The 57,545-nt window shown below is 56.3% G+C and carries 48 protein-coding genes (2 of these 48 running past the window's edge); 31 read left to right on the top strand and 17 right to left on the bottom strand.

Going from position 1 to position 57,545, the window contains the following annotated elements; translation table 11 throughout:
* The 5 genes in view from HNQ64_RS01875 to HNQ64_RS01855 are tightly spaced (at most 4 nt apart) and all read left to right on the top strand, a layout consistent with a single transcriptional unit that may run on beyond the window.
* A protein-coding gene (locus tag HNQ64_RS01875) for a hypothetical protein (protein ID WP_184204651.1) crosses the window boundary here: on the top strand, positions 1-2,347 show its 3' portion. Its footprint begins 1,076 nt before the window's first position; only the last 2,347 of its 3,423 coding nucleotides appear in the window; its start codon lies beyond the left edge, outside the window; the stop codon is at positions 2,345-2,347.
* Positions 2,344-3,189: a phosphoadenosine phosphosulfate reductase family protein gene (locus HNQ64_RS01870; protein ID WP_184204649.1), complete on the top strand. Its 846-nt coding sequence runs from the start codon at positions 2,344-2,346 to the stop codon at positions 3,187-3,189. Before HNQ64_RS01875 ends, HNQ64_RS01870 begins: the two co-directional genes overlap by 4 nt.
* Positions 3,190-3,192: 3 nt before the next feature.
* Positions 3,193-4,194: a DUF262 domain-containing protein gene (locus HNQ64_RS01865; RefSeq protein ID WP_184204647.1), complete on the top strand. Its 1,002-nt coding sequence runs from the start codon at positions 3,193-3,195 to the stop codon at positions 4,192-4,194.
* Positions 4,195-4,198: 4 nt separating this feature from the next.
* Positions 4,199-5,041: an SIR2 family protein gene (locus HNQ64_RS01860; RefSeq protein WP_184204644.1), complete on the top strand. Its 843-nt coding sequence runs from the start codon at positions 4,199-4,201 to the stop codon at positions 5,039-5,041.
* On the top strand, positions 5,038-7,470 hold the full coding sequence (locus HNQ64_RS01855) for a hypothetical protein (protein ID WP_221305307.1): 2,433 nt from the start codon (positions 5,038-5,040) through the stop codon (positions 7,468-7,470). The genes HNQ64_RS01860 and HNQ64_RS01855 overlap by 4 nt, the downstream gene beginning before the upstream one ends.
* Here HNQ64_RS01855 and HNQ64_RS01850 read toward each other — a convergent pair.
* On the bottom strand, positions 7,467-8,597 hold the full coding sequence (locus tag HNQ64_RS01850) for a cysteine desulfurase family protein (RefSeq protein WP_221305306.1): 1,131 nt from the start codon (positions 8,595-8,597) through the stop codon (positions 7,467-7,469). The genes HNQ64_RS01855 and HNQ64_RS01850 overlap by 4 nt on opposite strands.
* A gap of 651 nt (positions 8,598-9,248) precedes the next feature.
* Here HNQ64_RS01850 and HNQ64_RS01845 point away from each other — a divergent pair.
* From HNQ64_RS01845 to HNQ64_RS01835, 3 genes are all read left to right on the top strand, one after another.
* Positions 9,249-10,241 carry a hypothetical protein gene (locus tag HNQ64_RS01845; RefSeq protein ID WP_184204640.1) on the top strand — a complete coding sequence of 331 codons (993 nt, stop codon included), beginning with the start codon at positions 9,249-9,251 and terminating at the stop codon, positions 10,239-10,241.
* Positions 10,238-11,977: an RNA-directed DNA polymerase gene (locus HNQ64_RS01840; protein WP_184204637.1), complete on the top strand. Its 1,740-nt coding sequence runs from the start codon at positions 10,238-10,240 to the stop codon at positions 11,975-11,977. Before HNQ64_RS01845 ends, HNQ64_RS01840 begins: the two co-directional genes overlap by 4 nt.
* Positions 11,978-12,206: 229 nt before the next feature.
* On the top strand, positions 12,207-12,773 hold the full coding sequence (locus HNQ64_RS01835) for a hypothetical protein (protein ID WP_184204635.1): 567 nt from the start codon (positions 12,207-12,209) through the stop codon (positions 12,771-12,773).
* 6 nt (positions 12,774-12,779) lie between these two features.
* On the opposite strand, the gene HNQ64_RS01830 is transcribed toward HNQ64_RS01835, so the two are convergent.
* On the bottom strand, positions 12,780-14,240 hold the full coding sequence (locus tag HNQ64_RS01830) for a shikimate kinase (RefSeq protein WP_184204633.1): 1,461 nt from the start codon (positions 14,238-14,240) through the stop codon (positions 12,780-12,782).
* Complete coding sequence (locus HNQ64_RS01825; RefSeq protein WP_184204631.1) at positions 14,237-15,562, bottom strand: N-acetylmuramoyl-L-alanine amidase; 1,326 nt, start codon at positions 15,560-15,562, stop codon at positions 14,237-14,239. The genes HNQ64_RS01830 and HNQ64_RS01825 overlap by 4 nt, the downstream gene beginning before the upstream one ends.
* A gap of 50 nt (positions 15,563-15,612) precedes the next feature.
* On the opposite strand from HNQ64_RS01825, the gene HNQ64_RS01820 reads away from it, so the two are divergent.
* Positions 15,613-16,434, top strand: coding sequence for a TIGR00282 family metallophosphoesterase (locus HNQ64_RS01820; RefSeq protein WP_184204630.1), 822 nt, complete (start codon positions 15,613-15,615; stop codon positions 16,432-16,434).
* A gap of 57 nt (positions 16,435-16,491) precedes the next feature.
* Here the strand turns inward: HNQ64_RS01820 and HNQ64_RS01815 are convergent, their stop codons facing one another.
* Positions 16,492-17,385, bottom strand: coding sequence for an MBL fold metallo-hydrolase (locus HNQ64_RS01815; protein WP_184204628.1), 894 nt, complete (start codon positions 17,383-17,385; stop codon positions 16,492-16,494).
* A 96-nt stretch (positions 17,386-17,481) separates the two neighbouring features.
* On the opposite strand from HNQ64_RS01815, the gene HNQ64_RS01810 reads away from it, so the two are divergent.
* The gene (locus HNQ64_RS01810) at positions 17,482-18,069 is read left to right on the top strand and encodes an LOG family protein (protein WP_184204626.1); all 588 of its coding nucleotides are present in this window, start codon (positions 17,482-17,484) and stop codon (positions 18,067-18,069) included.
* 94 nt (positions 18,070-18,163) lie between these two features.
* Complete coding sequence (locus HNQ64_RS01805; RefSeq protein WP_184204624.1) at positions 18,164-24,259, top strand: Calx-beta domain-containing protein; 6,096 nt, start codon at positions 18,164-18,166, stop codon at positions 24,257-24,259.
* A 188-nt stretch (positions 24,260-24,447) separates the two neighbouring features.
* On the opposite strand, the gene cutA is transcribed toward HNQ64_RS01805, so the two are convergent.
* Positions 24,448-24,768: a divalent-cation tolerance protein CutA gene (cutA, locus tag HNQ64_RS01800; protein ID WP_184204622.1), complete on the bottom strand. Its 321-nt coding sequence runs from the start codon at positions 24,766-24,768 to the stop codon at positions 24,448-24,450.
* Positions 24,769-24,780: 12 nt separating this feature from the next.
* Here cutA and HNQ64_RS01795 point away from each other — a divergent pair, with 12 nt between their 5' ends.
* Positions 24,781-25,944, top strand: a complete 1,164-nt coding sequence (locus HNQ64_RS01795; RefSeq protein ID WP_184204620.1) for a two-component system sensor histidine kinase NtrB — start codon at positions 24,781-24,783, stop codon at positions 25,942-25,944.
* Positions 25,941-27,365 (top strand): sigma-54-dependent transcriptional regulator, encoded by a 1,425-nt coding sequence (locus HNQ64_RS01790; RefSeq protein ID WP_184204618.1) that lies wholly within the window; start codon positions 25,941-25,943, stop codon positions 27,363-27,365. The genes HNQ64_RS01795 and HNQ64_RS01790 overlap by 4 nt, the downstream gene beginning before the upstream one ends.
* A gap of 26 nt (positions 27,366-27,391) precedes the next feature.
* On the opposite strand, the gene HNQ64_RS01785 is transcribed toward HNQ64_RS01790, so the two are convergent.
* Positions 27,392-29,548, bottom strand: coding sequence for an ABC transporter substrate-binding protein (locus tag HNQ64_RS01785; RefSeq protein WP_184204616.1), 2,157 nt, complete (start codon positions 29,546-29,548; stop codon positions 27,392-27,394).
* Positions 29,549-29,689: 141 nt separating this feature from the next.
* On the opposite strand from HNQ64_RS01785, the gene HNQ64_RS01780 reads away from it, so the two are divergent.
* Positions 29,690-30,739 (top strand): NAD(P)/FAD-dependent oxidoreductase, encoded by a 1,050-nt coding sequence (locus HNQ64_RS01780; protein WP_184204614.1) that lies wholly within the window; start codon positions 29,690-29,692, stop codon positions 30,737-30,739.
* Positions 30,740-30,746: 7 nt separating this feature from the next.
* Here HNQ64_RS01780 and HNQ64_RS01775 read toward each other — a convergent pair whose 3' ends face one another.
* From HNQ64_RS01775 to HNQ64_RS01760, 4 genes are all read right to left on the bottom strand, one after another.
* On the bottom strand, positions 30,747-31,625 hold the full coding sequence (locus HNQ64_RS01775; protein ID WP_184204613.1) for an HAD family hydrolase: 879 nt from the start codon (positions 31,623-31,625) through the stop codon (positions 30,747-30,749).
* 88 nt (positions 31,626-31,713) lie between these two features.
* The gene (locus tag HNQ64_RS01770; RefSeq protein WP_184204611.1) at positions 31,714-32,622 is read right to left on the bottom strand and encodes a TIGR01777 family oxidoreductase; all 909 of its coding nucleotides are present in this window, start codon (positions 32,620-32,622) and stop codon (positions 31,714-31,716) included.
* A gap of 47 nt (positions 32,623-32,669) precedes the next feature.
* Positions 32,670-32,972, bottom strand: coding sequence for a hypothetical protein (locus HNQ64_RS01765; protein ID WP_221305305.1), 303 nt, complete (start codon positions 32,970-32,972; stop codon positions 32,670-32,672).
* A gap of 117 nt (positions 32,973-33,089) precedes the next feature.
* The gene (locus HNQ64_RS01760) at positions 33,090-33,620 is read right to left on the bottom strand and encodes a GNAT family N-acetyltransferase (RefSeq protein WP_408004354.1); all 531 of its coding nucleotides are present in this window, start codon (positions 33,618-33,620) and stop codon (positions 33,090-33,092) included.
* A gap of 263 nt (positions 33,621-33,883) precedes the next feature.
* Between HNQ64_RS01760 and HNQ64_RS01755 the strand changes: the two genes are divergently transcribed.
* From HNQ64_RS01755 to HNQ64_RS01740, 4 genes are read left to right on the top strand one after another with little or no spacing between them, the layout of a single operon-like run.
* Positions 33,884-36,415, top strand: a complete 2,532-nt coding sequence (locus HNQ64_RS01755; RefSeq protein ID WP_184204605.1) for a hypothetical protein — start codon at positions 33,884-33,886, stop codon at positions 36,413-36,415.
* Between the two features lie 15 nt (positions 36,416-36,430).
* On the top strand, positions 36,431-37,051 hold the full coding sequence (locus tag HNQ64_RS01750) for a GTP-binding protein (RefSeq protein ID WP_184204603.1): 621 nt from the start codon (positions 36,431-36,433) through the stop codon (positions 37,049-37,051).
* 20 nt (positions 37,052-37,071) lie between these two features.
* Entirely contained in the window at positions 37,072-37,431 is a 360-nt protein-coding gene (locus tag HNQ64_RS01745) for a hypothetical protein (protein WP_184204601.1), read from the top strand.
* On the top strand, positions 37,428-38,543 hold the full coding sequence (locus tag HNQ64_RS01740) for a glycosyltransferase family 4 protein (RefSeq protein WP_184204599.1): 1,116 nt from the start codon (positions 37,428-37,430) through the stop codon (positions 38,541-38,543). The genes HNQ64_RS01745 and HNQ64_RS01740 overlap by 4 nt, the downstream gene beginning before the upstream one ends.
* On the opposite strand, the gene HNQ64_RS01735 is transcribed toward HNQ64_RS01740, so the two are convergent.
* Positions 38,521-39,378: an alpha/beta hydrolase gene (locus tag HNQ64_RS01735; protein ID WP_184204597.1), complete on the bottom strand. Its 858-nt coding sequence runs from the start codon at positions 39,376-39,378 to the stop codon at positions 38,521-38,523. The two genes, HNQ64_RS01740 and HNQ64_RS01735, sit on opposite strands and share 23 nt — an antisense overlap.
* A 66-nt stretch (positions 39,379-39,444) precedes the next feature.
* Between HNQ64_RS01735 and HNQ64_RS01730 the strand changes: the two genes are divergently transcribed.
* The 7 genes from HNQ64_RS01730 to HNQ64_RS01700 all read left to right on the top strand — a co-directional run bounded on the left by HNQ64_RS01730 (position 39,445) and on the right by HNQ64_RS01700 (position 44,457).
* Positions 39,445-39,882 (top strand): GNAT family N-acetyltransferase, encoded by a 438-nt coding sequence (locus HNQ64_RS01730; protein WP_184204595.1) that lies wholly within the window; start codon positions 39,445-39,447, stop codon positions 39,880-39,882.
* Between the two features lie 81 nt (positions 39,883-39,963).
* Entirely contained in the window at positions 39,964-41,211 is a 1,248-nt protein-coding gene (locus tag HNQ64_RS01725; protein ID WP_184204593.1) for a type II secretion system F family protein, read from the top strand.
* Between the two features lie 142 nt (positions 41,212-41,353).
* Entirely contained in the window at positions 41,354-41,806 is a 453-nt protein-coding gene (locus tag HNQ64_RS01720) for a type II secretion system protein GspG (protein WP_184204591.1), read from the top strand.
* Positions 41,807-41,838: 32 nt separating this feature from the next.
* The gene (locus HNQ64_RS01715) at positions 41,839-42,303 is read left to right on the top strand and encodes a pilus assembly FimT family protein (protein ID WP_184204583.1); all 465 of its coding nucleotides are present in this window, start codon (positions 41,839-41,841) and stop codon (positions 42,301-42,303) included.
* A 4-nt stretch (positions 42,304-42,307) separates the two neighbouring features.
* Positions 42,308-42,751, top strand: a complete 444-nt coding sequence (locus tag HNQ64_RS01710; protein WP_184204581.1) for a type II secretion system protein — start codon at positions 42,308-42,310, stop codon at positions 42,749-42,751.
* Between the two features lie 3 nt (positions 42,752-42,754).
* Positions 42,755-43,531, top strand: a complete 777-nt coding sequence (locus HNQ64_RS01705; protein WP_184204579.1) for a prepilin-type N-terminal cleavage/methylation domain-containing protein — start codon at positions 42,755-42,757, stop codon at positions 43,529-43,531.
* Entirely contained in the window at positions 43,531-44,457 is a 927-nt protein-coding gene (locus HNQ64_RS01700; protein ID WP_184204577.1) for a type II secretion system minor pseudopilin, read from the top strand. Before HNQ64_RS01705 ends, HNQ64_RS01700 begins: the two co-directional genes overlap by 1 nt.
* 8 nt (positions 44,458-44,465) lie before the next feature.
* Here the strand turns inward: HNQ64_RS01700 and HNQ64_RS01695 are convergent, their stop codons facing one another.
* Genes HNQ64_RS01695 through HNQ64_RS01685 form a run of 3 tightly spaced genes read right to left on the bottom strand, consistent with a single transcriptional unit; the run spans position 44,466 to position 47,706 of the window.
* Positions 44,466-45,686, bottom strand: coding sequence for a DUF1501 domain-containing protein (locus HNQ64_RS01695; RefSeq protein ID WP_184204575.1), 1,221 nt, complete (start codon positions 45,684-45,686; stop codon positions 44,466-44,468).
* Between the two features lie 5 nt (positions 45,687-45,691).
* Positions 45,692-47,191: a DUF1800 domain-containing protein gene (locus tag HNQ64_RS01690; protein WP_184204573.1), complete on the bottom strand. Its 1,500-nt coding sequence runs from the start codon at positions 47,189-47,191 to the stop codon at positions 45,692-45,694.
* Between the two features lie 8 nt (positions 47,192-47,199).
* Positions 47,200-47,706, bottom strand: a complete 507-nt coding sequence (locus HNQ64_RS01685; RefSeq protein ID WP_184204571.1) for a hypothetical protein — start codon at positions 47,704-47,706, stop codon at positions 47,200-47,202.
* Positions 47,707-47,837: 131 nt separating this feature from the next.
* Here HNQ64_RS01685 and HNQ64_RS01680 point away from each other — a divergent pair, with 131 nt between their 5' ends.
* Entirely contained in the window at positions 47,838-49,076 is a 1,239-nt protein-coding gene (locus HNQ64_RS01680) for an alpha/beta hydrolase family protein (protein WP_184204569.1), read from the top strand.
* An 11-nt stretch (positions 49,077-49,087) separates the two neighbouring features.
* Here HNQ64_RS01680 and HNQ64_RS01675 read toward each other — a convergent pair whose 3' ends face one another.
* Positions 49,088-50,242, bottom strand: a complete 1,155-nt coding sequence (locus HNQ64_RS01675) for an AraC family transcriptional regulator (protein WP_184204568.1) — start codon at positions 50,240-50,242, stop codon at positions 49,088-49,090.
* An 11-nt stretch (positions 50,243-50,253) separates the two neighbouring features.
* Entirely contained in the window at positions 50,254-51,396 is a 1,143-nt protein-coding gene (locus tag HNQ64_RS01670; protein ID WP_184204566.1) for an ROK family protein, read from the bottom strand.
* Between the two features lie 153 nt (positions 51,397-51,549).
* Here HNQ64_RS01670 and HNQ64_RS01665 point away from each other — a divergent pair, with 153 nt between their 5' ends.
* From HNQ64_RS01665 to HNQ64_RS01650, 4 genes are read left to right on the top strand one after another with little or no spacing between them, the layout of a single operon-like run.
* Positions 51,550-52,704 carry an LLM class flavin-dependent oxidoreductase gene (locus HNQ64_RS01665; RefSeq protein WP_184204564.1) on the top strand — a complete coding sequence of 385 codons (1,155 nt, stop codon included), beginning with the start codon at positions 51,550-51,552 and terminating at the stop codon, positions 52,702-52,704.
* Between the two features lie 58 nt (positions 52,705-52,762).
* Positions 52,763-53,809: a Gfo/Idh/MocA family protein gene (locus HNQ64_RS01660; protein WP_184204562.1), complete on the top strand. Its 1,047-nt coding sequence runs from the start codon at positions 52,763-52,765 to the stop codon at positions 53,807-53,809.
* A gap of 50 nt (positions 53,810-53,859) precedes the next feature.
* Entirely contained in the window at positions 53,860-54,654 is a 795-nt protein-coding gene (locus tag HNQ64_RS01655) for a GxxExxY protein (protein ID WP_184204560.1), read from the top strand.
* A 56-nt stretch (positions 54,655-54,710) separates the two neighbouring features.
* Entirely contained in the window at positions 54,711-55,982 is a 1,272-nt protein-coding gene (locus tag HNQ64_RS01650; protein ID WP_184204558.1) for an MFS transporter, read from the top strand.
* 2 nt (positions 55,983-55,984) lie between these two features.
* On the opposite strand, the gene HNQ64_RS01645 is transcribed toward HNQ64_RS01650, so the two are convergent.
* A complete protein-coding gene (locus HNQ64_RS01645; protein ID WP_184204557.1) occupies positions 55,985-56,995 on the bottom strand; it encodes a hypothetical protein in 1,011 nt (336 codons plus the stop codon).
* A 541-nt stretch (positions 56,996-57,536) separates the two neighbouring features.
* Here HNQ64_RS01645 and HNQ64_RS01640 point away from each other — a divergent pair.
* On the top strand, positions 57,537-57,545 hold the 5' end (the start) of the coding sequence (locus tag HNQ64_RS01640) for a hypothetical protein (RefSeq protein WP_184204555.1). The gene runs 195 nt beyond the window's last position; 9 of the gene's 204 nt are visible here — the first part of the coding sequence; the start codon lies at positions 57,537-57,539; the stop codon falls past the right edge of the window.

Raw genomic sequence — 57,545 nt, 5'->3', positions numbered from 1 at the left:
GGACTTCGCGCAGAACGAGGCAACGTTGAGATTCATCTACAGGTTGCCTGAATTCTACGACTTCATTGCTCAGAACTTCGGAGGTCGTCTGAGTGCCCAAAGCTTTCGGAGCCACTGGAGTCACATAGATGCAGTCATTCGGAGCTTTCCCGCAGAGCGCGAGTTGGAGCTACGCATCTTGAAGACAATTGGTGTCCTAAACACCATCGACTCCACTGCTGATCTGCTACCCAGTGATGACCTACTTGCACTCGCCTTGGGAAACTCAGAAAGTCTCAAAACAGCCGTCGCAAGGTTGAAAAAAGAGAATCTGCTTTTTTTCAGAGGGGCAAGAAGAGGTTATGCGCTGTGGTCGCACACCAGCGTCAATTTGGAGCACGAGTTCGCCAAGGCATCGGAATCCATCCAGCAAATCTCCAACATGGGCGAACTGCTTCGTGCGCGCTTGGATGCCAGACCTGTCGTCGCCCGTGCTCACTATATACGGACCGGCAATCTCAGGCATTTTACCATTCGGTTCTGTTCCACGGATGAAATCAGTGCAGACCCCGCAATATTCCAGCCGGAATACCCTGCGGATGGTATGATCGTAATCGTTCTGAGCGAAACAGAAGAGCAGAGGAAGCGGGCGCAAAAACAGATTGCCGGAATGCCGGCCAGTCCACAGGTCTTGTTTGGAGTGACGGATGCGCTAGAAGTTTTGAATGGTTTCATTCTGAGCTTGGAGCGTTGGAATCATGTTGAGCGCCATACCCCCGAGTTGAAGGATGACCGTTTTGCCGCCGAGGAAGTATCCCGCCAGATAGCTCATGCAAACCAGGCACTGGAGAATGCCCTTCATCGCTATGTGGGTTTCCGTGGACTTTCCCAGGATGAGCAATCAAGCATTCACTGGTTTTACAATTCCATGCCCGTGAAGGACCTAGATCGTGATGGTTCGCTGCAATGCTATTTGTCGGAGCTGTGTGACAGTCTGTTCCCGAAAGCTCCACACGTTCATAATGAGCTGGTAAATCGTAACACGCTTAGTTCCGCCGCTGCTGCTGCCCGTCAGCGGTTGTTTGAACTGATGCTCAATCATGGAGATGATCCCCACTTGGGGCTGCCTCATGACAAAGCGCCACCCGAGAAATCACTGTATCTGTCAGTTCTTAAAGAATCAGGCATTCATGCTGAACGGGCTCATGGTTGGAGCATTGAGTTCCCAGAAAAAGATCCACTTCGCCTCCGTCTGGCACTGGAGCATGTCATTAAGATGCTTGAGGTAAGGCCGGATGCAAGAATCCGGGTTGATCGAATCATTGAAGAACTTCGTCGCCCACCTTTTGGTGTGCGCGATGGCTTGATCCCGATCCTCCTGGTTGCCATCTATGTGCAGCACGAGGCAGAACTGGCCATTTATGAGGACGGACGCTTTGTAAGCGATGTCGAGGAATTCTTGAAAATGCGCCTCGTCAAAGCGCCGCAAACCTTCGAGTTCCAGCTATGCCGTATTCATGGCATGAGAAGGGAGTTGCTCTCACACCTGGCTGAAGTTGTGAAGCTAGAGCGTGCCGAGCGCACTGAGCTGCTTTCCATCGTCCGGCCAATCTGTCTGATGGTAGCCGAATTGCCAGACTACGCCAAAAACACAGACAATCTCAGCCCGCAGACAATCACTCTGAGGAAACATGTCCTGGCTGCCGAGGAACCGGCCGTCTTGGTGTTTAGAGCCATCCCTGAAGCACTTGGCTTCCAGGGGGATGTGAGCAAATCGGAAGCCTCTAAGTTGGCCTCCAAGTTGGCTCAAAGTCTGTCTGAGCTGCGACGTGCTTTGCCAGAATGCCGGAAGCGCATGACCGAGACCGTGCTGGAAGCCTTTGGTGAAACTGGTGCAGACTTCTCCGCCTGGCGGAGGTCGGTCGCTGAGAGGGCCGAAACCGTGATCGTGGGTGTGACCAACCCGGAGCTGCGTGCATTCACCTTGAAACTGATTGACGATGCCACGGAAGAACCGGTCTGGCTTGAGGCGCTTGGTAGTCTGGTGACCCGTGTTCCTCCATCCCGCTGGAGGGACAAAGACGAGACCGCTTTTCAAGAGGGCGTCCTTGGGCTGGTGAGGCAGTTTCAACGAGTCGAGTCGTTGCACTTTGGTGAAGGTTCCCGAGCGCCCGAGAACGCCGTGAGGATTGCCCTTACCCAAAAAACCGGAGAGGAGCGGGATCAGGTGTTTTACCTTAATTCATCGCAGGTAAAAGATGCTATTGATCTAAGAAAACGATTGCATTCTCAAATGCCGGCAGATAAAAAGCTGGCTGTTGCCGCCCTTTCCCAGCTTCTCTGGGAAATGATGGATTCCTCCTCATGAAGCCCCCTCACTCCAATATTGGTAACAATGAGCCTGTGCGCCATGTCTTGAACGTCTCGGGAGGGAAGGATAGTTCCGCGATGGCACTGCTAATGGCGGGACGCATTCGTGGCCTGGAGCATTTTCGCCAAGACGGCATGGAGTACCTGTTTTGCGACACGCAGAAGGAACTGCCAGAGACTTACGAATACCTCGCCCGGCTTGAAGCGGAACTCGGAAGCAAGATCACCTACCTTAACGCCAAGGCAGGCTTTGACCACTGGCACAAAGTATTCGGGGGCTACCTGCCCTCGCCGCAGAACCGCTGGTGTACGAAACTCCTCAAGCTTAAGCCCTTCGAGACACATGTGGGTGAAGATGCAGTGATTAGTTATGTAGGGCTCCGTGCAGATGAAGACCGCATCGGCTATATCAGCACTAAGCCAAATATCAAGACGCGGTACCCCTTGCGCGAAGCAGGTATCGACTACCAAGGAGTTATTCGCATTCTGGAAGACAGCGGGCTAGGGCTTCCGACCTTCATGAAATGGGGAAGAACGAATTCAGGATGCACCTTTTGTTTCTTCCAAACGCCCTATGAATGGGTGCGGCTTTACGAGACCTATCCAGATAAATTCGAAGAAGCCATGCGATATGAGACAGCGGATCAAAATGATCCTAACAAACAATTTACCTGGATGGAGGAAGGGCCGCTCACTCGGCTCTTAGAGCCGGAGGTAAGGAAAAGAATACTTGATACAGGTGTGCAAACGAAAAGCACAAAACGTGGTAAGGCCCTTGTAAACGTGTTTGGGAATGAAGCTGGAGAACAGCCAAAACCCTGCCTTATGTGCATGAAATAGGATATGAAATTTCGACAATTGCAATGGAGTATCAAGGATCTAATCGAGAATCGTGGTCAAATTGATCCCGCACCCCAATATCAGAGAGGGTCTGTATGGTCAGATAAGAAGAAGCAACTCCTCATCGATTCCATCCTCATGGGGTATGACATGCCCAAATTTTACCTCCGGAGATCGCAAGGATCTTATGACTACGAAGTTTTTGACGGACAGCAGCGAATGCTGGCGATTTTTGACTTTGCTGATGGAAAAATCCCCCTTGCGAAGGCATCAGATGAACTGGCCGATAACGCTGGCGCATATTTTGACGACTTACCCTCGGCACTACGGCGAAAATTTTATGTTTACAATCTTACCGTGTCCAGTTGTTCATCAGCTACAAACGATGAAATCCGAGAACTGTTTCGAAGGTTGCAAGAAGGCGTCCGACTAACGCCACCCGAAATTCGGAATAGCATGCCTTCAGCGATTGGTGATGTGATTAGATCAATGGCTCTTACGCATGCCTTTTTTAAAGCGTCCTGTTTTACACCAGAACGTTTTCAATGCGATGACCTATTGACTCATGCATTTGCTTTTGCCGATGCGGGGCCAAGTTGCGATTTGAAAGCACCCAACCTAGAAGTATTATATAAGAAACATGCAAGGCACTGCTCCTCAGCACTGATACAGTCGGTTAATCGCACTCTGTCTTTCATGGCAGATATACAGAAGCATCAAACAAAGTCAATTAATACAAAATGGGGTTTTGTTGATGTATTCGGAGTATTGAACAAGAATCCAGCACATCGGATGAAAGCCGACAAAGTAGCTATGCGATACAAAACTTTTGAGAGTAAACGAAGGACTGCCATGCGCGAAGGTATTGAACGCCTGAACGTATCGGACGATCCGATTTTCGATCCGTCGCTTTACAGATACATCGAAAGATTCCGGCTTTCAGCGGGCACGATGGCCGCAGTGCGTGAACGGCACCAAATTTTGACAAAACACCTTATCTCTTAGTAGTATGCCCGCGCCCTCAGTGCCTAGTGACCTTGCAGTCGCCATCAAAGACAAACGAGCAGCCTTATTTGTGGGTGCTGGCCTTTCAGTGGCCGCTGGATACCCTACTTGGCAAGGCCTTATTGAAGGACTTATTACTGATGCAAAGACGGCAGGGATGCTGGAGGTGGATACTGCTGACAAATTGGTATCTGCAGTAAGTGATCCTAACAAGTTCCTCCCGATTGCGCAGCAATTGTCGGATGAGCTTGGTGATGCCGATTTCCGCAAACGTGTAGCCAAAGCATTTGAGCGTGGTACTCGATCCCCCACCGACGTTCATAGGCGATTGATGAGCATACCCTTCTGTTTTCATGTTACAACCAACTATGACAAGCTGTTGGAAGATGCTTTCGCAGAAGTGAATAAAAAGACTCCTGATGTATATAATTACACAGATGTCTCCGGATTTGCAGACGCACTGTGGGACCGTAGGTTTTTTATTTTAAAGGCACACGGCGACGTTGCTCGGCCAAGTGAGATAGTACTCACTCGCAAAGATTACAGGTCATTGGTTTACTCAAATGTCGGATACCGCCATTTACTAGCGTCGATCTTCACCAATAAAACGGTCTTGTTCTTGGGGGCATCCATGAATGACCCTGAAGTTGCCCAAATGCTTGAAGCGCTACACGTCGCATTTCATGGTGGCGGAGTTCGTCACTACGCGCTGATTGAAAAGGAGTCGATACATGATTTTGAAGTCGACCGCTGGAGGAAGGACTACAATGTCCACGTGTTACCCTACATGGCGAGCACCAAATTGCATCCCGAGGTCTTGGAGTTCGTAAAAAATCTTTCCGTATGAAGACGAGCGACTTATCGTCCAAGCGCCTTTTTGAATTTTTGCTCGATTGTCAAGGCGAGGTCGAAGTAAACAAACTTCTAACATTAAGTGGCGACTATTCCTCGACCTGGTGTCCGCTCGGGGACAACGAAAATAATTATGGTGTCATTGAAAACCAGCAGGCATCTCCCATCGCTGCGCTCATCGAGAAAATAACCAATTCCATCGACGCACGGCTCATGCGGTTATGTTACGAGGCTGGCATAAATCCGCGTTCAGTTCATGCGCCTAAGACAATGAGTGCGGCCATCGAGATTTTCTTTGGGGTAGCCGCGAAGAACTGGCATTTGAGTGGCGCTAGGAAAGCAGAGGCCGAGACAATCCAAATCGTTGCAAGTGGCTCCAAGATTCATCCTTGCTTGCTGATCTATGACGACGGTGAGGGACAACATCCCGTTGACTTTGAGCAAACTTTTTTATCTATTCTCAGAGGTAATAAGAATGAGATTCCGTTCGTGCAGGGGAAGTATAATATGGGAGGAACGGGCGCTCTTGTGTTTTGCGGTAGTCTTCGGTACCAATTGATCGGCTCCAAGCGCTTTGACGGCAGCGGGGACTTTGGATTCACCCTGGTCCGAAAGCATCCACTCACTGATCAAGAGTCGAAAACGAAGAAGAACACCTGGTATGAGTATATGAAGATCAACGGAAAGATTCCAAGCTTTCCGATCAGCGAACTGGATGTGGGTCTCGCCAATCGAAAATTTAGGACGGGCACGATCATCAAGCTTTACGATTATCAGCTTCCCCCTGGGACACGTGGAGCTCTGCCTCAGGAGCCGCGGCGGGCGATAGACCAATACCTGTTCGAACCAGCCCTGCCGATCTACCTCGTGGACAACGAGAAGCGCTATCCGAACAACAAGGTGTTACAGATGGACTGCTTTGGTCTTAAGCGGCGGCTGGAGAAAGACGACAACAAGTATCTGGAAGAGAAGCTGTCAGTTGAGGTTGAAGATCACGACATCGGCAGCATGAAGATTACCGCTTACGTCTTTCGGGCCAAGGTGGAGAAGATGACGGTTAAGGAAACGCGTGACAACATCCAGCGCGAGTACTTCCACGATGACATGGCCGTTCTCTTCAGCCTCAACGGGCAGGTGCATGGGCATTTCACATCGGAGTTCATCACACGATCACTAAAGATGCCTCTACTGAAGAACCACCTGATGATTCATGTGGACTGCACAAATCTAACTTACAACTATCGCAGCGAGCTCTTTATGGCGTCTCGCGACCGCATGAAGTCTGGCGAACATACGGGTGAAGTCCGCAAGCGAGTGGCGTCCGCTCTTGTGAAAAGCGAGCTGGCCGAGGTGTACAAACGCCGCCAGAACTCGATTTCAGTGGAAGGTGGAGATGCGAAAGACCTGCTCAAGGCATTCTCAAAAGACCTCCCATTTAACAAGGACCTGATGCGATTACTCAATCAAACTTTCAAAATCGAGCAACACGAGCCGCCGAGGAAGGAGAACAAAAAGCCAGAAAACCCGAAACCGGTCAAAACCAAGGAACCATTCCACGCCAAGCGCTACCCATCGTTCTTCAATCTAAAGACTGGGAAAGGTGACACCTTTATCACCATACCGGAGAAAGATGAGAAAACGGTGCAATTCTCAACAGATGTGGAGAACAACTACTTTGACCGCTCCGAGGACCCCGGAGAATTAAAAGTCTCGATTCTCCAATTTAATCGGAATGAGTCTACCGGAGGCAATGACGCAAGCGATGTGGGCGATCCGAGCAAGCTTATCGACATCCGCAAATCCAGTCCCAAGGACGGCACCATCAAGATTGGATTTGGAGCGACAGAAGAACTCAAAGTGGGGGATGCCATTGAGATCCAAGCCCAGCTAGGTGGACCTGAAGACTTTGAATGCCGGTTCTGGCTCAAAGTGGCTGAGCCAAGCGCCAAGCCCAAAGACGTCAAAAAGGAAGAGCCTGATGAGGAACCGCCAGGACTGCCTGATTATGTTCTAGTTTACCAAAATGCTCCCGAGGGTTCTTCAGATTGCAAGACATGGGAACAGCTTGGTGAAGCTGGCATTGATATGGATTTCCCAGTCGTAATGTATCCAGCGATGAGCGGAGACGGCAACCTTGAGCGCGTTTACATTAACATGGACAGCACAGTGCTCAGGAACCATTACGGCAAGCAGGGTGTCTTGAGCGTCGAAAGCAAAGAGCTGGCGGAGAAGAAGTATATCAGCTCCGTCTACTTCCACACGATTTTTCTTTTCAGCATCACCAAGAATCGAAAATATCAGATCAGACAGGATGAAAAAGACGTTGATTTGCAGGACTATCTGAGAGACGTTTTCAGCAGCCATTATGCGGAGTTCATTTTGAACTTCGGAGCAGAGCAGCTCATGGCATCGCTGGCTGATTAATCGATCAAGCTCATCAGCCCTTTCATATTGTGCAAGACCGCGTGGATCTCTTCCATGGTATTCTCGGGCGCAAGGCTAAATCGGATGCTTTCAGAAGATCGCTCGTGGGAACCTGACATTGTCTTAATCACATGTGAGGGAGTGATGGCACTCTCCATGCACGCCGACCCCGAAGAAGCACAAATATTCTGACTATCCAGGAACGTGAGTGTGGCATCGCTGTCCATTCCAGGAAGGAAGATATTAGTGGTGTTTGGCAGGCGCTGGATGACATGTCCATTGCGCTGGGTATTGGGGATGGCGGTAAGGATGCCTTCCTCCAAGGCATCGCGGAGCGGGCGAACGGTGGCATCGTATGCTGGAAGCTTTTTTTGTGCAACGGCTGCTGCCGTTCCGAGGCCGATGATGCCTGCAACATTCTCCGTACCGCCGCGTCGGGAGCGCTCTTGCTGGCCGCCATGAACGAAGGGCAAGAATGGTGCTTTCTGCTGTATATAGAGCGCACCGATACCCTTGGGAGCGCCGATTTTATGTCCTGTGAGGGAAAGGTAGTCGATGGGCAGGTCCTTGACCTTCATCAGCAGTTTTCCGACAGCCTGCACAGCATCGCAATGATATAGCACTCCCCGGTCGCGGCAAAGTTGGCCAATCTCTTCCACCGGGAACAGAACGCCGGTTTCGTTGTTCGCCCACATGAGGGAGACAAGTGCGGTGTCTGTCTGAATGGCTGCCTCCAACTGCGGTATAGAAATCAATCCTTCCTGATCCACGGGTAGGTAGGTCAGCCGATAGCCGCGAAACTCTTCCAGAAAGCGGCAGTAGCCCAGTACAGAGGAGTGTTCAACCAGTGAGGTGATGATGTGTTTTTTCGGTGTGCTGTGGATGACGGCATGAAGCGCAGTGTTATTGCTTTCTGTTCCGCCACTGGTGAAATGCACTTCATGAGCTGATTGGGCTCCCATCAAGTCCGCCACTTTTTCACGAGCGCCCTCAATCGCTGATTTCAAATGAGAGCCAAACCTGTAAGAGCTAGATGGATTGCCCCATTGTTCTGCTAGAAATGGAAGCATTGCTTCCCTGACCTCAGGCAATACAGGTGTTGTAGCGTTGTGGTCGAGGTAAATCATGCGGTCATCAAGATGTAACGAGGCAACGAGCATCTTCAATTGTCATTACCCCCCGATTTTGCCCCCCTGGCGGGTGGGAAGTGGGGCGTTTTCATGCTGGTTCAGTCACTTTTCAGGGGTGGGCAAGGGGTGAGCTGGGAGGCTGGTTGGGGTGAGTGGGATTTCTTGGAAATCCTTGGCATTGAACACCTTAGGAAGTGGGCGAGGCGGCGGGGTGCGAAGGCTTCCGTCATTCGTCCGCCAGGAAGGCATTAAGGCTTAATTCGTCCCATCTAACGCCTTGAACGACAAGGCGTTAGCATTGCCTGGGATCGCCCAAATCCCACCCCTCCCCCCGAGAACTCCCCCCTTTCAGGGGAAGATGAGTCATGTTGGGGCGGGCCTTCATCATGTTACATAGTCGAGACAGGCACTATCATGTCTCTTTGGAGCGGGCTCTGTCTCACCTGATAGTACCGAATGAAATTGTTGGCTAACGGGAGTGAAACCATCAGTAGTAACTCCATTTTTTCCTGACATCGTTGCCCAAACAAGCAGAAATAACGAATCATCTAGTAGAAGTCCTGATTTATGCTGATATGACCAAATGAGTCTTGAACTGCCTCTAGCTACAATTAGGTCTAGGCATTATAAATCTGCCAATTATGCCTTATGAGCGCACAGGTCTTTGAAGCTTCAGAAATTCCGATGTCCTTATGGGATTCCACTCATGCCCATGGACGGTCTGGATTGCCAAATGGCAAACTCCAGCTCCCAGTTCGCTTAGAGGAGGCTTATCGGCAGGCCATTGACGATCTCGGGCTTCAGGATATGGCTGGAAATATCGATGATCGAGATAATGGTCCAGTTGGTGACCAAGGGGAGGATGGGGCGGTAGAGCATTTTGCTAAACGCTTTTCCGGCTCCTGTGGGCGCATTCAGCTATACGCTCTTGATCCACATCATACCTTTAAAACCACAAGGAATGCGCTAGCGACTTTGTTCTGCGCTGGAACGGTGAGAATGTTGGATATTCCATTAGGAGCAGGTGCTGGAGCCGTTGCATTAATCTCTGTGGTCGCTCAACTTCGAGCTGAGGGTAAGCCGGTTTTCCCAAAGCTGAATCTCGATGTTCAGGTCGTCGGAGGAGATCACAATCCGCACCAAATCAAACTTGCAGAAAGAATGTTCAGGATGCTCAATCCATGGTGGCAAGAGCAAGGCATTAATGTGAAATTGGAGACGATGGTGTGGGACGTACTGAAGGACGAATCGACAAGCGATCTTGTAGAAATGTGGAGGAACGGGCTAACGGGCACAGTAGTTCCCGTGATCGTCGGGACAAATTTTTCCGGGTTTCTTGGGGGGCCGGTCCAGGCAGGCAACTCAAGAAGATGGATCGACGAAGCGGAGAGTTGTTTGCGTCAGGTTTTTTCTGTTGCGGCTGGTCGTCGAGCGACAACCTTATGGATCGAACCGACTGATAAGCGAGCAACGCAGCACTTTCTACCGAAGTTGCGAAAGCAGGTATTCGAGCGTTTTTCGCGGATCATTCCAACGGACCAAAATAATCCCACTTCGCATGCGCTAATCTCTGATCCCATTGTAGATCAAGGGAGCTTTGCTGCACGGGCATCTGGCATTCACCTAGTATCTTCAATATGAGCTTGATAGTTACGCCACGTCTTGCTCTGCGAGCACTGAACGACAGTCGGAAGAGCGATCCGCTTTCTTATCTTTCTCTTCGCTATACCTTAACTTCGGTAATATCCCTAAAAGATGTATGGGCGCAAAACATGGCGCCAGAAATCGTTAGACGGCGGGGCGGACCTGGCTTTTTGGAGAGTAAGCTGTTTAAGCAACTCGATGGAGAAGGTGTTCCAGAGTTTCGAGACATTGTGCGGGCTGGTGGTCCCGAAGCATTAGCAGAAGTTGCTCTGCTGGATGCTTGCTCTAAAGCCGGGAAGGCATTTCAGCCAGCCGACGAGGTCTACAGCTATCATTTTGCTAAGCGCTCTTCTGTTGATGGTGCTTTCATACCTTATTTCGAGCTGTTTAGTGCTAGGCAGACCAAGATCGGTGAGATTTGTAAAAAACGCCCCGGGGATTGGGTGCTCTATGCTGATATCAAACAATTTTATCCTTCAATCACTCCAACCAGGGCGTTTAGGGCGTGGGAACGGGCTTGTGAAGATTCCACTCTGTCTAGCGATTGGAAAGAGTTTGGCAGACTACTTCTTAATCGCCAGTTCAGCTTAAAAAAAGGACTTCTGGTCGGTTCTTCATTCAGCCATCTAGTCGCGAACTTAGTTCTTCGTGATCTGGATAAGGAAATGTCAAAGAAGTTTCCGGGCCGTTACTTTCGTTACGTGGACGATTTTGCGTTTATTGTTCCTCCAGAGAAGAAGCGTGAGACCATTACATTTTTACGAGCACATATAAAACCGTTGGGACTTCGTCTGCATCCAAAGAAGATTCATTGGATCGGTGCGACAAAATGGCGTGAAAATGCACCCTATCAGCAGGATGACTACGACGAGGAACCGACTGGCGACGAAGATTGGATGCGTTTCATAGATAATCTAAAGTGCTACCTGATGGAGCGTCCACAATATAGGGGGAGAGTAAAAAAGGTTTTCCAAGACGCAGGACTTCGAGTGCCCCTACCGCGTTACACAACGCAGACGATGGCGAAAAGTTATGGTGACCGGTTTAAGGTCAGAATGGAGTCAAAGGATTTTGCCAAAAGACTAGCGAAACTAAGTCCCAAAAAGCTCACGACCATAGGGTTACGATTGAGGAAAACTTATTTCGATCAATTCATGTCTGCGTGGCAAAATTATATATCATCTACCGGTGCTATTAGAAAGTGGAAGCTATCAAAAGTCAGATTTATTCTAAGCAGGATAATGCTTCTTGGATCGTTAGCCCAAGTGCAAGAAATTCACGAAATTATAGAGAATGAGGTCGAGGTTGCTGAGTACACAGCGATGCTTGCTGCGCTACTGACTGGAGAAGTCGATGAATTGCTGCGGTTCGGATGGAAGACCGCGGCTTCCGCTGGACAAGCACTAGCAGTAGGTTCTATTTCCACGTCGTGTAGGTCCATCGGGTGGAAGGATGAACAGGTAGAAGCATACACGGCTTTGTTACTCGCTGGCGTAACGGTTAATGTAAAGTTGCCAAAGCGTCTAAAAATTAACCTGCGCATTCAAACGGTCAAGGGAGGTAATCCGCCCTCAGCATGGTCGAGAATTTCACATCCATTCTACCGGGAAATATCAGCTTTAATAGGGAGCAAAACCCTTGAGAACCATCGAGTTCTATTACAAACCCCGGCTGATCCCGATGAGCGGTGGGAGCCATTTGCGGATGAACTCCTCGGTTTTGATCCAACTTAATGTGCAGTCGGGTTCTGTGCGCATGAGTCGCGTTAATTCCACTAGGGCCAAAAACATACTTGGTCTCTGTCAACTTCGGGCCTGTTTCTCCAAATTCTGGCGAGCCCACGGGCAACGGACGGGTGCATTGCCAAGGTATGCCTTGTGAGTACTGACGGCAGTAGGTTGCCACAAAATCGCATTTCTCCGCCGTCCTGAAGGCCCTTTTGTCAACTTCTAGGGGAGCCATATGCCTCCCGCCTCCCATTCCTCGTCTGCTGCCGCGCCAGATTATGTCAAAGTCCACGGCGTTCCTGGGCTGTATCGTCACACACGCTCAGGTGTGTATCTGGGCCTCAAGAAGGTTGAGGGCAAGCGCAAGGAGCGTTCGCTCAAAACCACGGATCGCAAGATTGCTGAGCGCCGTCTCAAGGCCTGGATCGACGAACTTGGCAAGGTGGACACCTCCGTGGAGAAGACCACGCTGGAAGAACTGTTTGCTAAGCTGCTCGCCGTGAGTGCGGACAAGTCAGCCAGCTCCCTCGACATCATCGAAGGAGTCAGGGACGAATTCCTCAGCTGGTGGCCTTATAGCAGCAAGTTCCAAGTCCGCAACGTCCGGCCTTCGCATCTGGAGGAATGGCTGGCTATCCTGGGCAACCGGGTTAGCAACAGCAGCTACAACCGTTATGCCGGGGTGCTCAAGCAAGCTTTCGAGCTGGCGGTGAAGGATTGCACGATCGCCAGTTCACCGTGTGGGCTGGTCAAAACGTGCCTGGCTGGATTTCATGACGGTGCGATGGATGCCCTCTTTTGATTCGCTTTAAGCTGCGCGTTGAGCGAAGAAGATGCGGGCGCTTTCTGCCACGCCATAGGCGCTTTCTTGCTGGCTGAGTTCATCCGTTTGGATGCGTAGATCCGCCAGTTGTTTGTAGATGGGTTTACGCTCGGTGAGCAGTCGCTCTAGCTTGACTAGAGGTGGCTCTTCACCACGCAAAAGGGGGCGGTCGTTGTTGGTGGCGGTGCGGCGGGCGAGGAGTTTGGCATCGGCCTCCAGCCAAGTAATGAAGCCGAGGTGCTGCAGCAGGGGGAGATTCTTTGGCTGGGTGATGATGCCGCCGCCGGTGGCGATGACGCAGTGACGGCAGCCTAACAAATGGCGTAACACGGTGGACTCTCGCTGGCGAAAGCCGGCCTCGCCTTCACGCGCAAAAATCTCTGGGATGCTGCACCCTGCCTGTTCGATGATGAGGTGGTCCGTATCCACAAACTGAAAGCCTAGCATGTGGGCGACCATGCGACCGACGGTGGATTTGCCACTGCCCATGAGGCCGATGAGGAGGATGTTTTCTGCCCGGGGTAGGCTGGTTTCTCCGCCTTCGATGACGAGCTGCAAGATGGAGGAGGCGAGGTCTGAATCGTCCCTGAGAGCGAAGAAATAATCGGCGTATTTGGGCGTCCAACCGGAGGCTTTCAGTTTGGCATTGGTGACGTGCTTGTGGGTCCAGCCGCGTTTGCGACTGGGATCCGGGGCTTTTTCAGCAGGGACAGGGAGATTGAAAAGTGGGGCCAGCCTTTCCAGGCAATCACGCTGAGTGAGGCGGGCATCATCCACCACGTTGTAAAGGCCGGTGTGCTTCTGCGTGGTGAGGTGGGCCAGGGCGGTGGCGGCATCCTCGGCATGGATTTGATTCAGCAGGCGGCCATCGGGAGCGGCAGAGTTGATTTCGATTCCGCTTTTGCCTTCCAGTAGGTTTTTTAGGACGAAGGAACGGCCGGGGCCATAGATGCCGGCGAGGCGAGCCACGGCCCCGCCATTTTCCAGCGCGAGCTGTTCAGCGGCCAGCAGCAGACGGCCGGTTTCTTTGCTGGGATCTGCGGGGCTCTTTTCATCCACTTCGCTGCCATCCGTCTGCGGGTAAACACTGGTGCTGCTGGTGTAGAGAGGGAAGGCGAGGGGGAAGGCGGCCAGTAGGTGGCGCATGCCATTCACATACACGGCTTGATACATTTCGGCTCCGCCTTTGCTGGAGCTGGCGCAGTGGATGAAGGCCTCGGGAGACCAGGCCCCACCTTCCACTGAACTTTCGGCACACTGGGCTTTCAGTCGCTGCACGGATGCTGAATCACTGACGTCACAGGTGAGCACGCGCCAGGGTTTATCCCGCAGTTTTTCCGCTGAGGCGGGGGAGTGTGTGACGCCGACGACGTCATGCCCGGCGGCCTGGAGGAGATCTGCCGTGCGTGCGCCTACAAAACCACAGCCTACGATGAGGACTCTCATGAGGAGCGGCGCTGAGATTGATAATAGGACACCAGCCCCTGCACGACGCCGCGCACGTAGTCGTCAATGGCGCTGCGCTGGAGCCGACCGCCGATCAATGTGCGGCCGATGAAATGCCCCGTGAGCAGGCGGCGGTAGGTTTCCTCATGGTTCATGACATAGGGCTCTAGATAGACAACGGGGCACTGATACAGGCGGTTCGCCAGCAGGTTCCGTGCATAGACATACGGGTTTGCACCGGCTTTCCGCGCATTCGGTGTGGTGTAGATGTAAGCGGGGAGTTGGGTGCTACGTGCCATGCCTTCCGCTACGGCGGTGGCCAGGGGGATCTCCTCTTCATGCACGCGGCTGAAAAGGCGGGTCAGCATCTCATGACGCACGTCTTGTTGCTCCAGCTCCACGGGGGCGTAGCAGCCATTGACCAGGACGTGCAGGTGGTTTTGTGGCGAGAACTGGGGGGCATCGGCGGAGCCCCAACCTTCGGCATTGAAATGCAGGCAGAGAACGAGGTCCGGCTGGATCTGCCGATTTACTTTCTGCGCCCGTGCATGGATCTCGCTGACTCGATAAAAGAGCTTTTCAGTCTGCCACTGCACGGTGATGATTTTGGCATCTCCCTGGAGCCCGGCATAGGTGGGTGCAGGGGTAAGCACGCCGTATTCCTTCAGGGTTTCTCGCGCGAGTTTGTCAAAGTCTGCGGGGCGTTGCTCAGTGACAGGTTCTGGCCGATCCCTGACGAAGGAAACGACGGCCCCGAGTGCCTTGAGCCGCTCCATCAAAACCTGGGCGGTGAGGAGGGACATGTCGCCTTCCTTGATGGCTTCCCCGGGTTTGAAGCTGAGGAAACGCTCCTCCATCTGAGCCCACTGGCCACCGATGTGACCGGGATCAAGCGCGATGTGCAGATCACTCAAGACGGGGCGCCCCAGCAGCGGCGGCAGGTCTGCCGCGCGGCGCCAGGTAGGCTCTGGCGGGGTGGCGGTGGCCGCGTTCGTTTTTTTAAAGGGGATCTCCAGCTCTGGAGCGGTGGGATCTCCGGTGGGGACGCGCAGGGCCTCCGGCGTCACCTGGAAAGGCGGGGGCAGGCCGTTTTCCGGGGAATAAAGGGTCTTCCAGGCATGGTCGAATTCTTCCTTCGTCAGGGTGCCTGCATAGGCGGAAAGTGAGGTCCAGTCTGGGGCTTTGCCCAGGGGGCTGACTTTGGCCAGACGAAGCGGGTCTGGCCCCGGCAAAGGCGGCACCGCCTCTTGCGCAGGCAGTAGGGTGGCACTGGCGCAGAGGCAAGCCAGCGCCCAACGGCCCGTTTTGAAAAGGAACAACATGATTGCATCCTAGACTTGATGCGGGCCCGCATCATCTACTAAGTGCGGGCATGTCCGATGCCGCTGCTGAATCCCCGCCTGAACTCTTCCGCATTCTTTTTTTGGGAGACATCATCGGTGAACCCGGGCGCAAGGCGGTGATCACGCTGCTACCGCTTTTGCGCGAGGAACTGAAGGTGGACTTCGCCATCGTGAATGGAGAAAACTCCGCCGCAGGCCGGGGCATCACGCCCAAGATCGCCATCAGCCTCATGCGGGCGAAGGCAGACGTCATTACTACCGGGGACCACATTTGGGATCAGAAAGAGATCGTGCCGTTTCTTTACGATGAACCGCGCCTGCTACGTCCCATCAATTACCCCGCCGGGGCTCCGGGCAATGGCTCACTCATCCTGCAAACGAAGCGCTGCAAGGTGGGCATCATCAATCTGCAAGGGCGCACCTTCATGCGCGATGCGCTGGAAAATCCCTTCACCACCGTCACCAAAGTGGTGGAGGAAATGCGCCAAGAAACCCCGGTGATTTTCGTGGACTTTCACGCTGAAGCTACCAGTGAAAAGGTGGCCATGGGTTGGCACCTGGATGGCTTGGTCAGCGCCGTCGTGGGCACCCACACTCATGTGCCGACGGCGGATGAGCGCGTCCTTCCTAAAGGCACTGCCTTTCAGTGTGATGCCGGGATGTGCGGGCCTATGGACTCCATCATCGGCAGTCAGATTGACCCGGTGCTGGAAAAATTTCACACCCAGCTCCCGACTAAGTTTGGGGTGGGCCGCGGCCCGGTGCGTTTGAATGGTGCCCTGGTGACGCTGGATCCCACCACCGGCAAGGCCGTCTCTATCGAGCGCATCGCCCGTGTGTGGCAGGAGTAAGGTGCAGTTCAGACCGATTTCCAAAAATCTTGTCCGAAAAGTGGCGACGGGGTGGCCTTAGATGGAGGCGTTCTTTTCTACATACAGCCGCACGCCAGCGGCGCACATCTGGGTGGAGTTGATGATCTCGTGGCGCTGCCAATCTTTAGGCGTGAGGCCTGTGGCGGTAGCTAGCGCTTTTTCATCTTCTCGATAGTGGGTTTCTATGGCTTCAGCGGAAAGGCCTTGGCTGATCCATCCGCGTACTTTTTGATGCACTTCCTCAATCCGCCTGCGGTAGCCGCTGAGGTGATTTTCGACCTCGGTGACTTCCCCGAAATGCGTGAGGTAGAGGCGGCTGAACTTGGCGGCGAGAAGCCGATCTACCGAGGCGATGTAGGCAGGGGGATCAAACTGCGGAGGAGCGGAAGTCACGGATAGGTAGGGCTGAGGGCCTAAGCGCAGCCCGGCGACATCGCCGGTAAAGCAGGCGTCTCCCATGACAAAGGCATGATGATGGCGGGCGTGGCCAGGGGTGTCCCAGGCGGTGATCTGAGTCTCGCCGATGTGGATGCTCTCCCCGTCCGCTAGGGCGGTGACGTTATCTTCCGGCGCAGGTAGCATGGCTCCCCACAGGGTGTCCATCTGCTCTGCATACACCCGGCGGGCGCTGTCCACGAGGCGGCTAGGATCCACAAGATGACGTGCTGCACTGGGGTGACAATAGACCTGGGCTCCCTGCTGGGCCCACCAGCCGGCGGCTCCTGCGTGATCCAGATGAATATGCGTCACGAGCACGTGGCGGACATCTTTCGGCTGAAATCCTTTGAGTTGGAGGGCCTGCTGAAGGGCAGGTAGGGTGGAGCCGGGCCCAGTCTCGATGAGGGCCAGTTCATGTCCACTTTCCACCAAGTAGGCGGCGATGAGGCCGGGGGTATTCTGGAATTGGAGGTCGAGGGTGTGGACACGCATGGGGCAGGGAAGATGGGTAGAATGGCACCTCCAGCTAGAGATTCCAGGACGGTTTCCATTCTTGATCGTTGGGCGAAGTGCCGCCACAGGAGGTGCATGCGCATCGCCATTTATTGTGGGGCCAATGGAGGCTTCGACCCTCTTTACCGAAACGCGGCGGCAGATTTAGCCTCTTTTTTAGCCCGCGAAGGGATCGGCCTCGTGTATGGCGGGGGGAATGTGGGGCTCATGGGGACGATCGCCGATGCGGCCCTCGCGGCGGGAGGGCAGGTCATCGGGGTGATCCCTCAATCCCTCATGGAGAAGGAGCTGGGGCACGGAGGTGTCAGCGAATTGCACGTGGTGCGCTCCATGCACGAAAGGAAGCAGATGATGGTGGACCTGAGTGATGGATTCATCGCCCTGCCGGGTGGGTTTGGAACTCTGGATGAACTCTTTGAGACGCTCACCTGGCTGCAACTGAGTTTTCATGGCAAGCCCGTAGGTCTGCTGAATGTGAATGGGTTTTTTGATGGGTTGTTGCTCTTTTTGGACCACATGACCTCCCAAGGTTTTTTAAAACCTGAGCACCGGGGCTGCGTGTTGGTTTCTTCAGATCCCGCCGAGCTTTTGGCGCAAATGCGCAGCTTTCGCGCTCCAGACCTGGGAAAATGGATCGAAAAGATGATCTCGGCGGAGCGTTGAGTCCTTTTCAGGCAGAGATTCCATGTCTGTCATTTTAAACTGGTCTTACGGTTTAAATCAGGGCATGGTTTAAGGTTTAACCCTCGTTTTATCTATGGCTCATTCTTTTCCTTCGCGACTCGTCAAATCGGCCGCCCTTGTTTTGCCCCTGGCGGTTGGGGGTCTAGTTTGGTGGTTAGCCAGCTCCCCAGCTCCCACGCCGGTGTTGGCCTCAAAGACGCCAGCGGTAGCCCAGCCAGTGGTGCAGCCGGTGCATCGCCTCACGGGTAGTTTTGGTCTGCCAGCGGTGGAAGTGACCACTCCAGATGTGTTTACCAAGTTCGATGCCTGGGCACAAGACTATGCCCGGACTGCTAAAGCGGAGGACGTGACAAAGGGAGTCCTACTGGCCAAGGAGCGCCGCGAGGCCCTGAAAACCATGATTCAGACCGATCCGCGTGCAGCCCTAGCCCGGGCGCTGCCATGGCGGTTGCGAAATCGCATGCCGCAGGAGGTGGCCCCTTTGCTGGAGCAGCGCGTTTCGACCCGGGCAGACTATTCCGTGATCGGGGCCCTGCCTGCCCCTGGGGTGGAGCCCAAGGTGGCGCCGCTCTTCCGTGAAGCCATTTTGCAGGACGGCATCTACAAAGCCTATGTTTATGGCAAACGTGAGTTGTTAAGCTCCAAGCACGACCTGCCTATCGAAGGCATCTCCGTGGATGATCATTTGGCGATTTTGGAGAGCCCCGTGCGTGAGCTAGAGCCGGAGGAGCCGCTGCCTGCCGGCGGGGTAAAACCTGCGGCGCAGGATGAGCACCGGGCCTCCCCCCCAGCGGCAGCACCCCCTGTGGTGGTCTCAGGTGGGCAGGCCTACCAGACCTGCTGCCTCGCGCATTCTGCGGCGATGGAACAAGGGCTGTATGAACTGGAAAATCGCCGTGGGCCAGGCATGAGCGCGACCGATGCCGAGTCTGTCTGGAGCGAAGGCCCCAAGAAAATCCTGGTCATCCGGGTGGACTTTTCCGACGTGACCGGCACGCCTCAAAACGTCAGCGGCTCTGTCATTACCCCGGCTTTCGCCACCAACCTCATCAACGGTGTCTGCAATGACTTCATGGAAGATGTGTCCTACGGGAAAACCAACATCAATCTGAATTCGGCCGATGTCACCCCGGTGCTGCGAATGCCCAGAACGGCCTCTTTTTATGCGATCAATTATCGGCCATCAGCGCTCCTAGAAGACAGTTTGGATGCCGCGCAATTGGCGGGCTACAATCCTGACAATTACGATCGTCACATGATCGTCTTTAGCTGGATTGGGCCCAGCCGAATTCCTGGTTCTCAGTTCACCTTCGCGGGTCTCGGGCGCCTGAATGACAAGTACACGTGGTACAATGGCTACTTTGATAGCCGGGTGGTGCCGCATGAGCTGGGGCATAATCTCAACCTCAACCACGCCAACCTGTGGGTGCCGCCTGCCAATGATCCGGTACAAATCGCAGGTGGTTTCTCGGCCGAATACGAGGACCCTTTTGACTGCATGGGCAATGGTTTTTATGCCCCGATCAATCTGCTGCATTTCAATCCCTGGTACCTCAATCGCCTGGATTGGCTGCCTAACAGCGCCATCCACACCGTCGTCGCTCCAGGCACCTTCCGGGTCTATCGTTATGACCATCCTGATGCCACACTGAATCGCACGCTGGCGCTCAAGATCGCCAAAGACAGCACGATCAATTATTGGTTAAGCTATCGCGGACGTTTCGCAGGTAGGACGGATAGCTTGGCGGATGTTTCGGACGGGGCTTACATCATCTGGGGGTACAATGGTAATGCGAAGAGCCAACTCATTGACGTGGATACACCCGGCGGCAGCCCCGATGATGCCTCTCTGAATGTGGGGCAGACGCTGCATGATACAGAGGCGGGTATCATCATGCGGGTGCTCGGTAAAGGGGGCGCAGGCATTGATGAATATTTGGATATCCAGGTGCAGCAGGATAATCGCATCTATCCTCTCCAAACGGTCTATGATGTGGATGAGTCCGCAGGGTCCGTGGAGATCACTTTGGCGCGTTCCGGTGAGCCTAACGAAATTTCCACCGTTACGGTCTCGACCGTGAACGGCTCTGCCGTTTCGCCATCCGACTACACCGCGACTTCCACATCGGTAACTTGGGGTAGCACAGACACTTCCAGCAAGACGGTCACGATCCCCATCATTGCGAATGCCATCCGTGAAGGCACAGAGACTTTCCAGGTCAATGTGACGCTGACGGCTGGGGCCAATTCATTGGTGATCGGCAGTCCCATCACGGTGAAAATCCACGAGCCTGGGACGGCAGATCCTTCCTTTGCCCATGATAGTTTTTTCAGCTCGGGCAGTGTCCGCCAACTGGCGCTGGAGCCCGATGGGCAGGTGGTTTTTGTCGGTGGGGCTGACTATGTTCAGAGCTCTCTCCTCAATGGGTTAGGCCGACTGACTTCAGAGGGCAAACTGGACGCCTCCTTTATCCGTCCTGATGGGGCAGATCCTCTTCCCGTTTTGGCTGTGGCCAGATTGGTGAATGGAAAATTCGTGGTGGGTGGTAACTTTACCTCCCTGCGCGGGGAGAGTCTTTCCCACATCGGCATGCTGGCCAATGATGGGGACATTGATACCGGTTTTGACCCCGGCGCGGGTGCGAATGGTCCGGTCAAGGCGCTGGCTGTCCAGGCAGATGGGCGCATCCTGGCGGGTGGCTCCTTCACCACTTTTGATGCCCAGCCGCGTTTGGGGCTGGCGCGCCTCCTGCCAGATGGCTCGCTGGATAGCAGCTTTCTTTCCACGCCTATCCCGCTCCTGACGGAGATGGATGTCGAGGCCATCGTTCTTCAGGCCGATGGGAAAATCTTGGTCGGTGGGCAGATCCGCACCGCTGGGGCGAATGACTTGTTTGCAGGCGGCTTTAGCAGTGGGGTGCTGCGTTTGAATGCCGATGGTACGGTGGATGAAAGTTTCGACATCGGTGCCGGTGCTCATCAGTTTGGCAATACCAGCACCGTTCAGCGGGTGATGGCGTTGGCCCTTCAAATTGACGGCAAAGTTTTGGTAGGCGGGCAATTCACGGCCTTTAATGGCGTGCCAGCTCAGCGTCTGGTCCGTCTCAATACAAACGGAAGCCTGGATCTGGCTTTCCAGACCGCTTCTAATAATGGGGCCAATGGCACGGTGCGGAACATCGAAGTACAAGGAGATGGGCGCATCCTCCTTGCGGGTGAATTCACGACTCTCGTCAATGGTTCTGCGCGCAATTATGTCGGCCGCCTGTTAAGCACAGGCGCGGTGGATACAGGCTTTGATGCCGCCCTGCCTATCAGTGCGAACGGGGGAGGCGGGGCTTACGGTCACCGCACTAAAATGCAGCCGGATGGCCGCGTGCTGCTCGCGCTTGAGGCAGCGGGCACGGTGGATACGACGGTGCGCCGGGTCTTCAGCGGTCAGCAAGGTCGCTCAGGCATCCTCGAGTTTGCCAATGGCTCCAACACCGTCAATGAAGGTGGGCAGACCACCGTGGAAGTGAAACGCACGGGCGGCAGTTTAGGCAAGGTCACTGTCAATTATGCCCTCATCCCAGGCTCTGCGGATGCCACGGATTATGTGGACCAGGCGGGGACTTTGACCTGGGAGAATGGAGTGACGACTTCTAAGTTCATCACGATCCAAGCTCCCAGCGATGCCCAAGCGGAAGCGACGGAATTTTTCACGATCCAGTTAGGCGTCCCTCTGGGCGGTGCCTTTTTGGGAGATGGGGCAGAGTCCACCGTGGCCATTGTGGACCCCGGCGCAGCCGGATTCCCCACCGTGCGCTTCAGTGCAGACTCCAGCACGATGACGGAATCTGCCACGGGCACTCTGACGCTGAATGTGGAACTGACTGCGGAGGCAGACAGCCGGGTCACCGTCCCCATCATCCTGGGTGGCACCGCATCGAATGCCTTCGGGGGTAACAATGGGGATTACCGGGTCACTCCTGGCCTACCTCTCATTTTTGAGCCTGGAGAAACCGTGAAGACCCTGACCATCGCCTCCGTGCAGGACAATGCAGCGGAAGGGATCGAAACCCTGACGTTGCGCCTGCCTTTCCCCACAGGTCCCGCCCTGATTGGAAATCCAAGCCTGCACACCGTGACGATTGTGGATGATGATCAGTCTCCGAGAATCACTGGGGCACCTATCAGCCTCATCGTCGGTATCGGCAGGCCCGCAGGTCCTTTTGAGGTGAATGTCGCTGGCTCGTTGCCACTGACGGTCGAGTGGTATCTGAATAATCGTCTCGTGCCGGGCATCAATTTATCCTCATACACCATTCCGGCAGCCACGCTGAAACATGCGGGCACTTACACCCTGAAGGCGAAAAATCGTTTGGCCGAAGCTTTCAGCTCCAATGCGGATTTGGTGGTTATGGATGTCTCCACCCGCACCGTCGTTTTGCCCGTGGGTGGGAAGGCGACCTTTAAAATGGATGCCGCCGGGAACAGTATCAATTACACCTGGAAAAAGGTGGGGGGCGACTTGGCCAGCAATCCGAGAGCCAGCAGCCGTTTTGATAAGACCCTTTCGATCTCCAATTTGGAACTGGCGGATTCCGGCACCTACATCTGCCGTGTAGCTAGCCCCATCGCCATCAATCCTCTGGGGGAAACCCCTGGGGAGAAATTCATGGATGGTGCCATCCACGTGCTGAAGGTGGTGGACGCCGGACCTGAGTTCTTGGACCTTGAGGATGGAGATACTCTGCCCAATGCCATCGTCAGCGGGACTTATGAGTATCCCGTGACCTATGTGGATGATGTCAATAAGGCACCCATGACCTACACTGCTGCGGGCCTGCCTGCGGGCTTGAAGATGGACATCGCCACTGGAGTCATCCGGGGCAAGCCCACCGTGTACAAAGCCACCCCTTATGACGTGACACTGACGTTGGCGAATAAGTTTGGCAAAGCCTCCGTGAAAGTGAAACTGACCGTGGAGCCACTGCCCACCCAACTCGCTGGTGATTACCTCGCCATCGTGGGACGCCAGAGCAGCCTGAATCAGGAAATCGGTGGGCGGTTGGATTTGAAAATCACCACCACGGGAGCCTTCAGCGGCAAGCTCATCCATGGCGGACTTACTCACACTTTAAAGGGTGTGATGGATGTCTTCAATGAAGCGGCAGCTCCTACTCCTCCTCTGCCTTCGGCACGTCTGCAGATCATCCGCACGGGCAAGCCTGCACCGCGTCCGCTAGAGCTCTTTTTCCGCATTGATCCTTCCACTCGCCGCATCGTCACTGCCACCTTGGGGGATGGTTTTGATACCGTGACCTTCACAGGTTGGAAGCAGACCTGGGATGCCAAAACTAACAAGGCTGATGCCTTCGACGGTTATCACACCTTGGCCTTGGAGATGCCGGAATCCATCCCTAACGTCCCTCGCGGGTATGGGTACAGCACTCTCAATGTCACCCTGGCGGGTGTGGCTACGTGGGTCGGTAAAACTGGCGATGGGGAAACCATTTCAGGCAGTGCCTTCATCAGTGAGACGGGCGAAGTGGCCGTCTTCCAGCCGCTTTATAAAACCAAGCCGGCGGGGTCGCTCTTGGGCAAGCTGCAGTTGGATAAAGGCATTTTGGAAAATGATGACAATGACAACCGAATCACTGGTTCCCTGAACTGGCTGCGTCCAGAGACGACGACCGCAAACGCCCGTGTTTACAAGGAGGGTTTTGGCCCGTTGGATGTCACGGCCTTCGGCGGTCGTTACCTGCCCGTGCCGCTTGTTCTGGGCTTGGAAGCCATCGGCAATGTGAATCTGGACTTCAGTGCCTTCAGCCTTTCCGGGGCTGAGCCTGCGCGTAATCCTGATGCCATCTTTAACATCGGCGTAAAGAACAAGATCACCCTCGTCGGTGGCAGTGCCACGATGACGACCTTGAAGGCTGATGCTGCCAAGGGCACTTACAGCGGTAACTTCACCCTGGAGGATAACAATCCGCTTTCCGTGCCACCGAAGCTGAAACGTCCCGTCACATACCAGGGTTTGGTCGTGCCGACTCCCTCTGGACTCCGGGGTTATGGTTACTTCCTGCTGCCGCAGCTACCCTCAAACCTCGTCAGCCCGGCTACCACGCCGACCACATCGCCGATTTTATCCGGCCAGTCACGGTTCTTTCGTCCCCTCCCTTGAGGTGAGGAAAAAGGGGTAGATCGATTTCCAAAAATCTTGTCCGAAAAGCGGCGACGGGGTGGAATGATTGGCGTTCCCGCGCAAGCGGGACTCGGCTGTTATCGTCAAGATAGCAGCCTGCGCTCTTGCCTTGCCACTCATCCCACCGCGCCCGCCTTTTCAATCAGACAATCTTTTTGGAAACCGGTCTAGCTTCTCGTCTGATCCATCACCCACTGGGCGTAGGCCTCATAGGCTCGCTCAGCGGGGATGGCTAAGATCTCGGGCACCTCGTAGGGATGCAGTTCTCTCAGGCGAAGCTCCAGGGCCGGATACTGGGCTCGGGTGGTTTTGAAAAGGGCCAAGACTTCGCTGCTGGATTCGATCTCTCCCTTCCACCGATAGATGGAAGTGACGCCGGGGCACAAATTGACACAGGCTGCCAGTTGCGACTCCACCAGCAATGTGCCAGTCTGTCGCGCTTTTTCAGCATCCGGAAACGTAGATAAAACCAGCAGAATGTCCGTCATGGCCCCCAGTGTATGAGATCTGCCTTCATCGACAAGCTTCTGAAAAAAATGGACCGCCTGGAACCTGCCGAGGTGCAGGGCGTGGTGTTGGAATTGATGAAGGAAAAAGGTTTTTTGGAAAAGACCTTCCAGGCTTTGCAGGAAGGCGTGATCCTCTTGGATCCAGACGGCTTTGTCACCTACGTCAACAGTGCTTCCTGCCAGCTTTTCGGGTTCCAAGAGCAGCAGGTCATCGGGCAAAAGCTCACCCAGGGCATGCGCGGTCTAGACTGGGCAGAACTGCTAAAACCTGGCACGGTGGTCAGCCGTGATCTGGAGGTATTTTACCCCGAAAATCGTTACCTTAATTTCTACATCACGAGCATTGATGACGACCAGCCCATCGGCTTTGTCATGCTCATCCGGGATGTCACGGAGACACGCAAACGCACCGAGGAACAGATCGAAAGTGAGCGTCTCAATGCCTTCACCCTGCTCGCTGCAGGTGTGGCCCATGAGCTGGGAAACCCACTCAATTCCTTGACCATCCACCTCCAGTTGCTGGAGCGGCGTCTTAAAAAAATGGGCAAAACGGGAGAACCTCTGCGTGAGCATCTGGATGTGGCCACGAGTGAAATCAAACGCATGGACGGCATCATCAGCCAGTTCCTCGCCGCTATCCGCCCCACTCAGCCGCAGCTTCAAAAGCTACAGATTTCCGAGTTGCTGCACGAAAGCCTGCGATTCCTCAAACCAGATCTGGATCAAGCCAAGGTCAAGGTGCGGCTCGACCTGCGGGCCGATATGCCTGTGATGCCTTTGGATGCTGACCAAATGAAGCAGGCGATGTACAATCTCATTCGCAATGCCTGCCAGGCCATGCCGCAAGGGGGCAGCCTCACCATCCAGGGCAGCTACACAGACTTTGAGGTGCGGCTTAGTTTTGAGGACAGTGGTAAGGGCATCAGCCCCGAGCAGATGGGCAAGCTCTTCCAACCTTTTTCCACCACCCGCGCCACAGGCACGGGTTTGGGCTTGCTCATTGTGCGCCGCATCATCCGCGAGCACGGTGGCGAGATAGACATCGAAAGCCGCGCGGGTAAAGGCACCCGCGTCAGCCTGTGGTTACCTCTGGTGGAAAGAAAGGTGCGGCTCTTGCAGGCCGGTTCTGAAAGGTCAGACGAAAAACACTCATGATAGATCCCGCCACCATCCTCATCGTTGATGATGAAAAGCATACTCGGGATGGCTTGCGCCTTTCCTTAGAAGACGACTTTGACTGCTATGTAGCCTCCAATGCAGCAGAAGCGATGGAGCATCTCAAGAATGACCAAGTGGATGTCATGCTGACAGACCTTCGGTTAGGTCATGACGATGGCATGAAACTTTTGGAGGCTGCTCTGCACCTGCCGCACGCGCCCGTGTGCATCATGATGACCGCCTATGGCAGTGTGGATACTGCGGTGGAGGCCATGCGCCGTGGGGCTTATCACTTCGTCACTAAACCGCTCAATCTGGATGAGGTGGAACTGCTGGTGAAACGCGCCCTGCGTAGCCGCAGTTTGGAAAAAGAGAACACAGCTCTCAAGCAACAGGTGGAGCAGAAATACTCCATTGAAGGCATCCTGGGGAAGGCAGATACTCTCAAGCCGATCTTAGAGACCATTCAGCAAGTCGCTCCTACTCGGGCCACCGTCTTGATCGAAGGCGAAAGCGGAACAGGTAAAGAACTCGTGGCCAGAGCTGTGCATAATTTAAGTGGACGGCCCAAGGCCAAGTTAGTCACCGTTCACTGCGCCGCCTTGTCTCCCCAGATTTTAGAGAGCGAGCTGTTTGGCCATGAAAAAGGGTCTTTTACAGGAGCGCAAGAGCGTCGCATCGGCCGCTTTGAGTTAGCAGATGGAGGGACGCTTTTCCTGGATGAAATCGGGGAAATCGATGCCAGCACCCAGGTGAAATTATTGCGCGCTTTGGGAGAGCAGACCATTGAGCGCGTGGGCGGGAGCAAACCCATCAAGGTGGATGTGCGTGTGGTCGCTGCCACGAACAAGGATTTAGCGAAGATGGTGGAGGAAGGAAAATTCCGGGAGGATCTTTACTGGCGTCTGAGGGTGGTCACCATCCACATGCCGCCGCTGCGCACCCGCAAAGGAGACATCCCTTTATTGGCAGAGCATTTTCTCAAGGACCTCGCGACGGCCAATGGCAAGAGCTACAAACCGTTGGGTGAAGATGCACTGCCTCTGCTGATGACCTATGATTGGCCAGGCAACGTGCGAGAGCTGCGCACCGCCATCGAGCATGGGGTGGTGATGAGTAACAGCAGCCGGGTCATGGCCAAGCACCTTCCTGCCTACCTTTCCCAGCCGGGAGGGCTGGGCTGGCGGGTCCCTGTGCCTTCACTTCAGCCGAGTGGGGAGACCTCTCCGGCCTCGGCCCCGAAGGCAACGTTGGACATCCATGAGATGGAAAAACAGCTCATCTTAAAGGCCTTGGAAGAATCTGGAAACAACCGTAGCGAAGCGGCTGATCTCCTCGCCATGAGTCGCCGCACTTTGCAGCGAAAGCTCAAGGAGATGGGCATGGTACGAAAGCACCGGAAGCGGGTGAAGTCCTAACATCGCCCCGCTTGAGAAACGAGCATTCACTTCTGGGCTAAAGGCAGTAGCACCCGCACCGTGGTGCCTTTGCCGGCATCACTCTGGATTTTAATGGTGCCCAAGTGGCTTTTGACGATGCCAAGAACGGCGGCCATGCCCAGGCCACGCCCGGTGAACTTTGTGGAAAAGAAGGGGTCGAAGACCATGTTCAGCACCTCAGGCTCCATGCCTCTGCCCTTGTCCATGATGTCCAAGTAAAGATACTCACCGGGCAGGGGGGCGGGGTCCACGTGAGTTTCTTGCAGGTAGGCTGCTTCACAGATGACAGTTCCGGTACAGAGGTGAACGGTACTGGCTCCATCGGTCGCTTCAGAGGCATTGGTGAGCAGGTTAATCAGTAGATGCCGGAGGCTTTCACTGTCGGCATGGATGCAGGCATCCGGTCCTTCGTGTTTCCACTCCAGGAGATGAGACGAGGGGAGGCAGCACTTCAGAGTGGGCAGAGACTCTTCCATGAAGCTTTGCCAGGAAGTATCTACAAACTGGTGCATGCCATGGCCCGTGCAAGTCAGGAGCACTCGGTTTAGTGCGGCTACTCGCTGGCTTTCTCTCAGCACGCCGTCCATGAAATCTCGGGTCTGGCCGGGAGGGGACTGCATGCGCGCCAGTTCGGCATAACTGGTTAGGGCTTGAAGGATGTTGTTGGAGTGATGGCAGACTCCGTTGGCTAAGCGGTGCAGACTCTCATATTTTTGCGATTGGATGAGGCGATCTTTCAGGCGAGTCTGGTGACTCTCTGCCATCTTCAGTGAGGTGATGTCCTCAATGACGCTCAATAGGCCGATGGTTTCGCCTCGGTCATTTTTCAGCGGCACCTTGCTTTGATAAAAAGCGCGCAGTTGTCCGCTCGCTGTGCGCAGGGTTTTTTCAGCGAGAAGGACGGAGCTACCCTGCTCCATCACCTCTTGGTCAGGGAGATCGTGCGGGCTTTTTTCATCCGTCCAGGCTAGGCCATCCTGGGTCAGCCCTTGGGCGTTTTGGGGGCTGCCCAGGCCTGCGTAGTCGGCAAAGAGCTGGTTGCAGCCCAGGATGTGGGATTGCCGATCTTTCCACACCACCCCGACGGGGATGGTATTGATGACGGTCTGCAGCATGGCTTGAGCTTCGCGGGCCTGCCGTTCCGCTTGAGCAATGCGGTTATTCACCCGCACCAGTCCTAGCACCAGGGCGGCTAAAAGCAGGGTGCTGCCGATGGTGCCGCCCAGAGTCCACCATAACCAGGAGAGATCTGTCTTGGGATTTCGTTCATAGAGAAAACCTTCCAGCGAGTAGTTTGCAGGCAGCATGCCCAGGCGCACGTAAGTATCCCCGATGTGCCGCCAGCGGCCTTCATTCATGTGGCCGATGTCAATCAGCTCTGAGAACATCAGTCGTGCCATTTCATCCGCCTCGTAGTGCATGGCCTCGCGGCTCAGGGGGCAGTGGTAGCGGTCTTTCAGCAGTTCGATGATCTCTTCCCGGTGGCTCATGGCATACTGCCAGCCCTTCAAAGTCGCATCTAAAAACGCCCGCACGCGTGCTGGGTGCTTTTGGATTTCAGCCTCAGTCGTGTAGAGGCAGTCCCCATAAAAATCCACGCCATAGTCACGCGGTTGGATCAAGCGGAAGGGAATCCCACGCTCCCGCAGGATGAAGGGTTCATTGATGGTGTAGGCCCCCATACCGGCGATGACACCACTGAGCATCTTTTCCGGATTGAACTCATAGGGGATGGTCTTCACCGCATCCGCCGCTAGGCCTTCATTTTTAAACATGGCCAGCAGGGCAGGGGTATCCTCTGGAGAGACGGCCACGGTTTTGCCAGCCATTTGGTGCGGGGTATTGATGCCGCTGACTTCAGGCACCAGCAGTATCTCCGCCGAATGCTGGAGAATGGCGGCCAAAGCCACCAGGGGCTGTCCTTCATTGCGATGAATGAGCATGGAGGAAAGCGCGACCGCGTACTGACTGCGGCCCGAGGTGAGCTCATTGGCAAAGTGTGTTTCTGGCCCGCCTTCGACTAAGGTCACCTCCAGTCCGGCCTCCTGGTAAAAGCCCTTCTCCACCGCCGCATAGTAGCCAGCAAACTGGAAGGCATGTTTCCATTTAAGTTGTACGGTGACCTTTTCCTGAGCTTCCGCAGCCAGGGCCAGCAGAAACATGCCGCATGACAAAAGCCGAGGCAGAAAGTGTCGTAGGTTGGAATGGGGCAACGTCACGGTGATAAACCTCCCATCTTCCAGCGATTGAATCCAGTGAGATTTGCCTTTCCTTGCAGGCTGTCGGAAGGGTGGGAGGCATTCATGAATTCGCGTTTTCTCATCATCGGCCAGGGGCTGGCAGGCACGGCGCTCGCTTGGCGGCTGCACCAGCGCGGCGTGGCGTTCTGTGTGGTGGATCGTGATGAAGAACGGACTTCGTCTAAAGTTGCTGCGGGTCTGGTCACGCCGATCACGGGCATGCGGCTGAACCTGAACTGGCGTTATGGAGAACTTTACCCAGAGGCCCTCGCCTTTTATCAAGGGCTAGAGGTTCGGCTGCACCAGCGCTTTTATCATGAGGTGCCCATCGTGCGTCTGCTGCGGGATGAAAAGGCCGCTGCCCTCTGGGAGAAGCGCCGTCTTCAACCGGAGGTGCAGCCCTACCTAAGGCCGCTGCAAACACCCCTGGTGGATCCAGCTTTTTTTGCCAATCCACACGGTGGTTTTGAGCAGCGGCACAGTGGCTGGCTGGACAGTGCTGCGTTTTTAAAAGCCAGTCGCGATTTCTTCCAGAGCATGGGGGCGTGGCAGAGTGGGGAGGTTTCTCCAGAGTCGTTGACGTTGCTGGACTCTGGCCTGTCTTGGAATGACCAGTTTTTTTCGACGGCGATCTTTTGCACAGGCTGGGAAGCGGCACTGCATCCTTGGTTTAACTGGGTGCCGTTTCGCTCCGCTAGGGGTACCGTCCTTAACCTCAGGGCAGATACAGGCCATGAACGGCGTATCATCAACCGCGGATGCTGGCTACTGCCAAGGCCAGATGGTAGCCTGCGTGCAGGGCCCACCTATGAGCTGGATTTTGATCTGCCTCATGAACCATCACCGCTAGCGCTGGCTGCGTTGGACCAAAAACTCCGGTCTTTGCTGGTGCAGGACTTTGCCATTACAGGCACTCAGACGGGAGTGCGCCCCATCATCCAAGGGCATCAGGCCTTGATCGGCCGTCACCCCGGCCGCCCGCAGGTCGCGTTCATGAATGGCCTGGGGTCTAAAGGTGTTTTGCGTGCCCCCTGGGTGGCGCGGCAGTTGGTTGATCATTTGCTGGATGCAGCCCCGATCGAGTCGGGGCTGGACCTTGCAGGGAATGTGTAAACGACCCTTAAAAATGGGGGGCTGAAACAGTCCCTTCTTCGATCTCCAGCTTCTTTCGGCGGACGATGTTATCTGCGATGCTGAGCACCATTTCTTCTAACAACAAACGCAGATGACTGCCTGAGCGGTAATCCGCCGGGGCGATGTGTTTCACACGATCTGCCAAGGCACTGAGTTGGTAGCATTTACGGAAGCTGGCGCGATTCGTTTCATCCGGGTTATACACGGCAATGGCGTGGCCGCCGTAGCGTTTCATCAGGGTGAAACAAGGGACGTCCGTGGGGCCATCGCCCACATAAATCATGTTTTCAAAGGGGATGGGCCGCAGCTCTGGGTCCATGTGATCATTCACATCTTCATGCGGCTCCAGCATGCCTTTATTGATGCGGAAGATGTATTGGGTCTTGGTGGTGTGGCTGATGACCCTTTTGGGGAAGCTGATGCGGCCGTCTTTATCCTGGCCGAACTCACAGCCAAAGATGCGTTTCACAAAAGGCGCTAGGGAGCTGCCATCCAGGAGGATCTTCAGTCCTGAAGAGATGATGTAATGCTCGATCTTGATGCCTAACAAACGATGCTGATTGCTCAGGATGCCATTCATCTCATTGAAGATTTCAGGCACGCCTTTGTAGTAACGCAGTTTGGCCCCGAGCACCCGCAGTTCCTCGTTCGAGGGGCGGTCCATCTCCAGGTAGTCGAGCATGCATTTCAGGTAAGCCAGCTCACCGTCGTACCCTTCCTGATCTACCAGTTCACGGCTCCTTTTCCAAAACTGGCCTGGGTTAATGCCAAAGTGGGGAAACAACGTCTCGTCCTGCATGTAGGTGGGACTGAGCGTCTGGTCATAGTCATAAATGATGCCGATGGTGGTTTGGAGGGCGGCCATGAAAAAGGAGTGTGCGTGCTTACAGCCTATGCGTGCTCAGCCTGGGTTTGTCAAAAAAGGCACCCAGACGAATCTGCATCGGCAGGGTTTAAATGCGCCCACCACTCAAGGAAGCAAAGGCATCTTCCAGCTTTGGGTGGGCGAACCGGTAGCCCAGTTCCGTGGCTTTGCCTGGGATGGCGCGTTGGCTACAAAGCAGCATCTCCTCAGCCATGCCACGCAGCAGTAACCGCAGTGCCAGGGCTGGGACGTGGAGGAAGGCTGGCCGCTTTAGACTGTGGGCCAGTTTCGTGGTGAAGTTGCTGTTCAGCTCAGGATTTGGAGCACAGAGATTCAAGGGGCCGTGAACTTGGGGATTTTCCAAAGCCCAGAGAATGAGTGCGGCCTCGTCCTCGACATGAATCCAGGACATCCATTGCCGTCCTTTTCCCAGTCGTCCTCCCAGCGCGAATCGAAAAGCACGGGCCATCAGCGGATATGCGCCCCCTTCCTGAGCCAGAACCATGCTGGTGCGCAGATGAACGACACGGGCGCCCCAGTGGCTGGCTTGGCCGGCAGCCTTTTCCCAGGCCTCACAAAGCTCTGCCAAGAAGCCAGAGCCGCGTGGGGATTTTTCATCCAACAAGGTGTCTCCACAACTGCCGTAGTAACCGATGCCTGAGGCTGCGAGGACGATGGAGGGGCGATGTGTGGGCGACCACGTTTCTAAATGGGCCATCATCCCCTGGGTTAAGTCCACCCGGCTTTTCCAGATGCGGGCTTTTTTATCGGATGTCCAGAGTCCCATTAGAGACTCACCTGCGAGATGCACCAGCGCATCCAAGGGCGTTTCTGGCAGTTTTTCAGGGGCTTCAGGAGGAAGTTGAAGCGTCTTGAGTGAGCCGGTCGGCGGCACTTTGCGCCGACTGTAAGCGATGACCTCATGCCCGCTGGCCGTGGCCAATTTCGCAAAAGCCTCCCCAATTAGCCCCGTGGCCCCTGTGATGCCAATACGCATGACTTACTATACGGCTTATCGTCTTAAAAGTATCTCTCGAATTTAGCTCAACTCTTCCACCAGTCTTGCGGCTTCTCCCAGGGCTGACTTTGGGCTGAGGACGACTGCGCCTGCTCATCTGCTTTTTTGAGGGTGGTTTCCTCGTCGCTATCTGCGAGTTCCATGAGCAATTGGATGTGTGGATCAGGGCGGGTGGTGCGCCGCCAGATCTGCCAAGCCGCCATGGCAAAACAACCCAGGAGGAAAAAGAAAAAGCACAGCGTGGCAATGACAAACCAGTCCATCGCCGCTGTATTGGCTGCATACAGGTTTGTGGCTGGCTTCTGTACGTAAATCGGGAAGGCGAGCACGGGATTCACAGCAAAGAATCAACGAGTCAAAAAACCATTCGGTGAGACATTTGGCGGAAAAAAGAATTCACTGCGGCTGCTTTTTCAAATCCAGCGGCTCGCTAATCCATCTTCATGTCACTCAAAGACCAAACGCATGGGGATCATGCTGGAGAAGCTGAACCCATGTTTGGCAAAGAAGGTCTGAGACTCCGCGCTGAGTTTATCCGTCAGCAAGGTGATGCGGCGGAAGTGCTTCTCGCGAGCAAACTCGATGGCATGTGCCAGTAACCTGCCGCCATATCCCATGCGGCGATGCTGTGGATGGACAATGACATCCTCCATGAGAATGACCAGCCCGCCCTCTGCGGTGCTGATGGTGAAAAGCAGATTCACCATGCCTATGACCATGTGGTCTGTGCGCAGGACAAAAATGCGGCCACGGTTCGGTTGTTCCAAGATCAGCCGCAGACCATGCTCTTGTTTGTTTTTGTCAGGCCGGAAGTCCGCCTCTTCGCTGAAAAGCGCCAGCAGCAGCTCGACGAGCTGAGGCATATCTTCAATGGTTGCCGGCTCGATGCGCGGCTCGGAAGTGAGGCTGGACATTGTGGGCAATTTAGCCAGCGCCCTGGCAATCGCAATCAGGTTAATGGGGCTGAAATGAATCAAAAAGCCTGAAATGGCTGCAAAGAAGCCGGAAAAAGCTCTTAAATGAGGATGCCGCATGCACCTTTTGGAGAGGAGATCAGGCAAATCTCCCGGTGGAAAAATGTGGACTTAAGACTTCTTGATTATTATGTTGTATAAACGGCGTGCGCACATTTTGTGACGGGCGGCGCTAGGCTCTTTTTTAACGGCGAGTGCTTCCGTTCTCGCGAACCCAGATTTTTTTCAATCCGTACCCGCTCCCGATGGGATTTTCGTTCCGCAGCATGTTTCAGTCTGGCACCGACCCCCAAGGTCAGGATCCAGCGTCGCCGCCTGCCCAAGGATATGCTGCGGCCCCGACCATGCAGGCCCCCACGGTATCTTCCCCATTTGGAGCTCAGGCAAATCCATTGTTTAAAACGGTGACGGGTGAGTCCATGCAGGCAGCGCCAGTTCAGGCCTCGCCTTTTGCGGCCCAGGGCGCGCCTAGCAGTGCCGTCTTAACGGTGGGAGACGTTCTGCCACAACTGCCCCCGGAACTGGTGCGGATGAATGCTCTGTCCCCTGAGCAGCCGGTGGCGGTGGCCGCCCAGGTGCTGGATGCCGCCCTGCGTAGTGGGCAGGCCGCTTTGCCGATTTTTGAGATCTATCGCGTGTGTCCGGCCTTGTTCCAGACGCCTGTATCCCCACAGGACCAGCGGATGGTGCCGTTGCCTGCTTCTAAGCTGCCGCGTTTGATCGCCAGTGCCCAGCAGTCTGGGGCGGCGGTGCCTCCGAGTGGCGCTTCTCCCTTTGCGGCAGCACAGCCCGCAGCCAGCCCATTTTCTGCTCAAGGTTTTCCTGGATCTCCAGCGACGGCTTTACCACCACGCCGGAACGGCCCTCCGCCCCCGCTAGCAGATATTCCACGTGAGGCTCAGGCTCCTTTATCCTTGCCTGGCGCAGGGAATCATCCCGTCTTCCCCGTCAGCCCCTTTGCCGCAGTAGCCCCTGGGATGAACGGGGCAGCGGAAGCCCCCCCCGCCTCTCCCTTCGGTACCAAATCTCCAGAGCCAGTTTCAGCTCCGCCCTTGTTGCCGGCGAGCTTGTTTGCCAGCCCTGGAGCCGCTGCGGCTTCTCCTTTTGCAGTCCCCACTGCTGCGGTGCCGGCGGCCACTCCGGCCTCTCCCTTTGCGGCGATGAGTCCTCCACCTGCGGCTCCCGCTCCGGTTGCCTCAGAGACGCCTTTTACTAGCTTGTTCGGGCCTAAGGCAGTCCCCACGGGCCAGCCAGCGCCTGATGCCCCAGTGCGCCCCGTTGCAGCCCCCCCCAGTTTCGCAGCTATGCCAGCGGCGACGGTGAGTGCGCCGAATCTGCGCATCAGCCTCGCCAGTTTTCTGCGGGGATACAGCGTCGCTGAATTGGGCTTTGACCCCATCATGGTTCCCACGTGGATCATGACCAGCCAGCCCGCCTCGCTGGTACGTGAATGGGCCCAGTCGCCCAATCCGCTCGTCGAACTGGGACTGTTGATTGATGGCGTGACGGATGTGGGCTTCCGCAATGTCCTGAACCACGCCAAGCGTGATTTCCAACTCCGCGTGCCTCAGGAAGAAATCCAGGGAGCCATGGCGGGGACATCGCCGCCGACGTTGCCAAACCTCGCCAGCATGGGCACCGTCGCCCCGGTGGCAGCAGCGCCAATGCGGGTGGAGGCATCACCCCCAGCCTCGGCCTCCCCATTCGCAGCCCCTTCCGCTGGAGAGATGCCCGCTCCGCTTTTCCAGCCTGCCAGCGGTTTTGGCAGTACGGAAAGTGCGCCCTCTGTCCCCCTGTTTAGCGCGCCAGAGGCCCCTGCTTTGACACCATCGGCCCCAGCTTCACCGTCGGTATTTCCTACCGCGCCGATGGCCAGTTTGCAGTCTCCAGCCCCTGCTTTTGCGAATCCTTTCAGCATGCCTGCGGCGGCTCCGCAGCCAGAAGCATCTTCGTTTGAACGAGAAGTTTCACCACCGCCGACTTTTCAGGTCCACACACCCGAGGCGCAACCTCCGGTTTCGAATCCTTTCATGGCACCCGCAGCGGCTGAGCCTAAGCCTGCATTCACTCCACCCATCTCGCCTGCGGATGGTTTTAGCAGTGCTGAACTCCTGGGAAATACTTTCCATGATTCTGCCCCTGCCGTGCCTCCTGCCCCGGCGATTCCAGTGACGAATCCTTTCACCGGGAAGACTTCTGCCCACGTCGTGGACGTGCCAGAAGAGTCAGAGCCGCCAGCGCCTGCTGCTGCGGAAAAGGCTCCGCCACCCATCTCCGCCTTCATTCCCCCTGTTTTCGAGGAAAAAGAGGCTCCTGCGCGCTCCTTCCCGCCTGCGCCTCCTCAGAAAATACCCTCTCGCACTGCCGCCGCCGCACCCGCCCTGGGCATTCAGTCTCACGATGCGAATCCAGACCAGATTTTGCTGCGTGCCTTGCTAGGCACTGACGATGAACTGACACCTCAACGCATTGTCGAAATGGTCTGTGCTCTCCCAGGCATCGCTGCCTGCGTTTGCTTGCAGGGAGACCGTGCCATTTCCCACGTGGGAGCGCACAAGCCCCAGGCCCGTGAGTTTCAGCGTCAGGCGACGGATCTGGCCCATCATCTGCGCACCCTGGCTCCGCTCATTGGCATCGAAGGTGCAGAGACTTTCACCCTCATGTCGGGAGATCGTTTGATGACCTTCTGCTTCCCTGAAGGGGCTATTCTGGGAGTTTTGCACGATGCTGATCCTTCTTTAGGCCTGCGTGATAAGATCACCTTGATTGCACGCGAGCTTTCCAGGATGCTGGATTGAAATCCGCGTCCCATCATGCCAGCCATTCACCCCGAGCAAAAGACGGTCAGTTTTAAGATCGTCTATTGCGGCACCCCGCTGAGCGGAAAGACCGCGAACCTCCAGCAGATCCATGCCAAGCTGGACCCTCACGGGCGCAGTGATCTCGTCAGCCTATCCACGGCCAAAGACCGCACCTTATTCTTCGATTTTTTGAGTGTGGAAAGCGCCGCCATCCCTGGCTATAAAACGGCTTTTCATCTCTACACGGTGCCAGGGCAGGTCACTTACAATGCCACTCTCCAGCTCGTGCTGCGTCAGGCAGATGGGGTGGTCTTTGTGGCAGATAGTCAGATGGATCGCCAACGTGAAAATGTGCAGGCTTTCCAGGCACTGGAGGCCAATCTACGTCTCAATGGCAGTTCGCTGGACCGTTTGCCTCTGGTCCTTCAATACAATAAACGTGATTTGCCGAACACAGCTCCTGTGGAATACCTGGAGTTCCTCCTCAACAATCGTCCCGTGCCTTGGTTGAGTTTCGAGGCGGATGCTCGCGGAGGGCGCAATATCCTGGCGACGCTGAATGCCATTTCCCAGGCAGTATTAGCCCAGTTTCAGGCGCAGCATCAGGCCTCGGCCGAATGGGTCGTGGCCTAACCCTTTTTCATTCTCCCGTTTTGATCGTTGCTCTCATCCATCCTGATGGCCGTCTGACTCCCCTGGCGGGAGAGTTTAAGACGGACCCCACCAGCATCGCCGCCCTAGGCCATGCAGTCCATGCCGCAGGGCATGAGCTGGCACTGCGCACGGGTACATCGGATGTCCGCAGCATCACCCTCCATGGCGCGCAGAGCTGTCTCACTCTGCTGCCTGTGCCACAGGGAGTCCTACTGCTGGAGCACGATCCCCACGTGCCTCATGCAGCCTTGCAATTGATGGCGCAAAGTTACCTCTCCCAGCCAGCCGCCCGCCCGCCGGTGCAGCCTACCGCTGCCTCCCTCAGTCTGGCAGATGCCCTGCACGCCACTGCGCCATGAAGCTCGCGCTGATCCGTCGCCAATTCACCGCCACGGGTGGTGCAGAGTTGTATCTCCAGCGCCTCGTCGCGGCGCTCGTAGCCGCTAATCATGAAGTGCATCTGTATGCAGAAAATTGGGAGGGTGCGCCCGCAGCCGTCACACTCCATCGCGTGCCTGTGAAAGCGCCGCGTGCTTTACGTCCAGTCCGCTTTGCAGAAGCCGTTGCTCAAATGATGGTGCCTGTGGATTACGATGTGGTGTTCAGTCTGGAGCGCACCGTGTCTCAGGATGTTTACCGCGCTGGAGATGGGGTGCATAAAGTGTGGCTGGACCAGCGCCGTCACTACGCCTCCTGGTGGCGTCGGCCCTTTGTCGGCTTGGGGGCTTTTCACAGCAACATGATGGCGCTGGAAAAGCGCACCTTTGATCCCGCTGTGACCCGCCAGATCATTGTCAATTCAGACATGGTGCGGCAGGAGATCCTGCGGGAATTTGGCTACCCGGCGGAGTGCATCCACCTCGTGCGCAATGGCATCGAGACAGCGCGTTTCCAGCAGGGGGATCGCTCAGGCACCCGGCAGAAATTCGGTTTGGCAGACAGTGATTTTGTCATGCTTTTTGTTGGGTCGGGCTGGGAGCGTAAAGGATTGCACTTTTTGTTACGCCTGATGGGGCGTTTGGAAAAGACGGACCCCCGCGTGAAGCTGCTGGTGGTGGGCAAAGGCAAGCTGCCGGGGAATGTGCCCCGGAATGTCATCCTCGCAGGCCCCATGCCGCAGGTGGAGCATGCCTACGCCGCTGCAGATCTACTGACCTTTTTGCCCATTTATGAGCCCAGCTCCAATGTGGTGCCGGAGGCCCTCGCCAGCGGTCTCCCCGTCATCACCAGTGCTTTTAATGGCGCGGCTGAATGGTTGACGGAAGGGGTCAATGGCCACGTCCTCCCGGCCCCGGAAGATACCGATGCCTTAGAGAAGGCGGTGCGTTATTGGATGGCGCGGCCCGAAGCCCGCCCGGTGCCTTGTGAACATGCCTTGGACCTGGAAACGAATGTCCGTGAGACGCTGCGCGTGCTGGAGCAGGTGGCTGTGGCGAAGCGAGACGAAGCTAACGCTTCGGTGCCTGAATAAACTTCACCACTTGCTGAAAGCCCGCATCGCCCGCTTTGGCCATTTCATGGGCGACGGATCCATGATCACGGTTTTTGATCTTCTTCACGGTGAGATGCGGGTGCCCCTCCTGCCGCAGGGCAGCGGCCAGCAGTTCGTTTTCCTCTGCCCGTAGAGCCATGTCTTTATCGGCATAGAGGATCAGCATCGGCGGGGCATCTTTCCGGGCGTGGTTCAGGGGCGCGGCAGCATCAGCGATGAGGCGGTTTTTAGGCAGCCCACGTTCCAGGCGGATGGTGTAGTGAGTCAGCGTTTGTCCCGCCACCGGCACCAGCCCGGCGATGTCGGCCAGCTTCAGCCCTTGAGCGGCGAGGTATTGGTCATCCAGTCCTGCCATGAGCGCCAGGTAGGCACCAGCGGAGTGCCCGCCTAAAAACACCCGGTCGGCATCTCCACCATGCTCAGCGATGTGCTTTTTCACCCAGGCAAAAGCTGCGGCTGTGTCCTCAATGTAAGCTGGGAACTTGGCCTTCGGGCTTAGGCGATAGCTGATGCTCGCCACGGCGATGCCCGCCTGGGCAAAGTGCCGGGCGATCTCAGGCTGATGGGGCCCGTCTTTGCTCCCTGCGGTGATGCCACCGCCATGCAGCCACACCAGTGTGGGGAAGTTTTGGGCACCCACCGGCAGGTAGAGATCCAGCAGGCAGCGTTCCGCCTCATAGGCACTCAGCGCAGTCCCTGTTTTATAAGGCAGATCCTTCAGCACTTGCGGTGGCGCATTTTCGGCAGCGGCAAAACTCAATGTGAAAAGGCTGAGGCCCAGCACCCAGGTGCGGCAGAGAGAGGCGAAAGACATGGACATAACTCCCCGGAGTATGACAAGGTGAGCCCACCGGGCAATAGCCGGATCTCTGAGTCACTCATGCCTCCCTCTTTTCTTTTTCGTGAAGCACTGGCAGAAGACCAGGCCGCCATGGCGCGGATCTATCATCGCTGCCTAGCCTCAGCAGCCTGGATGCCCCCGGAAGTGGCTGCCGTGGCTGACTTTGACCGGGATACCGAGGATGAGCGTTTGTTTGTCGTGGAGTCCGCAGGCCGGGTCATCGGTTTCATCTCCATCTGGGAGCGCGAGTCCTTCATTCATCACTTGTATGTGGATCCAGAGGCGCAGGGTTGGGGTGTGGGCCCCCGTTTACTCACTGGCCTTGAGGAGCATGTGCCACTGCCCTGGCGGCTGAAATGCTCCTGTGACAACCATCGTGCCCACCAGTTTTATCTCCGCCAAGGGTGGCTGGAGCGTGAAACGGGGGACTCTGATACCGGGCCCTACTGGCTCATGGAAAAACTTTCCCCTGGGTGACAGCCCCGTCACCCGCAGGAAGTCGTAAAGGCTGACAACGTCTTTGCAACAAACGCGGGCTGTGCTTGTCTCACGCCTTCCATGCCTAACTTTGCTTACCAAGCTGCAGACACCACCGGCCGCGATGTTTCCGGAACCATCGAGGCGCAGGATCGCGCCTCGGCCCTGCGTCTTCTGGCGGGCAAAGGTTTGCAGCCTTTTAAGATTCAGGAAGCTGCTGGCAAAGCCGGGCCAAAGATCGCCACCAAGGCTAAGGCCGGCGAAGTGGTGGATGAAACCGCCCCCATTAAATTGAGCAATGGCCAGCTCCAGCTCTTCACGGAAGAGCTTTCAGAACTGCTGGAGGCAGGCATGCGCCTGGAGGCGGCTTTGAAACTCATGGAGGGTAAAGGCACCACCGGCACGCACAGCCGTATCGCGCGTCGTTTAGGCAATCTCATTCGCGAAGGTCACCCCTTCAGCAGTGCCTTGCGCCAATCATCCCCCTCCTTTGGGGAACTTTTTTGCTCCGTTGCAGCAGCAGGGGAGGCCGGCGGTTCTTTGGCGGATGCCATGCGCAGGCAGGCGCAGTACCTAGCCAGCCTGCGTGAGATGCGGAGCAAGGTGGTGGTGGCGCTCATTTATCCAGGCTTTTTGTTATTCTCTGCCGTGGGCGTGGTGATCCTTTTCACCACCTTTTTGATCCCCCGCCTCAGTATGATGATGTCACGCATGAAGGGCGGCGTGCCAAAGGGCATCCAGGTGGTGATGCAGATCTCTGACTTCATGCGCAATTACTGGTGGCTGATCCTGGCCGTGATCGCGCTGGTGGTGTTGGGCTTTTTTGTTTGGGCGGGTTCCAAGGCTGGCCGCCCCGTTTGGGACCGCGTGCGGTTGAGGTTTCCACTCGTGGGAAATGTCTTGATCACCAGTTTCCACAATCAGTTTTTGGAAACCCTCGCCAGTTTGACAGGCGGTGGGTTGCCCCTCCTCAAAGGTCTAGAGCTTGCCTCACGGGTGTCTTCGAACGTGTTTATCCAAAAGCAGTTAGAATCCGTCATCACCAGTGTGCGAGATGGGGCCTCGTTATCTCGAGGCCTGGAGAAGACCGCACTCTTTCCCATCAAGCTTCTGGAAATGGTACGCATCGGCGAGCACACGGGGGATCTGAGTGGTACCTTGAGAAGAACGGCCGATCGCTGCGGTCGTGAACTGGGGAAGAGTCTGGAAAAGATGATGGCCTTGATGCAGCCCGTCATCATTCTCATCATGGCGGGCCTGGTCGGCGTGATGGCTTACATGATGATTTCGGTCATTTATGAGACAGTCTCTGCCTTGAACTCACGCTAAGAACGATTCTTTATCACCGCCAGAACTAATCCCGAACATTTTTGCTCTCCAAGGCCTCCAACTCTACCTTATCTCTGTGAATGACTGATGGGCAGTTCCGTGTCTTCTCTCCCCTTCAGACCTCTGTCTTGATTTACCTTCCATGAATACCCGCCTCCAACTTCCGTCTCGTATCACCACTGTTTCCTCTCAGGTCCGCACTTCACTGCGCCAGGGCTTCACTCTTATGGAAATGATGCTGGTGCTTGCGATCATCGCTTTGCTCATCGCCATCGGCGCAGTCGCGCTCAAAGACGTTTCGGGCACGTCTGAAATCATCGCGGCACGGGCTCACATCGGCACCATCCGCACCACCATCATCAGCTACAAGACTTTGAATCGCAGCCTTCCGGGGAAACTGGAAGATCTGGTCACGCCTCCGGCGAATGCGAAGGTGAAGAAGTCCCTAATTTCGGAATCTGGCATCACGGATCCTTGGGGGTCTAAATACCAATACCGCAGCCCTGCTAAAACCAACAATGGCCAGCCTTTTGAAGTTTACTCCATGGGGCCCGACAAAAAAGACGGCGGTGACGACGACGTCTATGCAGACTGAGTCGTAGCACCGCCTGTGTGCCGCCTAACGTCATGAAAATCACCCATCGAGATGCTCTTGCCTCTGGTTTCACTTTGCTGGAACTCGTCGCGGTGATGAGCATCATGATGCTGGTGATTGGACTCGGGTTCGCTAGTTTTTCGATCTTTGACGACTCCGACCCGTTTGAGAAACCCGCAGAGCGGCTGTCGCTCATGTCTAAGTTTGCTCTGAATGTGGCGGTGCTTCAGCATCGCACCATGACCATCGCTTTTGATAAAAAGGGCTTTGGCGTGAGAGGGGCAGACATGCCCGGTGGCTCGTATTTCACGGTGCCTGAGAACATGAAGGTGATGGTGATGCGCTGGGGTGGCAAAGATTGGGAAAAAGCGGAGGGGCATACCTGGATCTTCGGTGAGCAAGGTATCTGCGAACCGATCCGAGTGCGTCTGCAAACCAACTCAGCCGGCTCGCGCGAATTGGCCTTCCATCCCTTGACGGGGGCGTTGGTGGACTAACTTCATGAACCTTCGTCTCCAGCGCTCACCGCATAAAACCCGTGTTCGAAAAAGGCTCGGGGGCTTTACACTTTTAGAGGTCCTTTTGGCCTTGTCGGTCTTCAGCATTGCGGCCTTGGCTTTGGTGGGAACCTTGTCACAGATCGCCCGAGTCAGTTCGGATTCTCAGCGGCTGCTGGAGATCGAACAGAGTCTGGAATCCTTCATAGATGAGTATGGGAAGATGCCCCAGATCCGTGAACTGGAGGAGCAGATCAAACCTGGGGCTGACGGCGTCGCCTATCGCGTACTGATCCAGCAGGTGAAAGATTTGCAGAATCAAGAAGGGCGTTTCCTGCAAAATACCTTTCGCATTCAGGTCACTGCGCGCTGGGATGATGGGGACGGTGTCACAGAGCTGAACGCGGAAACCTATCGGTATGCTGGGGCCTTTCTGCCTTTGAACTGAGTTATGGACACTCACCTCCATTCACCACGCCAAGGTGGCTTTACCCTGCTGGAGATCCTGGTCGCGCTTTCCGCCTTCGTCCTGCTCATGGGGGGCATTTTTGCCATCGCCAGTGGCACGATGGAGTTGGGTGAAAACATGACCTCCATCCAGGAGCGCTCCGTCATTCGCCAGAATTTCATTTCCTTCATTCGGCGCTCATTTAGGAACTTGCCAGGAGAGGCAGAGATCCGCCTTTCCGTGCAAGCGCGGGGCAGCAGCTACGTGCCGAGCCTGAACTTTGTGAATGCAGGCACTTCATTTACTCCGGGCACGGCTTTACCTCCAGATACCAGTGTGGATCTCTTCGCTGAAGAGCGGCCCGGCGGCTACCTACGGGTGGGACTGCGCATGCTGGATGAGCGCCAGACGCAGGCACTGCGAGCGGGCCAGAGCGTGCGCTACACGAAGAACCAGGGCGTCACTCCGCTGATGGACAATGTGGGTCGTTTTGAATGGCGCTTTTATGACCCTGCCAGCAACCGCTGGGAAAATAACTGGAAGCAGAACCGCCGCCCATTGTTAGCCGAGCTGAATTTAAAGCTGGATGATGGCTTTGAAACTCGCGCCATCTTTTGGATTCCTCCCGTGGTGCCAAATCAGGTCACGGGCGGATTGATTCCTCCTCCCTTTGATCCGAATAACCCCAACGATCAAAACAATCAAAACAACCCGCCAAATCCTGACGGCGTGAATCCACCTGCTGGCGGGGTAGGAATGCAGCCTTTGCCCCAGCAGTGATGAAACCATGCCCTTCATTCACGATGGTTGATCAGGCCCGCCAGCGCGGGGCAGCGTTGCTGGCTGTATTGTGGATCATTGCCTTGCTCCTCGGACTGGTGGCGGCCACTTCGCTGTTGCTGATGCAGGACATCGAGCTCGCTGCGGTGAAACGCCAAGTTTTCCGGGCGCGCATGCTTTCCGAAGCGGCTTTGGCCATCGCCATGAATCCGGATGTGAAGGCCGATGATCCCCTCCTGCGCCGACAGGTGGCAGAGGATGAGCGCTTCCTGGTGGAAATGACCGGTGAGGACGGTGTGCTGAACCCGAATGTGCTTTTGCAGCGTGAGGATAAGGACACTCTGCGCCGAGTATTTATGTACTGGGGCATGAATGTACAGCAGGCGAATATCTTGATAGATCGTTTGTTAGACTGGGTGGATGGTGATGACTTTGCCCGCGTGCAGGGCGGAGAAAGAAAGCTGTACAACCGTAATGGCATGCCCTTTAACCGACCGTTTCGGTCCATCGAGGAAATGTCCCTCGTCAGTGGTATGGAGCTGGTGGAGCAGGCTTATCCACAGTGGCGTGACTGGTTCAGCCTCTACGCCAGCGGTGTCCTGGACGTCAATTCCGCGCTCCCTGAGGTGATGGCGGCCGTGACCGGGACGGACATTCGGTTCGCTCAAAATCTGCGTAATCAGCGGGTAGGTCGAGACGGGCAGCTCAATACGGAAGATGACTTGGAGTTGGATATCGCCAGCGCCCTGGCCATCTTGGGCATTCCTTCAGGAGATGCCCGCGCGACTCTGCTTTCAGCCAATAGCAGCACCCGCCGAATCTTGGTGAAAGTACAGGTCGGGGATCTGGAGCGCCAAACCGCTGCCGTGATTAAGGGCGCGCCTGGTCAGGGATCCTCCACCATTCTTTGGATGGGGGAAAAGTAACGCGCCTTTTACATCAGCCCCACCTTTTGAGGCACGATACCGGGGAATACCTGGGTAGCTTCTTGGGTGGTTAAACCGAGGCTGCCGCGCAGCACTTCGGCAAACACTTGCCGGTAATCCGTCTCTGCGATGAGGCCGCCGGGGCCCGGGGTATTCACATTGACATCATCATCCGCCTGGATGGGCCACCCGCCGATGACTTGCCCGCCTTTGACGCGATCTCCCAACGCCATGAGGGTGAAACCACGTCCGTGGTCCGTGCCCAACGAGGCGTTTTCATACACACGCCGGCCGAACTCGGTGGTGACCATGATGGTGTAGCGCGCACGGTGCTCTTCCAGATCTGTCTCCAGCGCGGCGATGCCTTCTGCTAAGAGTTTGATCTGCTGGGCCTGAGTGCCACTGCTGTTGCCCTGGAAAAAATGCGTGTCCCAGCCGCCTAGATCAATGCAGGCCACTTGCAGTCCCAGCCGTGCTTTGACCAGCCGCGCTATTTCACGCAGGCCACTGCCGAAAGGAGCACTCGGGTAGGTGGCTCCGTGGTCGGGGCCATCCGTGCGCTGTTGCAGGGCGGAAAGACGACGAAAAAGATCCAGCGTCTCTAGCCCACGTTCACCCAGCAGGCTGACATCGGCCCCATAGAGTGACTGGAGCGCGGTCACCACTTCTTCAGCATGTTTGCCTGCGGCTTTGAGGCTGATGTCCTCCAGGTGCTCCAGCACGCTGACGGCGGGGGCTCCGCGCAAAGATTCCGGCAAGGTGGTGCCGATGGCTACGGCGGAAAGTGGGGACGCCTTTGCCCCAGCGCGCAGGCGCAGGTAACGCCCCAGCCAGCCACCCCCCGCCGGGATACCATGCATGGAATCACCATGCTCCATCTGGTCCTGGCATTCAAAATGAGAGCCACTGGTATTGTCCACCCCCACAGATTGCACCGCCCCCAGTCGCCCTTCTTGATACGCCGCTTCGAGGGGTTTTAGCGCAGGGTGCAGGGCGTAGTGATCATTGAGCCGAAGCGCGGCATCGCTGCCTTTGCCCGGGGCTGGAATGGCCAGGGCTGGGCGCAGGCGGTAGTACCGGTCATCCGCATACGGCACCCACAGATTCAGCGTGTCTGCCCCGCCACGCAGAAAGATGTGAATGAGGGTGTGATCTCCCTGCACCTCCGCCATGGTGGGTGTGGCAAAGGCGAGCTTGGAAAGCAGAGCGCGGCGGGTGAGGGAAGGCATGCGAGTTAGCACCTCTGAAAGGCTGGGCTGGCCAGGATGAGCCCGATGGCGGAAGCGGAAGAGTCTGGCGAAAACTGGGTCAGGGTGGCCAGCTCGGCCCCGGTGGGCTGCCTGCCGATGAGGTGGCCAAACCAGCGCCCGAGTTCTGCCTTCGTTCCCGGTTCTCGCAGGGCTTTGTGCAGTGGGTGCAGGTTCACCTTTGCTCCCAACTGTTTGTTAGCCGCTAGGGCGAGGGCGAAGTTCCAGCGCCACATCAGCGTGCCCATCCAGGGCAGTTCCTCGTCCGGGTAGCCATCCGGAGTGGGGTATTGAAACAGCCCGTGACCCATCCGTTGCAGAGGCTCGAGGATGCTTTGATCCGCCTGCGTGTCGGCCGCCACAGCCCGCAGTGCAGAGACCATGAACTTGAAGGGACGTTTGAGTAGCTGACCGCGACTGGCAAAGAATTCGTCAGATTTGAAGATCACTCGCAGCAGGCTACAAATATCTCCTTGAGTGCGGGTAAACTCTGCCGCCACTGTTTGCAGGAGGCTGGCCGGTGGGGTGGGGCTGACGAAACGCCGGCACAGTTTCAGTGCGATGTATTGTGCTGTGGCTGGATGCTTGCAGACAATGTCCACCAGACGGTCCAGATCCTTTGGGCCCCCGCCCGCCGGGAGAGTTTGTCCTAGCACCTCCTTCGTGCCGTCATCGTGCCAGTCTGGGCGGAAGTAGGACTCCCCTTGATTGAGAGCGAAGACACGTTTGGGGTCAAAGGTCCAGCCGCTCAGGCAGCGGGCAGCTTCATACACATCCTTCTGCGTGTAGCCTCCATGCACGCCCAGGGTGTGCAGCTCCATCAATTCGCGCGCGTAGTTTTCGTTAGGCTGGTCGGTCGTGCCACGGCGCACCTTGTTGGTTTTGCCATCCAGATAAACCAGCATGGCCGGGGAGGTGGCGGAAGCGCGGATGAGGTCGCGGAAGTTTCCCAAGGCATGCTGGCGGATGACGTCGCGGTCATCGCTCGGCTTGAGGTAGATGCAGTCACCCTTTTCCAGATCAATGTTGAGGTGATCCGTCCAGAACTCCACCATCACTTCAAAAAGCTGTCGGCGACTGTACACTGCCCGCAGTAGGGCATGCCGGGTCAGCTCCTCCCGCAGCACGGGTTTGCGGAATTCATAGGCATCACCCGCACTGAAGTAGAGAGATTCAAACCGCTCTGCCCGCAGGTCACAGGCCGTGTCTGAGATGGAGTCTGGGTGCAGTTGCTCCTCGATCCAGGCATCTCGACCTTTCTTCTTCAAGCTGGCCACGTCTCCCGGCCAGGGGCCGAAACTGGCGCGCGAGAGGAGATGGAAATCAGGATCAATGTCCACGCTCTCTGCCGGGTGCAAATGCGCCGGTACACCTTCGCCTAACAAATTTTGATTAATGGCGTTGGTGATGCGCTCACAACTGGCCAGCACGCTGGCACTGCTGCCCAGGGTCACGGTTTTGAGGAGGTCTCGGCGCGCCAGTTTCATGAGCATAGTTAAAGGGCCGTGTTTTCCACCGGGCTAGGGGTGGCGAGAGCGGGTACTTTGCTAAATCTCGCCCGCAGGGCAATACCCCAGCCCAGAACGGCCATAAGAGGCAGCAAAACCGCCCAACCTACGACGGGGAGAAGTGCACAGAGGATGAGTGTGAGGCCGCCATGTTTCGTCTGCCGCCAAGGCTCCGCCTGGGGCCACAGCCGCTCTCCAATCAGCGAGGCGATACCCCCCGCGCCCATGAAACCCCAGGCCACGATGACCCCGCCCAGCAAGACGGCGACGGCCCCCATCTTCGGCACCTTGGACAGGATGGCGATCAGCACCACGCTGCCAATGAGGGGAATGAGCCCCAGCAAGAAGCATTTGAGAAGTCCCTTTTTCGCCGCCTCCTGCTGGCGTAGTACGGTCTCAGGCCATAACCCACGGGCGAGGAGCCAGAGGGCGGGCAGAGCGATGACAAACCCGGCTGCGATGAGCAGCCACATGAGAACGGTGGAGAAGAGCATGGGGAAGGGAGTGAACGAGTGGCTGAACGCATGACTCCCCGCTCCGGTAACGAAGATAAAAAAACCTGCGCGATAAATTCAGGTTTCCTTGGAAACTGACCTCCATCGCGGCGTTATGGAGAGTCCACATCATGAAGTTTTTGACCGCTCTTCTTCTCTCCTGTGTCACCCTGGTCTCCGCTGAACAAGTGGGGCCGTGGAACCTGGATGCACTCAAAAAAGCCCCCTCCATGAAGTGGCTGAACCAGGCCACGCCCGTGCACTCACTGCTCTACACTGGCGAGATGTATCAGGATAAACCTACGGAGGTGTTCGCCTTTTACGCCTCCCCCATCACGCTCGGAACGGCCCAGTCGGGCACCAAATTCCCCGGTGTGGTCTTGATCCACGGAGGCGGGGGCACGGCCTTCGCGGAGTGGGCCTATCTTTGGGCCAAGCGCGGTTACGCCGCCATCGCCATGGACCTCTCAGGTTCCCGCCCCCCTGATCCCGTCTTCGATGCCCAAACGGGAGCTCCCAAAGGCCACCAATCCGAGGCGAAAGAACGCACCCGCCTGCCCAATGGCGGGCCTCCTCATGGAGCCCCTGAAAAGTTTGACTCCATCGGCGGCAGCATCTCGGACGACTGGCCTTTCCATGCCGCTGCCAGTGTCATCCGTGCACACTCTTTGTTACGCAGTTTCCCTGAGGTGCAGGCAGAAAATACAGCGGTGACTGGCATCAGTTGGGGCGGGTACACCACCTGTCTGGTGGCTTCGCTGGATGATCGTTTCAAGGCGGCTGTCCCTGTTTACGGCTGTGGATTTCTTTACGAAGGTGAGTCTGTGCAAAAGCCCTCCATTGATCGCCTGGGAGATCGCCGGGCGGACTGGGTGCGCGAGTATGATCCTTCCAGCCTGCTGCCCCGCTGCCGTGTGCCCATCCTGTTTGTCAATGGCACCAACGACATCCACTACCCGCTGGATAGCTACATGAAGAGTTACAACGTCGTGCCGGGAGAGAAGCAGATGCGCATCCAGGTGAACATGGCGCATGGGCATCCGCCTGGTTGGGCCCCACAGGAAATCGGCCTATTCATTGACTCTAAATGCCGTGCTGGCCTGCCCCTTACCGTGCCGGGTTCACCTATCGTGGAGGGAGGCCAAGTGAAAGTCAGCTACACAGGAGGTGCCCCCCTGAAAGAGGCTAAACTGCACTACACCACCGACTCCGGCGTGCGTGCGAAACGCACCTGGAAAAGTGTGGATGCCGTCATCCGAGACGGCACAGTATCCGCGCCTAAACCCCCGGCGGAGGCCAATACCTGGTTCCTCACGCTCACGGATGAACGCGGCGCCATGGTCAGCACAACGGTGCAGCTTCAGCCTTGAGGCATGCCACCCTAGATCTTCCGGCGCTGACGGTACTGTCCCGGTGTCTGTCCCTGCCTTTTGCGAAAGGCCTCCGCCATGTATTGCGGGTGGGTAAAGCCCGCCCGCTCAGCAATGGCATCCAGCGTCAGATCCGTCTGCGTCAAAAGCCGTTCCACGAGGCCAAAGCGGATGCGGTTGATCTCCTCCCCTGGAGAGCGGCCGATCTGTTTTTTCATCTGCCTTTCCAAGGCACTGCGTGAGAGTGAGGCAGCCCGCGCTACCTCATCCACCCCGAGATTTTCGGTCGCGTGCTGGCGGATGTAGGTCAGCGCCCGTGCCAGTCGTGGATCTTCCACCGCCACGATGTCTGAGGACTGCCGCACGATGAAATCCCCCGCTGGCAGCAGCGTGCGTTCGGGCGGCCGGGTGCCCGTGCGAATCCACGCATCCAGCATTTGCGAGGCCGCATAGCCCACCGCTTGGCCGCGCAGTTGCACGCTGGAGAGGGGCGGCCAAGCCGTCTCACACAGCAGTCGGTCATTTTCAGCTCCCACCACCGCTACCTCCTCCGGAACAGAGATGCCTGCCCGCCGCGCTGCATCCAGCAGCCAAAAACCTAACTGGTCATTGCTGGCAAAAACGCCCACCGGTTTTTCCAATGAAGTTAGCCAGTCAGCCAGCGCCTGCTGGTGCTCATCCCAGCGGGGGCGCTGGCTCGGGGAAAAAGCCTCAAACACCGGGCAGGCAAAGCCCTCACTTTTCACCGTCTCCGTAAACCGCTGAATGCGCTCGCGAAAGAAATCGAGCGAAGGATCTAGATACGCGGCGAAACGCTGAAAACCCCGGCTGCGCAGATGCACCGCTACCCGCACGCCGATCTCGCTATTGTCCATACCCACAAAGGGAAAAGGCTGATCAGGTGAGGAATCTCGCAACTCCATGACCGGCAGGCCAGTGGCCTTCAGCCGCTGCAGCATAGCTGCATCTCCTGTGCGTGCTAGGATGCCGTCCCCGGGCCATTCCTCTAGCCACGCTGGGTAACTGGACAGCAGATCTCGCGGCTCCAGATAGAGGGACCACGGGCCATGTTCCGCCACGTAGCGCCGTACCCCAGCCACGATGTCCTGCCCATAGGTGCGGGAGGTATCCACCAGCATGGCGATCTGCGGGATGTGCGCGGCCATCAGGGAGGGAGCTACAAAAGTTTTCCTCCATTCACCTCGGGGATCCAGGCCTCCATGGCCAGGCTGGCAGCTCCCAGGGCGCCCGCTTCATCCCCGAGATCTGAGGGGACAATGAGCGGCGGCATTTCCCTGAGCACGGGCATGATCACCGTGGCCTGTTCCGTGATCGCTTGGCAAAAATGTGGCCCCAGGGCCGTCAGCGGCCCATGCAGGAAGTATCTCTCCGCATCAATCAAGAGGTGCAGCAGCCCGATGACTCTGGCGTAGTCAGAGATCACCAGGTCCCAGGCCTTTCCCCTCTCTCCCGCCAGCCCTTTTAGGGCCGCCCGCAAGTCCATCGGCTGAGTATCCTGTCTGCCTCCGGTGAGGCGGCGCCACACCATGGGGGCCGTCAGCTCATCATGCAGTTCCCCCCCACCACCTTGCAGTGGCCAGGGCCAGCGGCCGATCTCGCCCGCCGCATGGTGGCCGCCTCTCAGCAGTTCACCATTTTTCATGATGGCGATGCCAAAGCCACTTCGTGGACCCAGGATCACGTAATCGTCCAACTCGCGCCCCCCGCCAAACCAACGCTCTGCCAGGGCGATAGCGCGCAAGTTATTTTCCAAGGTGACGGTTACAGGAAAGTCCTCACTGAGTTCCTGCACCAGCGGCACATTTTTCCAGTCGGGGATGAAGGCGTACTGCATCGCCACGCCTAACTCCGAATTCACCAATCCAGGGGCTCCCACGCCCATGCCTAGCAAAGGGCCCGGGGCCAGCTTTCCCAGTCCTACCACCACACTGCGGATCTCTCTCAGCACCGTCTGGGTGTTCGTTTTGGGCGGCAGTGGCCTCACCAGAGATGCCACCTTATGGCCGGCAAAGTCCACCCTCACAGCCTGCACACGTTCAGCATTGAATTCCACCCCGGCAAACCAGCCTGCATCCGGGATCAAGCTCAGCTTCCGCTGAGGGCGGCCCATGGCTCCCTGCTCCAGGCCGGATTCATTCACATAACCGAGCGCAATTAAGTGATCCACATAGATGCCCACGGTCGAAGGGGAAAGATTTGTCACTTTTGACAGACTGCTGCGTGAAGACGCATGCTGCCCGCGCAGTTGCAGGAGGATGGAAGCGAGGAGGACGGATTGGTCTGCGGGCTTGGTGCGCATGGGAAGAGACTACTTACTGCATGTCTTCTCAGAAATGCGAAATTAATCTTGCAAAGATTGAACAGGATTTTACAAAATTCGATACTGCATAAATGGAGATAAGTTACAGTATTCCTCGTCCTCCGCGCATTTTCGGCCATCCCCCCACCCCCGATGCCTTCTCCCATTCCTGTCCGCACGGCCTCACGCCAGGCTGAAGTCGCTTGGTTTTCCGCTCTCTGTGCGGATGACTATGAGTTTCTAGGCATTCCAGACGGGCATTTGCGCAGCAGTTTTGCTCATTGCAGTCACATCGTCCAAAAGGCGGACTCGCATGGCTTTCAAAACATCCTGCTCCCGTCAGGTTGGATCGCGGGCCAGGATGCCCTCACCTTTGCCGCAGCGCTGGCTCCACAAACACGCCAGATCAATCAACTCGTGGCTCTGCGCATGGGCGAAGTCTGGCCGCCGATGCTGGCGCGGGCCATCGCCACGGTGGACCATCTCTCGCAGGGGCGTCTGTGCCTCAATATCATCTCTTCCGACTTGCCTGGCTTGAAGGAAAGCAACGAAGTCCGCTATGGCCGTAGTCGAGAGATCATTCAGATCTTGAAAAAACTCTGGTCCACAGAAGGGTCTCTGGCGTGGCAGGGAGAACACTACCAGTTTAACCTACCCACCTGTGATCCGGCAAAACCTTACCAGCAAAATGGGGGGCCATTGCTTTACTTCGGCGGCATTTCTCCCCTCGCCCAGGATCTGTGTGCCCAGTTCTGCGATGTCTTTTTGATGTGGCCAGAGACGGAGGCGCGACTGGAGGCCACCATGCGCGGCATGGCAGAAAAGGCAGCCTCTTACGGACGCCAGATTGACTTCGGTCTGCGCATCCATGTCATCGTCCGGGAGACCGAGGCTGAGGCCCGCAACGCAGCGGACCGATTGATCTCTCGGCTCGATTTAGAGAAGGGACAAGAGATCCGGAACCGCTCCATGGACAGCCAGAGTGCCGGAGTGCTGCGCCAGGATGAGCTGCGTGCGATGAGTCCAGATCTCTTCATTGAGGACCACGTCTGGTCTGGCATCGGCCTTGCGCGCAGCGGCTGCGGCAGCGCCATCGTTGGGGATCCGGATCAGGTGCTGGCGAAACTTCATCGTTACATGGACCTCGGCATCCGTTCCTTCATCCTCAGCGGTTACCCGCATCTGGAGGAGTGTGACCTCTTCGCCAAACATGTCCTCCCTCATCTGCCCACCTGTCGTTTGAATGAAGTCCAGGGCCGTCTCGTCCCCCAGCCCGTGACTCCTCTCACCACGGCCCCTAGAACTTAACGTTGTCCACTTCAGTGGCCCAAAAGTCATCTTCTCAGGCCTAACCATCTTTGATCTCATGTCTGCTCCCGTTCGATTTGCCCTTGCCGGTTTTGGTGCCTGGGGAAAACTTCATGCCCAGTCCATCGCGGGTAACTCAGAGGCTGAACTCATCGCCATCACTGCCCCCTCGGCAGCCTCACAGGCTGAGGCACGCCTGCTCTACCCCCAGGCACAGATCTTTGCCGATGCCAGAGAGTTGATCGCCCAGGCAGACTTTGAGATACTCGACATCGTCACTCCCAGCCACACACATCGCGATCTCGCCCTCGCGGCCATGAGCCGTGGCAAACATATCCTGTTGGAAAAACCGATGGCCATCACGCTGGACGATTGCAAGACCATTGTCGCGGCAGCTCAAGAGCATGGCGTGCAGCTTGCCGTCGGCCATGAGTTGCGTCTTTCTTCCCAGTGGGGAGAGATCAAAAAGATCATCCAGCGTGGCACCATCGGGGACCCGCAATACGTCTTGGTCGAGCTTTCGCGCAAGCCTTACCGCCTTGGGGCCAGCGGCTGGCGTTATGATCCACACCGCGTAGGCAGTTGGGTCTTGGAGGAGCCCATCCATTTTTTTGACCTCGCTCGCTGGTACTTAGAAAGCAGTGGAGACCCTGTGGAACTCCACGCTTATGGAAACTCACGGGATCCTCAGCGCCCTGATTTGTTCGATAATTTCAGTGCCATGTTTAAGTACGCCAACGGCAGCTACGCGGTCGTCTCGCAAACGCTGGCTGCCTTCGAGCACCACCAGACCATCAAAGTCAGCGGCACCCAGGGGGCCCTCTGGGCAGGCTGGAGCGGTGCTCTGGATCGGACTTTAGAGCCCAGCTACTTTCTCAAAGTCTTTGATGGTGAAAACCTCGAAAACGTGAAGATCGAAAAACACAGTGGAGAGGTCTTTGAGTTGCGGGAGGAAATCGCTCAATGTGTGGACATGGTCCGCACGGGTAAATCGCCCATCGCCACCGGGCTAGACGGTCTGTGGTCCGCCGGCCTCTGCCTCGTCGCCGAGGAATCCATCCGCCAAAAGCGGCCTCTTCCTGTGGGAGAGATGCTGGGTTTTTAAATCGGATGGGTAGAAAGATTGGGGGTAGAAAGATTCTTTTAAACTTTGTTATGCCTGTGGAATGTGATCTTCGATTTCCGCTGTTGGAGCGTGAGGCATTCCAGCATTTAGATTACCGAGTGATGGCTTGTGCCTTTGCTTCACATCGTGAATTGGGCCAACATTGCACGGAGGAAATTTACAGAAATGACCTCATGGGACGGCTAAGGGAAGAAGGTATTGGGCCATTGCATTCAGAAGTTCTTGTTTGGGTCAGGCATCATCGCTTTGCAAAAGACTACCGCCTGGATCTTGTCGTGGCACAGCAGTGTATTTACGAGCTCAAGGTCGCCAGATCCATCGCACCTAACCATGAGGGACAGATACTGAACTATCTTTTGTTAACGGATTGCGCTCATGGCAAGGTGTTGAATTTTTTCCCTTCATCATTGGAATCCCGTTTTGTAAACAAATCACTCACCCGTCAGGAACGCAGTCGATTCACTTTGACGCAGAATCGATGGCAAGGTGGGGAAGAGCTCAGAAAAACAATGATTGATGCAGTTGAAGATCTAGGGCTATTTATAGAAACAGCTTTGTATAACCAAATATTGGTTCACCACTTTGGAGGTGCCGAGTTGGCCATGCAGAATCAGCCCATCGTTCGCAATACCCAGGTTTTGGGATGGCAACCTTTTCAAATGTGTGGGCCCGATGAGGCCTTCCGAGTGACTGCTTTACCCTTGCGCAGCATGAAGGCTCAGCAAACCAGCTTTCTAAAGATGCTTGCCCTGACAAAATTGAAAGCCTTTCATTGGATCAACATGAACGGCCATTCTCTTCATTTCACCACGCTCACCGTCTAAAATTTTTCTACCCTCAATCTTTCTGCCCCTCGCCTCAATTTGCTCCCTTCATCTCCATGACGTCATCCTCCAAATGGTACTCCGGTGTCACTCGTTATCAGTGGCTGGTGCTCATCGTGGCCTCGTTGGGGTGGGTGTTTGATGCTTTCGAGGGCCAGCTTTATAACATCACTCGGGCAGACATGCTGCCGGATCTCCTTCAGGTGAAAGGCGATGATCCTCTGGTGAAACTTTGGGGGGAGCGTTTTCTCGGCATCTTCCTTATTGGCGGCACTCTGGGCGGCTGGATCTTCAGCTCCTTAGCCGACAAATGGGGGCGGAATCCGGTGATGGCCCTCACCATTCTTTGTTATTCATTATTCTCAGGCCTAACGTATTTTGCCACGGAGATTTGGCATGTCGGAGTCTTGCGTTTTTTGGTCGCCATGGGCGTGGGGGGAGAGTGGGCCGTCGGTGCAGCTCTAGTGGCAGAGGTTTTTCCAAAACAGGCGCGTGAGCGTGCCAGCGGCATCTTTCATGCCACCAGTGTCATGGGCCTTTGGTTAGCGGCGGGTGCCAGTCTGCTGGTGGGCACGCAGTGGCGGTACGCTTATCTTTTGGGTGTCATCCCTGCCTTATTGGTGCTGTGGGTGCGCATCAGCATTCAAGAGCCTGAATCCTGGAAGCAGGCGAAACGAGACAAGGCGGAGCGCATGGGCAGTTTCACCGAATTGTTAGGAGATCCGATGTGGCGGCGGCGTGCTCTGTTAGGTGCAGGGCTGGCCATGGTGGGACTAGCGACTTTTTGGGGAGTCGTGGTGGCAGGGCAGGACTTGGCCGCAGATCTCCTCAAGCGCCTGGGGGATCCAGACTGGGCTCGTCAATCCAAGATCGCTTTCGGGTTCATCCAGACGGCGGGTGCCGGGTTGGGCATGTTAGCCTTCGGTCCCTTGAGTGCCCGCTGGGGGCGGCGGAGCACCTTCACGATCATGCATCTCACGGCCTTGGTGATGACGCCCGTCGTCTGCTGGCTACCGTCGCATTTCATGAGCTACGGGCTACTCCTCTGCCTGCTCCCCATTTTCGGTTTTTTTGCCCAGGGTATCCATGCCGGTTACGCCGTTTATTTCCCGGAGCTTTTCCCCACTCACTTACGCGCTACCGGCGCAGGTTTTTGTTTCAATACTGGCCGCATCCTGGCTGCGCCTGTTCTCATTTGGCTCTCTGCCTCCATGAAGTCAGCCTTTGATCTGCGGCTGGCCATTACTTACCTGGCGGGCCTTTTCCTCCTGGGGCTCGTATTTCTAGCTTTCTTGCCAGAAACCCGGGGCCAGGACTTGCCTGAGTGAGATCACTGCGCGGCGGTGGATTTCACCACATCGCGCGCCAGTTTTAGCACCTCACCACCATGTTCCATGATGAGGGATTTTTCCTTCGCGGGCTTGGTCGGCAGCGGCGTGGCTGGTGCTCCGCTAGGGTTGTACGGTTTGATGTCTGGCAGTGGAATGGTCTTTTTTGCCGGAGCTGCGTTGGCTGCCTGTGTATTGGCGGGTGCTGCCGGGCCTGTGGCTGCTGGAGGGGGCGCGGGTGGGGCGTCGGTAGCTGGCGTCGTCGTTTTAGGTGATGCGGGCGGCGGTGCTGGCGGTGTAGAGCCCTCAGGCTTGCTGGCTGGAGCCGAAGGCGGGTTGGCAGGGGCGGTCGGCGCCGGGTTTGGGGGGCTACTGGGACTTGCGGCCGTCGTTCCGGGTGGGGTTGTGGCCGGGGTCCCGGCCGTTGTCTGCGCCGTGGTCGTGCCTGGAGTCGTCACCACAGGCGTGGTCTTCATCTTCACCGCCTTGTAGAGCAGATTGTAGTTGTGGCGGATGGCGGCAGGGAAAGACACCCGGCCCGGTTCCACGATCTTCTCGCGCAGCAGTTTGGAAGAAAGATCCGCGACGAGATCGGTGCCGACTTTCACCGCTCTTTCGATCTGAGGGGCGGCTACGGAGGTGGAGGCTGAGGCACCACCTTTGATGAGCTCACTGCTGATGGTGCGGCCTTGCAGGGCCAGACTGCTCTGCGCAGAAACGAGATCACCTTCCGGGGAAAAGCTCAGTTCCAAGCTCGCGTGATCGTCTGAGGCAAAAAATCCCCGGCGGTGGTCAATGCGCACGGAGACGAAGATGCCACCATCTGGGGAAGGGGAGACCTCCGGCTGGTAGGTGCGGTAACCCGCCTCAGAGATTTCATACTCCGCTGCTTTGCCTTTGCGGGCCAGCCAGCCACCCAGGCTCAGGCCAAAGGCGTCCACATCCACTTCCACCTCAGCATGGGCAGGGGTGAGGAGGCCCAGGAGGGCGATGACGAGCAGGGGGCGTTTCATCAGAGTCATGGGGAGTTGAACGGGAGCCGCCTTTAAACTGTTTCTACATCTGTTTTATTCAAGGTGATTCACGACCGTGCCTGCCAGCACACAAAAGAAGCGCCGGGTGTCGTTAGGCCTGTGTGCTGAACCTTTCAGCATCAACCCGACACGCTCATGAAACCAACTTACCGAACCTTCGCCCTTCTCCTGCTGGGCCTCACTGCCAGTGTAGCCTCACTCGCAGCCCAGGAGACTCCTCCTCCTGCAAACCCCGCTCCGGAGGTGAGGCCCCCAGATGCCCCGCCCACCCCGCGCGCAAACCCTGCGCCAGAGGCTGACCGCCCCGCAGGAGATAACCCGCGAGGCCGCAGCCCTGAAAGCACGCCGGATAACCCGCGAGGTCGCAGCCCTGAAAGCACGCCAGATAAGCCGCGCGGTCGGAGTTCCGAAGAAGACACCCCGCCTGGGCGTGGCGCGCCCCGTCAACAGCCCCATGAACGGGGGGATACGCGTGGCTCTCCTGAGCGTGGACCCAGCCGGGAACGTTCAACGTCTAACAATGAGCGCG

Origin of the sequence: Prosthecobacter dejongeii, assembly GCF_014203045.1 — a bacterium.
Classification (GTDB): Bacteria; Verrucomicrobiota; Verrucomicrobiia; order Verrucomicrobiales; family Verrucomicrobiaceae; genus Prosthecobacter; species Prosthecobacter dejongeii.
The sequence above is the reverse complement of the archived record's forward strand: the minus strand, read 5'-3'. Positions and strand labels throughout refer to the sequence as shown.

Bases quoted from the DNA above. Each gene is read 5' to 3' on its own strand.
- HNQ64_RS01870 (WP_184204649.1), top strand. From the start codon at position 2,344: ATGAAGCCCCCTCACTCCAATATTGGTAACAATGAGCCTGTGCGCCAT.
- HNQ64_RS01865 (WP_184204647.1), top strand. From the start codon at position 3,193: ATGAAATTTCGACAATTGCAATGGAGTATCAAGGATCTAATCGAGAAT.
- HNQ64_RS01860 (WP_184204644.1), top strand. From the start codon at position 4,199: ATGCCCGCGCCCTCAGTGCCTAGTGACCTTGCAGTCGCCATCAAAGAC.
- HNQ64_RS01855 (WP_221305307.1), top strand. From the start codon at position 5,038: ATGAAGACGAGCGACTTATCGTCCAAGCGCCTTTTTGAATTTTTGCTC.
- HNQ64_RS01850 (WP_221305306.1), bottom strand. From the start codon at position 8,597: ATGATTTACCTCGACCACAACGCTACAACACCTGTATTGCCTGAGGTC.
- HNQ64_RS01845 (WP_184204640.1), top strand. From the start codon at position 9,249: ATGAGCGCACAGGTCTTTGAAGCTTCAGAAATTCCGATGTCCTTATGG.
- HNQ64_RS01840 (WP_184204637.1), top strand. From the start codon at position 10,238: ATGAGCTTGATAGTTACGCCACGTCTTGCTCTGCGAGCACTGAACGAC.
- HNQ64_RS01835 (WP_184204635.1), top strand. From the start codon at position 12,207: ATGCCTCCCGCCTCCCATTCCTCGTCTGCTGCCGCGCCAGATTATGTC.
- HNQ64_RS01830 (WP_184204633.1), bottom strand. From the start codon at position 14,240: ATGAGAGTCCTCATCGTAGGCTGTGGTTTTGTAGGCGCACGCACGGCA.
- HNQ64_RS01825 (WP_184204631.1), bottom strand. From the start codon at position 15,562: ATGTTGTTCCTTTTCAAAACGGGCCGTTGGGCGCTGGCTTGCCTCTGC.
- HNQ64_RS01820 (WP_184204630.1), top strand. From the start codon at position 15,613: ATGTCCGATGCCGCTGCTGAATCCCCGCCTGAACTCTTCCGCATTCTT.
- HNQ64_RS01815 (WP_184204628.1), bottom strand. From the start codon at position 17,385: ATGCGTGTCCACACCCTCGACCTCCAATTCCAGAATACCCCCGGCCTC.
- HNQ64_RS01810 (WP_184204626.1), top strand. From the start codon at position 17,482: ATGCGCATCGCCATTTATTGTGGGGCCAATGGAGGCTTCGACCCTCTT.
- HNQ64_RS01805 (WP_184204624.1), top strand. From the start codon at position 18,164: ATGGCTCATTCTTTTCCTTCGCGACTCGTCAAATCGGCCGCCCTTGTT.
- cutA (WP_184204622.1), bottom strand. From the start codon at position 24,768: ATGACGGACATTCTGCTGGTTTTATCTACGTTTCCGGATGCTGAAAAA.
- HNQ64_RS01795 (WP_184204620.1), top strand. From the start codon at position 24,781: ATGAGATCTGCCTTCATCGACAAGCTTCTGAAAAAAATGGACCGCCTG.
- HNQ64_RS01790 (WP_184204618.1), top strand. From the start codon at position 25,941: ATGATAGATCCCGCCACCATCCTCATCGTTGATGATGAAAAGCATACT.
- HNQ64_RS01785 (WP_184204616.1), bottom strand. From the start codon at position 29,548: ATGTTTCTGCTGGCCCTGGCTGCGGAAGCTCAGGAAAAGGTCACCGTA.
- HNQ64_RS01780 (WP_184204614.1), top strand. From the start codon at position 29,690: ATGAATTCGCGTTTTCTCATCATCGGCCAGGGGCTGGCAGGCACGGCG.
- HNQ64_RS01775 (WP_184204613.1), bottom strand. From the start codon at position 31,625: ATGGCCGCCCTCCAAACCACCATCGGCATCATTTATGACTATGACCAG.
- HNQ64_RS01770 (WP_184204611.1), bottom strand. From the start codon at position 32,622: ATGCGTATTGGCATCACAGGGGCCACGGGGCTAATTGGGGAGGCTTTT.
- HNQ64_RS01755 (WP_184204605.1), top strand. From the start codon at position 33,884: ATGTTTCAGTCTGGCACCGACCCCCAAGGTCAGGATCCAGCGTCGCCG.
- HNQ64_RS01750 (WP_184204603.1), top strand. From the start codon at position 36,431: ATGCCAGCCATTCACCCCGAGCAAAAGACGGTCAGTTTTAAGATCGTC.
- HNQ64_RS01740 (WP_184204599.1), top strand. From the start codon at position 37,428: ATGAAGCTCGCGCTGATCCGTCGCCAATTCACCGCCACGGGTGGTGCA.
- HNQ64_RS01735 (WP_184204597.1), bottom strand. From the start codon at position 39,378: ATGTCTTTCGCCTCTCTCTGCCGCACCTGGGTGCTGGGCCTCAGCCTT.
- HNQ64_RS01730 (WP_184204595.1), top strand. From the start codon at position 39,445: ATGCCTCCCTCTTTTCTTTTTCGTGAAGCACTGGCAGAAGACCAGGCC.
- HNQ64_RS01725 (WP_184204593.1), top strand. From the start codon at position 39,964: ATGCCTAACTTTGCTTACCAAGCTGCAGACACCACCGGCCGCGATGTT.
- HNQ64_RS01720 (WP_184204591.1), top strand. From the start codon at position 41,354: ATGAATACCCGCCTCCAACTTCCGTCTCGTATCACCACTGTTTCCTCT.
- HNQ64_RS01715 (WP_184204583.1), top strand. From the start codon at position 41,839: ATGAAAATCACCCATCGAGATGCTCTTGCCTCTGGTTTCACTTTGCTG.
- HNQ64_RS01710 (WP_184204581.1), top strand. From the start codon at position 42,308: ATGAACCTTCGTCTCCAGCGCTCACCGCATAAAACCCGTGTTCGAAAA.
- HNQ64_RS01705 (WP_184204579.1), top strand. From the start codon at position 42,755: ATGGACACTCACCTCCATTCACCACGCCAAGGTGGCTTTACCCTGCTG.
- HNQ64_RS01700 (WP_184204577.1), top strand. From the start codon at position 43,531: ATGAAACCATGCCCTTCATTCACGATGGTTGATCAGGCCCGCCAGCGC.
- HNQ64_RS01695 (WP_184204575.1), bottom strand. From the start codon at position 45,686: ATGCCTTCCCTCACCCGCCGCGCTCTGCTTTCCAAGCTCGCCTTTGCC.
- HNQ64_RS01690 (WP_184204573.1), bottom strand. From the start codon at position 47,191: ATGAAACTGGCGCGCCGAGACCTCCTCAAAACCGTGACCCTGGGCAGC.
- HNQ64_RS01685 (WP_184204571.1), bottom strand. From the start codon at position 47,706: ATGCTCTTCTCCACCGTTCTCATGTGGCTGCTCATCGCAGCCGGGTTT.
- HNQ64_RS01680 (WP_184204569.1), top strand. From the start codon at position 47,838: ATGAAGTTTTTGACCGCTCTTCTTCTCTCCTGTGTCACCCTGGTCTCC.
- HNQ64_RS01675 (WP_184204568.1), bottom strand. From the start codon at position 50,242: ATGGCCGCGCACATCCCGCAGATCGCCATGCTGGTGGATACCTCCCGC.
- HNQ64_RS01670 (WP_184204566.1), bottom strand. From the start codon at position 51,396: ATGCGCACCAAGCCCGCAGACCAATCCGTCCTCCTCGCTTCCATCCTC.
- HNQ64_RS01665 (WP_184204564.1), top strand. From the start codon at position 51,550: ATGCCTTCTCCCATTCCTGTCCGCACGGCCTCACGCCAGGCTGAAGTC.
- HNQ64_RS01660 (WP_184204562.1), top strand. From the start codon at position 52,763: ATGTCTGCTCCCGTTCGATTTGCCCTTGCCGGTTTTGGTGCCTGGGGA.
- HNQ64_RS01655 (WP_184204560.1), top strand. From the start codon at position 53,860: ATGCCTGTGGAATGTGATCTTCGATTTCCGCTGTTGGAGCGTGAGGCA.
- HNQ64_RS01650 (WP_184204558.1), top strand. From the start codon at position 54,711: ATGACGTCATCCTCCAAATGGTACTCCGGTGTCACTCGTTATCAGTGG.
- HNQ64_RS01645 (WP_184204557.1), bottom strand. From the start codon at position 56,995: ATGAAACGCCCCCTGCTCGTCATCGCCCTCCTGGGCCTCCTCACCCCT.